This window comes from Luteimonas sp. gir (assembly GCF_037198055.1).
GTDB lineage: Bacteria > Pseudomonadota > Gammaproteobacteria > Xanthomonadales > Xanthomonadaceae > Luteimonas > Luteimonas citri_A.
In genome coordinates, this window is sequence record NZ_JBBAXQ010000007.1 from 113,810 (window position 1) to 170,976 (window position 57,167).

The 57,167-nt window shown below is 70.2% G+C and carries 46 protein-coding genes, 5 tRNA genes and 1 pseudogene; 32 read left to right on the top strand and 20 right to left on the bottom strand.

Features of this window, described 5'->3' with window-relative positions:
• The first annotated feature begins 178 nt into the window (after nucleotides 1-178).
• The 5 genes from infB (at nucleotide 179) to pnp (ending at nucleotide 7,099) form a co-directional block, all read left to right on the top strand.
• A complete protein-coding gene (gene infB / locus WAF18_RS10885; RefSeq protein ID WP_337245107.1) occupies nucleotides 179-2,791 on the top strand; it encodes a translation initiation factor IF-2 in 2,613 nt (870 codons plus the stop codon).
• 125 nt (nucleotides 2,792-2,916) lie between these two features.
• The gene (gene rbfA / locus WAF18_RS10890) at nucleotides 2,917-3,279 is read left to right on the top strand and encodes a 30S ribosome-binding factor RbfA (RefSeq protein WP_183426487.1); all 363 of its coding nucleotides are present in this window, start codon (nucleotides 2,917-2,919) and stop codon (nucleotides 3,277-3,279) included.
• Nucleotides 3,280-3,455: 176 nt separating this feature from the next.
• On the top strand, nucleotides 3,456-4,427 hold the full coding sequence (gene truB / locus WAF18_RS10895; RefSeq protein WP_183426486.1) for a tRNA pseudouridine(55) synthase TruB: 972 nt from the start codon (nucleotides 3,456-3,458) through the stop codon (nucleotides 4,425-4,427).
• A 178-nt stretch (nucleotides 4,428-4,605) separates the two neighbouring features.
• Entirely contained in the window at nucleotides 4,606-4,869 is a 264-nt protein-coding gene (gene rpsO, locus WAF18_RS10900; RefSeq protein ID WP_183426485.1) for a 30S ribosomal protein S15, read from the top strand.
• A 121-nt stretch (nucleotides 4,870-4,990) separates the two neighbouring features.
• Nucleotides 4,991-7,099, top strand: coding sequence for a polyribonucleotide nucleotidyltransferase (gene pnp / locus WAF18_RS10905; protein ID WP_337245108.1), 2,109 nt, complete (start codon nucleotides 4,991-4,993; stop codon nucleotides 7,097-7,099).
• Between the two features lie 692 nt (nucleotides 7,100-7,791).
• On the opposite strand, the gene WAF18_RS10910 is transcribed toward pnp, so the two are convergent.
• The 6 genes and pseudogenes from WAF18_RS10910 to WAF18_RS10935 all read right to left on the bottom strand — a co-directional run bounded on the left by WAF18_RS10910 (nucleotide 7,792) and on the right by WAF18_RS10935 (nucleotide 14,872).
• Nucleotides 7,792-8,898 carry a hypothetical protein gene (locus WAF18_RS10910; RefSeq protein ID WP_337245109.1) on the bottom strand — a complete coding sequence of 369 codons (1,107 nt, stop codon included), beginning with the start codon at nucleotides 8,896-8,898 and terminating at the stop codon, nucleotides 7,792-7,794.
• Nucleotides 8,899-8,971: 73 nt separating this feature from the next.
• Nucleotides 8,972-9,130: a hypothetical protein gene (locus WAF18_RS10915; protein ID WP_183426482.1), complete on the bottom strand. Its 159-nt coding sequence runs from the start codon at nucleotides 9,128-9,130 to the stop codon at nucleotides 8,972-8,974.
• A 135-nt stretch (nucleotides 9,131-9,265) separates the two neighbouring features.
• Nucleotides 9,266-11,374 (bottom strand): peptidase domain-containing ABC transporter, encoded by a 2,109-nt coding sequence (locus WAF18_RS10920; protein WP_337245110.1) that lies wholly within the window; start codon nucleotides 11,372-11,374, stop codon nucleotides 9,266-9,268.
• Nucleotides 11,374-12,630, bottom strand: a complete 1,257-nt coding sequence (locus tag WAF18_RS10925) for an HlyD family efflux transporter periplasmic adaptor subunit (RefSeq protein WP_337245111.1) — start codon at nucleotides 12,628-12,630, stop codon at nucleotides 11,374-11,376. Before WAF18_RS10925 ends, WAF18_RS10920 begins: the two co-directional genes overlap by 1 nt.
• Before the next feature lie 141 nt (nucleotides 12,631-12,771).
• Nucleotides 12,772-14,004, bottom strand: coding sequence for an endonuclease/exonuclease/phosphatase family protein (locus WAF18_RS10930; RefSeq protein WP_337245112.1), 1,233 nt, complete (start codon nucleotides 14,002-14,004; stop codon nucleotides 12,772-12,774).
• A gap of 8 nt (nucleotides 14,005-14,012) precedes the next feature.
• A pseudogene (locus WAF18_RS10935) lies at nucleotides 14,013-14,872 on the bottom strand (arginyltransferase).
• Nucleotides 14,873-14,916: 44 nt separating this feature from the next.
• Here WAF18_RS10935 and WAF18_RS10940 point away from each other — a divergent pair.
• Nucleotides 14,917-15,567 carry an EF-hand domain-containing protein gene (locus WAF18_RS10940; protein ID WP_337245113.1) on the top strand — a complete coding sequence of 217 codons (651 nt, stop codon included), beginning with the start codon at nucleotides 14,917-14,919 and terminating at the stop codon, nucleotides 15,565-15,567.
• Nucleotides 15,568-15,707: 140 nt separating this feature from the next.
• Here WAF18_RS10940 and WAF18_RS10945 read toward each other — a convergent pair whose 3' ends face one another.
• From WAF18_RS10945 to WAF18_RS10960, 4 genes are all read right to left on the bottom strand, one after another.
• Nucleotides 15,708-16,856, bottom strand: coding sequence for a sigma-70 family RNA polymerase sigma factor (locus WAF18_RS10945; RefSeq protein WP_337245114.1), 1,149 nt, complete (start codon nucleotides 16,854-16,856; stop codon nucleotides 15,708-15,710).
• Between the two features lie 116 nt (nucleotides 16,857-16,972).
• Entirely contained in the window at nucleotides 16,973-17,806 is an 834-nt protein-coding gene (locus tag WAF18_RS10950) for a hypothetical protein (RefSeq protein WP_337245115.1), read from the bottom strand.
• Nucleotide 17,807: 1 nt separating this feature from the next.
• Entirely contained in the window at nucleotides 17,808-18,689 is an 882-nt protein-coding gene (gene tesB / locus WAF18_RS10955) for an acyl-CoA thioesterase II (RefSeq protein WP_337245116.1), read from the bottom strand.
• Between the two features lie 76 nt (nucleotides 18,690-18,765).
• Entirely contained in the window at nucleotides 18,766-19,338 is a 573-nt protein-coding gene (locus WAF18_RS10960) for an N-acetylmuramoyl-L-alanine amidase (protein ID WP_337245117.1), read from the bottom strand.
• 92 nt (nucleotides 19,339-19,430) lie between these two features.
• Between WAF18_RS10960 and WAF18_RS10965 the strand changes: the two genes are divergently transcribed.
• From WAF18_RS10965 to WAF18_RS10975, 3 genes are all read left to right on the top strand, one after another.
• Nucleotides 19,431-19,934, top strand: coding sequence for an MOSC domain-containing protein (locus WAF18_RS10965; protein ID WP_337245118.1), 504 nt, complete (start codon nucleotides 19,431-19,433; stop codon nucleotides 19,932-19,934).
• Entirely contained in the window at nucleotides 19,931-20,476 is a 546-nt protein-coding gene (locus tag WAF18_RS10970) for a YqiA/YcfP family alpha/beta fold hydrolase (RefSeq protein WP_337245119.1), read from the top strand. The genes WAF18_RS10965 and WAF18_RS10970 overlap by 4 nt, the downstream gene beginning before the upstream one ends.
• A 154-nt stretch (nucleotides 20,477-20,630) precedes the next feature.
• Nucleotides 20,631-21,581: an IS481 family transposase gene (locus WAF18_RS10975; RefSeq protein ID WP_337245120.1), complete on the top strand. Its 951-nt coding sequence runs from the start codon at nucleotides 20,631-20,633 to the stop codon at nucleotides 21,579-21,581.
• Here the strand turns inward: WAF18_RS10975 and WAF18_RS10980 are convergent.
• Entirely contained in the window at nucleotides 21,578-22,408 is an 831-nt protein-coding gene (locus tag WAF18_RS10980) for an oxidoreductase (RefSeq protein WP_337245121.1), read from the bottom strand. The two genes, WAF18_RS10975 and WAF18_RS10980, sit on opposite strands and share 4 nt — an antisense overlap.
• Nucleotides 22,409-22,499: 91 nt before the next feature.
• Between WAF18_RS10980 and WAF18_RS10985 the strand changes: the two genes are divergently transcribed.
• The 3 genes from WAF18_RS10985 to WAF18_RS10995 all read left to right on the top strand — a co-directional run bounded on the left by WAF18_RS10985 (nucleotide 22,500) and on the right by WAF18_RS10995 (nucleotide 27,033).
• Nucleotides 22,500-23,429 carry an AraC family transcriptional regulator gene (locus tag WAF18_RS10985; RefSeq protein WP_337245122.1) on the top strand — a complete coding sequence of 310 codons (930 nt, stop codon included), beginning with the start codon at nucleotides 22,500-22,502 and terminating at the stop codon, nucleotides 23,427-23,429.
• 354 nt (nucleotides 23,430-23,783) lie between these two features.
• Nucleotides 23,784-25,991: a bifunctional 23S rRNA (guanine(2069)-N(7))-methyltransferase RlmK/23S rRNA (guanine(2445)-N(2))-methyltransferase RlmL gene (gene rlmKL, locus WAF18_RS10990; RefSeq protein ID WP_337245123.1), complete on the top strand. Its 2,208-nt coding sequence runs from the start codon at nucleotides 23,784-23,786 to the stop codon at nucleotides 25,989-25,991.
• A 190-nt stretch (nucleotides 25,992-26,181) separates the two neighbouring features.
• Nucleotides 26,182-27,033, top strand: coding sequence for a pirin family protein (locus WAF18_RS10995; protein ID WP_337245124.1), 852 nt, complete (start codon nucleotides 26,182-26,184; stop codon nucleotides 27,031-27,033).
• 55 nt (nucleotides 27,034-27,088) lie between these two features.
• Here the strand turns inward: WAF18_RS10995 and WAF18_RS11000 are convergent, their stop codons facing one another.
• Together WAF18_RS11000 and WAF18_RS11005 are read right to left on the bottom strand one after the other, a co-directional pair.
• Nucleotides 27,089-27,538 carry a hypothetical protein gene (locus WAF18_RS11000; RefSeq protein ID WP_337245125.1) on the bottom strand — a complete coding sequence of 150 codons (450 nt, stop codon included), beginning with the start codon at nucleotides 27,536-27,538 and terminating at the stop codon, nucleotides 27,089-27,091.
• 187 nt (nucleotides 27,539-27,725) lie between these two features.
• Nucleotides 27,726-28,232 (bottom strand): DNA-deoxyinosine glycosylase, encoded by a 507-nt coding sequence (locus WAF18_RS11005; protein WP_337245126.1) that lies wholly within the window; start codon nucleotides 28,230-28,232, stop codon nucleotides 27,726-27,728.
• Nucleotides 28,233-28,381: 149 nt separating this feature from the next.
• On the opposite strand from WAF18_RS11005, the gene WAF18_RS11010 reads away from it, so the two are divergent.
• The 7 genes from WAF18_RS11010 (at nucleotide 28,382) to lpxK (ending at nucleotide 37,534) form a co-directional block, all read left to right on the top strand.
• Complete coding sequence (locus WAF18_RS11010) at nucleotides 28,382-29,980, top strand: TIGR02594 family protein (protein WP_337245127.1); 1,599 nt, start codon at nucleotides 28,382-28,384, stop codon at nucleotides 29,978-29,980.
• Between the two features lie 250 nt (nucleotides 29,981-30,230).
• Nucleotides 30,231-30,974 (top strand): DUF4431 domain-containing protein, encoded by a 744-nt coding sequence (locus WAF18_RS11015; RefSeq protein WP_337245128.1) that lies wholly within the window; start codon nucleotides 30,231-30,233, stop codon nucleotides 30,972-30,974.
• A gap of 297 nt (nucleotides 30,975-31,271) precedes the next feature.
• A complete protein-coding gene (locus WAF18_RS11020) occupies nucleotides 31,272-33,596 on the top strand; it encodes a DNA internalization-related competence protein ComEC/Rec2 (protein ID WP_337245129.1) in 2,325 nt (774 codons plus the stop codon).
• Between the two features lie 59 nt (nucleotides 33,597-33,655).
• Entirely contained in the window at nucleotides 33,656-34,297 is a 642-nt protein-coding gene (locus WAF18_RS11025; protein WP_337245153.1) for a MotA/TolQ/ExbB proton channel family protein, read from the top strand.
• A 3-nt stretch (nucleotides 34,298-34,300) separates the two neighbouring features.
• Entirely contained in the window at nucleotides 34,301-34,753 is a 453-nt protein-coding gene (locus WAF18_RS11030) for a biopolymer transporter ExbD (RefSeq protein ID WP_337245130.1), read from the top strand.
• Between the two features lie 4 nt (nucleotides 34,754-34,757).
• A complete protein-coding gene (msbA, locus tag WAF18_RS11035) occupies nucleotides 34,758-36,548 on the top strand; it encodes a lipid A export permease/ATP-binding protein MsbA (RefSeq protein ID WP_337245131.1) in 1,791 nt (596 codons plus the stop codon).
• Nucleotides 36,545-37,534 (top strand): tetraacyldisaccharide 4'-kinase, encoded by a 990-nt coding sequence (gene lpxK, locus WAF18_RS11040; protein WP_337245132.1) that lies wholly within the window; start codon nucleotides 36,545-36,547, stop codon nucleotides 37,532-37,534. The genes msbA and lpxK overlap by 4 nt, the downstream gene beginning before the upstream one ends.
• Before the next feature lie 25 nt (nucleotides 37,535-37,559).
• On the opposite strand, the gene WAF18_RS11045 is transcribed toward lpxK, so the two are convergent.
• Nucleotides 37,560-39,191, bottom strand: coding sequence for an FMN-binding glutamate synthase family protein (locus tag WAF18_RS11045; protein WP_337245133.1), 1,632 nt, complete (start codon nucleotides 39,189-39,191; stop codon nucleotides 37,560-37,562).
• A gap of 178 nt (nucleotides 39,192-39,369) precedes the next feature.
• Here WAF18_RS11045 and WAF18_RS11050 point away from each other — a divergent pair, with 178 nt between their 5' ends.
• The 11 genes from WAF18_RS11050 (at nucleotide 39,370) to WAF18_RS11100 (ending at nucleotide 46,802) form a co-directional block, all read left to right on the top strand.
• Nucleotides 39,370-39,726 (top strand): hypothetical protein, encoded by a 357-nt coding sequence (locus WAF18_RS11050; RefSeq protein ID WP_337245134.1) that lies wholly within the window; start codon nucleotides 39,370-39,372, stop codon nucleotides 39,724-39,726.
• Nucleotides 39,726-40,094 (top strand): hypothetical protein, encoded by a 369-nt coding sequence (locus tag WAF18_RS11055; RefSeq protein ID WP_337245135.1) that lies wholly within the window; start codon nucleotides 39,726-39,728, stop codon nucleotides 40,092-40,094. The genes WAF18_RS11050 and WAF18_RS11055 overlap by 1 nt, the downstream gene beginning before the upstream one ends.
• 210 nt (nucleotides 40,095-40,304) lie before the next feature.
• On the top strand, nucleotides 40,305-41,096 hold the full coding sequence (kdsB, locus tag WAF18_RS11060) for a 3-deoxy-manno-octulosonate cytidylyltransferase (protein WP_337245136.1): 792 nt from the start codon (nucleotides 40,305-40,307) through the stop codon (nucleotides 41,094-41,096).
• A 68-nt stretch (nucleotides 41,097-41,164) separates the two neighbouring features.
• On the top strand, nucleotides 41,165-42,592 hold the full coding sequence (locus WAF18_RS11065; RefSeq protein ID WP_337245137.1) for a thioredoxin-like domain-containing protein: 1,428 nt from the start codon (nucleotides 41,165-41,167) through the stop codon (nucleotides 42,590-42,592).
• Nucleotides 42,589-44,472 carry an excinuclease ABC subunit UvrC gene (gene uvrC / locus WAF18_RS11070; RefSeq protein ID WP_337245138.1) on the top strand — a complete coding sequence of 628 codons (1,884 nt, stop codon included), beginning with the start codon at nucleotides 42,589-42,591 and terminating at the stop codon, nucleotides 44,470-44,472. The genes WAF18_RS11065 and uvrC overlap by 4 nt, the downstream gene beginning before the upstream one ends.
• 16 nt (nucleotides 44,473-44,488) lie before the next feature.
• A complete protein-coding gene (pgsA, locus tag WAF18_RS11075) occupies nucleotides 44,489-45,088 on the top strand; it encodes a CDP-diacylglycerol--glycerol-3-phosphate 3-phosphatidyltransferase (protein ID WP_183426453.1) in 600 nt (199 codons plus the stop codon).
• 36 nt (nucleotides 45,089-45,124) lie between these two features.
• Nucleotides 45,125-45,200 (top strand) — tRNA-Gly (locus WAF18_RS11080).
• A gap of 79 nt (nucleotides 45,201-45,279) precedes the next feature.
• Nucleotides 45,280-45,353, top strand: a tRNA-Cys gene (locus WAF18_RS11085).
• A gap of 45 nt (nucleotides 45,354-45,398) precedes the next feature.
• Nucleotides 45,399-45,474, top strand: a tRNA-Gly gene (locus tag WAF18_RS11090).
• A gap of 115 nt (nucleotides 45,475-45,589) precedes the next feature.
• Nucleotides 45,590-45,676 (top strand) — tRNA-Leu (locus WAF18_RS11095).
• Between the two features lie 145 nt (nucleotides 45,677-45,821).
• The gene (locus WAF18_RS11100; protein ID WP_337245139.1) at nucleotides 45,822-46,802 is read left to right on the top strand and encodes a GGDEF domain-containing protein; all 981 of its coding nucleotides are present in this window, start codon (nucleotides 45,822-45,824) and stop codon (nucleotides 46,800-46,802) included.
• A 36-nt stretch (nucleotides 46,803-46,838) separates the two neighbouring features.
• Here WAF18_RS11100 and arsC read toward each other — a convergent pair whose 3' ends face one another.
• The 5 genes from arsC to WAF18_RS11125 form a co-directional block, all read right to left on the bottom strand.
• Complete coding sequence (gene arsC, locus WAF18_RS11105) at nucleotides 46,839-47,195, bottom strand: arsenate reductase (glutaredoxin) (protein ID WP_337245140.1); 357 nt, start codon at nucleotides 47,193-47,195, stop codon at nucleotides 46,839-46,841.
• Nucleotides 47,192-48,493, bottom strand: coding sequence for a cation:dicarboxylase symporter family transporter (locus tag WAF18_RS11110; protein ID WP_337245141.1), 1,302 nt, complete (start codon nucleotides 48,491-48,493; stop codon nucleotides 47,192-47,194). The genes arsC and WAF18_RS11110 overlap by 4 nt, the downstream gene beginning before the upstream one ends.
• A gap of 67 nt (nucleotides 48,494-48,560) precedes the next feature.
• Complete coding sequence (locus tag WAF18_RS11115; protein WP_337245142.1) at nucleotides 48,561-49,040, bottom strand: GNAT family N-acetyltransferase; 480 nt, start codon at nucleotides 49,038-49,040, stop codon at nucleotides 48,561-48,563.
• Nucleotides 49,041-49,094: 54 nt separating this feature from the next.
• Nucleotides 49,095-50,195 (bottom strand): dipeptide epimerase, encoded by a 1,101-nt coding sequence (locus WAF18_RS11120; RefSeq protein WP_337245143.1) that lies wholly within the window; start codon nucleotides 50,193-50,195, stop codon nucleotides 49,095-49,097.
• 23 nt (nucleotides 50,196-50,218) lie between these two features.
• A complete protein-coding gene (locus tag WAF18_RS11125) occupies nucleotides 50,219-51,646 on the bottom strand; it encodes an SH3 domain-containing protein (RefSeq protein ID WP_337245144.1) in 1,428 nt (475 codons plus the stop codon).
• A gap of 234 nt (nucleotides 51,647-51,880) precedes the next feature.
• Between WAF18_RS11125 and WAF18_RS11130 the strand changes: the two genes are divergently transcribed.
• Complete coding sequence (locus WAF18_RS11130; protein ID WP_337245145.1) at nucleotides 51,881-54,664, top strand: TonB-dependent receptor; 2,784 nt, start codon at nucleotides 51,881-51,883, stop codon at nucleotides 54,662-54,664.
• Between the two features lie 3 nt (nucleotides 54,665-54,667).
• Complete coding sequence (locus tag WAF18_RS11135) at nucleotides 54,668-56,239, top strand: serine hydrolase domain-containing protein (RefSeq protein WP_337245146.1); 1,572 nt, start codon at nucleotides 54,668-54,670, stop codon at nucleotides 56,237-56,239.
• Nucleotides 56,240-56,329: 90 nt separating this feature from the next.
• On the opposite strand, the gene WAF18_RS11140 is transcribed toward WAF18_RS11135, so the two are convergent.
• Nucleotides 56,330-56,406, bottom strand: a tRNA-Asp gene (locus WAF18_RS11140).
• Nucleotides 56,407-57,167 lie beyond the last annotated feature (761 nt).

Below are 57,167 nucleotides of genomic sequence, written 5' to 3' on the forward strand. Positions count from 1 at the left end.
AGTCGGACCGTCGGGAAGGTCGCAGTGATGGCGCAGGTCGCATGCCCCTCGAGGGCCGCGGTCCTGCAGTCGCCCGATCCCCGCAGGCGGTCGCGTTCGGAATGCACCCCATGCAGCGCTAGAATGACAAATCCACTGCGCCGCCCCCGCGGCGGCGCGCAAGGAATCGGAATCACGAATGTCGCAACAAACCACCATCCGTAAGCTGGCCGCACTGGTGAACACGCCGGTCGAGAAACTGCTCGAACAGCTGTCCGAGGCGGGCATGCAGTTCAGCAACCCCGACCAGGTCGTGACCAGTGCCGAGAAGCTCAAGCTGCTCGGCTTCCTCAAGCGCGCCCACGGCAAGGGCGACGCCCCTGTCGAGGAAACCTCCGCGCCGAAGAAGATCACGCTCAGCCGCAGCCGCAAGCAGGAGCTGACGGTCGGCGGCGGCAAGAACCGCCAGACGGTCGACGTGGTCGTGCGCAAGAAGGTCACGCTCAGCCGGCCCGCCGATGGCGGGGCGCCGGTCGATCCGGACAGCGAGCGCGCCGAGATCCTGCGCAAGCTCGAGGAGTCGCGCCAGCGCAATCTCTCCGAGCAGCAGCGCCTGGCCGAGGAAGACAAGCGTCGTGCCGACGAGGCCGAGCAGCGCAAGCGCGAAGCCGAGGCCGAAGCCGAGCGGCTGCGCCAGGCCGCTGCAGCCGCTGCCGCAACCCCGGACGCCGGCGAGACCGCGACCGCCCGCAAGCCGGCCGGTGGCCACGCGCATGCGCACAAGGCGCCGGCGGCGCCGCGCAGCGATGACCGCAATGCCAACGCCAATGCCAAGAAGGGCAACCGCGGTTCGCACGCGATGGTGTCGGGCGTCGAGGACGATGACAGCACCGCGCGCTTTGCCGGGCAGTTGCACCTCAGTGCATCCGATCGGGCGCGCCGCAGCACCAGTACGCGTGGCCGGCCGGCCCGCGGTGGCCCGCAGCGCCGCGGCAGCGCGCCTGCGCGCAGTGGCGCCGGTCCGCACGGCTTCGAGCGTCCGACCGCGCCAGTCGTGCGTGAAGTCGCGATCGGCGAGGCGATCACCGTCGCCGATCTCGCCCAGAAGCTGGCGATGAAGGGCGGCGACGTGGTCAAGGCGCTGTTCAAGATGGGCGTCATGGCGACGATCACCCAGTCGATCGATCACGACACCGCGGTGCTGGTGGTCGAGGAACTGGGCCACACGGCCGTGCGCGCCGATGCCGACGATGCCGAGAGCGAGCTGATCGCCCACGTCGGCGAGTCGCAGGGCGAGCTGACCGCGCGTCCGCCGGTGGTCACGATCATGGGTCACGTCGACCACGGCAAAACCTCGTTGCTGGACTATATCCGACGCACCAAGGTCGCCTCGGGCGAGGCCGGCGGCATCACCCAGCACATCGGCGCCTACCACGTCGAAACCGACAAGGGCGTCATCAGCTTCCTCGACACCCCAGGCCACGCGGCATTCACTTCGATGCGCGCCCGTGGCGCCAAGCTCACCGACCTGGTGGTGCTGGTGGTCGCGGCCGACGACGGCGTCATGCCGCAGACGGTCGAGGCGGTGAAGCACGCGAAGGCGGCGAAGGTGCCGTTGATCGTGGCGATCAACAAGATCGACAAGTCCGACGCCGATCCGAACAGGGTCAAGAACGAGCTGCTCGAACACGAGGTCGTGGCCGAGGACTTCGGCGGCGACACGCAGATGGTCGAGCTGTCGGCCAAGACCGGCGACGGTGTCGACGACCTGCTCGACGCGATCTCGCTGCAGGCCGAAATCCTGGAGCTGCGTGCGGTCGCCGAAGGCCGCGCCAGCGGCACGGTCATCGAGTCCTCGCTCGACAAGGGCCGCGGCCCGGTGGCGACGGTGCTCGTGCAGCAGGGCCTGCTGGCCCGCGGCGACTACCTGGTCTGCGGTGTGCAGTACGGCCGCGTGCGTGCGTTGTTCGACGAGACCGGGACCCAGGTACAGACCGCGGGTCCGTCGATCCCGGTGCAGGTGCTCGGCCTGTCGGGCGTGCCCGATGCCGGTGACGATTTCGTCGTCGTCGCCGACGAGCGCCTGGCCAAGGACGTCGCCCAGCAGCGCGAGACCAAGCGCCGCGAGACGCGTCTGGTTCAGGCCGCGGGCAACCGCATGGAAGACATCATGGCGCAGATGGGCCAGGCCGAGCAGCAGCTGTCGCTCAACCTGGTCGTCAAGGCCGACGTGCAGGGTTCGGTCGAGGCGCTCAAGCAGGCCCTGACCGCGCTGTCGAACGATCAGATCCGCGTCAACATCATCGTCTCGGGCGTGGGCGGCATCACCGAGTCGGACGCCAACTCGGCGGCGGCGGCGAAGGCGACGATCATCGGCTTCAACGTCCGTGCCGACGCCTCGGCGCGCAAGGTCATCGAAGGCAACGGTCTGGACCTGCGCTACTTCTCGGTGATCTACGACGTGATCGACCAGGTCAAGCAGGTCGCGTCCGGCATCCTGGGCATGGAGATCCGCGAGGAGATCATCGGCATCGCCGAGGTCCGCGACGTCTTCCGCAGCTCCAAGTTCGGTGCGGTGGCCGGCTGCATGGTCGTGGAGGGCGTGGTCAAGCGCTCCAAGCCGATCCGCGTGCTGCGCGACAACACCGTGGTGTTCGAAGGCGAACTCGAATCGCTGCGCCGCTTCAAGGAGAACGTCGACGAGGTGCGCAATGGCACCGAGTGCGGCATCGGCGTGAAGGCCTACAACGACGTCAAGGCCGGCGACCAGATCGAATGCTTCGAGCGCATCGAGGTGCAGCGGACGCTGTAAGCGTCCGCGACCGATCGGTGGTGGGAGGAATACGTGATCCGCGAACGCGGATCACGGGTCCTTGCCCATCGCAGGATCGAGCCAGGCTTTCGCACCACCCAAGACGACTCACGAATACGAATCACGTGCCGACAAAATCCTTCCACCGCACCGACCGCGTCTCCGCCCAGCTTCGCCGAGAACTCGGCACCCTGGTCCGCGAGGCCGTGTCCGAGCATGGCCTGCCGTCGGTAAGCGTGTCCGACGTCGAGGTCACGCGCGACATGGCCCACGCCAAGGTGTTCGTGACGGCGCTGCAGTCCGAGCGCGCGACCGAGGCGCTGAAGGGGCTCAAGGCGGTCGCGCCCGAAATCCGCTTCCGTCTCGCGCGGGCGGTCAAGCTGCGCCACGTGCCCGAGCTGCATTTCCACTACGACGATTCGGTCGATCGCGGCGAGCGCATCGACCATCTGCTGCGCGATCTCGACGACGGCGGCGAGCAGGCCTGACCGCTCGCGGCATGGCCCGGCGGCCCGGCGTCGCCGGTGTGGCGGGGCCCCGTGGTTCGGGACGACGCCGTGCGCAGGGCGCCTGACGCCGACGCGGCGCCCAGGCCGATGCCGTGGCCATGACGCCGCCCGCATCCCGCGGGACGTCACTCCTCCCTTCGTCCGCCGATCCTCAGATGAGCCGTCCCCAGTCCCGCCCGCGTACCAAGTTCCGCAAGCTCGACGGCATCCTGCTGCTCGACAAGCCGGGCGGGTTGAGCTCCAACCAGGCCCTGCAGCGCGTGCGCCACCTGTTCCGGGCCGAGAAGGGCGGCCATACCGGCAGCCTCGATCCGCTGGCGACCGGACTGTTGCCGGTCTGTTTCGGCGAGGCGACCAAGATCGCCGGCGGATTGCTCGGCGCGCGCAAGGCCTATACCACCGTCGCCCGGCTTGGCCAGGTCACCGATACCGACGACGCGGCCGGTCAGTTGCTGCGCGAGCGGCCGGTGCCGCCGCTGGATCTGGCCACGATCGACGCCGCGCTGCGGCGCCTGACCGGCCGCATCGACCAGCGTCCGCCGATCTACTCGGCGCTCAAGCGCGGGGGCGAACCGCTGTACGCCAAGGCCCGCCGCGGCGAGACCGTGGAAGTCGAGTCGCGGCCGGTCGATGTGCACGCTTTCGAACTGCAGTCGGCGGCCGACCTGCTCGACGGCGTGCTCGACCCCGGCGGCGCGCCGCAACTGCGCCTGCATGTGGAGTGCGGCTCGGGCACCTATGTGCGCAGCCTGGTCCGCGACCTCGGCGAGTTGCTGGGCTGCGGCGCGCACGTCGCCCAGTTGCGTCGGCTGTGGGTCGATCCGTTCCGCGATCCCAGGATGTGGACGCTCGACGAACTCCAGGCGCTCGCTGCGCGCGGCGAACACCAGCTCGAGGCCTGCCTGCTGGACCTGGAGGCGGGGATGCTGGCCTGGCCGGCCGTCCACATCGATGCCCGCCAGGCGGCCCGGCTGCAGAACGGGCAGTCGCTGCCCGGTCCGTTCGCGGCGGCCGGCGAGGTCGCGGTCTTCGGGCCGAACGGGCGGGCCGAGGGGCTGGCGCAGGTGCAGGGTGACGGCAGCCTGTGGCCGCGGCGCATGTTCCGGCGCGCGGCCGCCCCGGACTGAGCGTGCCGGACTGAGCACGCCGAATGAATACGTCGCCTTGTTCGGCCAGGCCGCAGGCGATACAATCTTGGCCGCCTTTTTCCAGGCGAAATGTACTCTCCATCCACAGGCGGTCCGGGCGGTACGTGACGGTTGATCCGTCGCTGTCTCTGCGGGACGCGCGTCAAGAGCGAAACACATGACCACGATCGACAACAGCAAGATCATCGAAGAACACAAGCGCGGCGACAACGACACCGGCTCGCCGGAAGTCCAGGTCGCCCTGCTGACCGCACGCATCGTGCACCTGACCGAGCACTTCAAGACGCACAAGAAGGACCACCACAGCCGCCGCGGCCTGCTGATGATGGTCAACCGCCGTCGCAGCCTGCTCGACTATCTGCACCGCAAGGATGCAGACCGTTACAAGGCGCTGATCGAGAAGCTCGGCCTGCGTCGCTAAACCCGTCTCCCCCCGCGGCGCAGAAATGCGCCGCGGTCGTTTTTTGGGCGCGCGCAGCGTCCACCCGGTCGGGGCAAGGGTTCCGTCCGGTCCATCGCAAGAGTCATCAAGGGAATTCAACGTGGCAAAAGTGACAAAGAGCTTCCAGTTCGGTAACCAGACGGTGACGCTCGAAACCGGCGAGATCGCCCGCCAGGCCGGCGGCGCGGTCATGGTCTCGTGCGAAGGCACGCAGGTGCTGGTCACCGCAGTGGCCAACAAGACCGCGCGCGAAGGGCAGGATTTCTTCCCGCTCACCGTCGATTACCAGGAGAAGTTCTACGCAGGCGGCCGGATTCCGGGCGGCTTCTTCAAGCGCGAAGGTCGCGCGACCGAGAAGGAGACGCTGACCGCGCGCCTGATCGACCGTCCGATCCGTCCGCTGTTCCCCGAAGGGTTCCGCAACGAGGTCCAGGTCATCGCCACGGTGATGTCGCTCAACCCCGAGGTCGACGGCGACATTCTCGCCCTGATCGGCGCCTCGGCCGCCCTGTCGCTGTCGGGCGCGCCGTTCGACGGCCCGATCGGCGCGGCGAAGGTCGGCTACAAGAACGGCCAGTACCTGCTCAACCCCACGACCAGCGAGCTGGTCGACTCCGAGCTCGAGCTCGTCGTCGCCGGTACCGCCAAGGCCGTGCTGATGGTCGAGTCCGAGGCCAAGGAGCTGTCGGAAGACGTGATGCTCGGCGCGGTGATGTTCGGTCACCAGCAGCAGCAGGTCGCGATCGCCGCGATCAACGAACTCGTCGCCGAAGCCGGCAAGCCGAAGTGGGACTGGCAGGCCCCGGCCGCCGATGAAGGCCTGATCTCGACCCTGCGCACCGCCATCGGCGAGCAGCTCGCGGGTGCGTTCCAGGTGCGTGACAAGCTCGAGCGCAAGGACGCTATCTCCAAGCTCAAGAAGGCGATCCTCGAAACCATCGCACCGCACGCCGAGGCCAATGCCTGGTCGCATGGCGACCTGTCGAAGGAGTTCGGCGAGCAGGAATACCAGACCATGCGCAACTCGGTCCTCAAGACCAAGAAGCGCATCGACGGCCGCGGCCCGGCGGACGTGCGTCCGATCAGTTCGAAGGTCAGCGTGCTGCCGCGCGTCCACGGCTCGGCGCTGTTCACCCGCGGCGAGACCCAGGCGATCGTCGCCGTCACGCTGGGCACCGCCCGCGACGGCCAGATCATCGATTCGGTCGCCGGCGAGTACAAGGAACACTTCCTGTTCCACTACAACTTCCCTCCCTACTCGGTGGGTGAAGCCGGCCGCATGATGGGCCCAAAGCGTCGCGAAATCGGCCACGGCCGCCTCGCCAAGCGCGGCGTGCTCGCGGTGATGCCGACGATGGAAGAGTTCCCGTACACGATCCGCGTCGTGTCGGAGATCACCGAGTCGAACGGCTCGTCGTCGATGGCCTCGGTCTGCGGTTCGTCGCTGGCGCTGATGGATGCCGGCGTGCCGGTCAAGGCGCCGGTTGCGGGCATCGCGATGGGCCTGATCAAGGAAGGCGACGACTTCGTCGTTTTGTCCGACATCCTGGGCGACGAGGATCACCTCGGCGACATGGACTTCAAGGTCGCCGGCACCACGAACGGCATCTCGGCGCTGCAGATGGACATCAAGATCCAGGGCATCACCGAGGAGATCATGAAGGTCGCGCTGGCCCAGGCGAAGGAAGGCCGTCTGCACATCCTCAACGAGATGAGCAGCGCGCTGACCACGCCGCGTGCCGAGCTCAGCGAGTTCGCGCCGCGCCTGATCACGATGAAGATCCACCCCGACAAGATCCGCGAGGTCATCGGCAAGGGCGGTTCGGTCATCCAGGCGATCACCAAGGAGACCGGCACCCAGATCGACATCCAGGACGACGGTACGATCACGATCGCGTCGGTCAACGGCGCTGCCGGCCAGGCCGCGAAGTCGCGCATCGAGCAGATCACCTCCGACGTCGAGCCGGGCCGCATCTACGAGGGCAAGGTCGTCAAGCTGATGGACTTCGGTGCATTCGTGACGATCTCCCCCGGCAAGGACGGTCTGGTCCACGTGTCGCAGATCTCCAACGAGCGTGTCGAGAAGGTCGGCGACGTGCTCAAGGAAGGCGACGTGGTCAAGGTCAAGGTGCTGGAAGTCGACAAGCAGGGCCGCATCCGCCTGTCGATGAAGGCCGTCGCCGAAGGCGAGGGCACGCCGGCCGAGTAAGGTCTGGCGTCATGAGACGTTAGAAAAAGCGGGCCGAAAGGCCCGCTTTTTTTGGTTCTTTGCGAAGTTACGGTCATCTTGCTTCTGCGTGCTTTGAACGGGAGTTCGTCTCCGGAGCGCGCGTCGCGCCGGCCGGGGACTGCTCCCCGGCTTGGTCAGCCCGCTCCGCGGTCCGGCCCGGCGAAGCACGCCGGGCGTTCGTGCGGGCTGCGCGGCATGCCGCACGAGCAGCCCACACTCACCCATGGCTGACTCGCCGCCGCGGGCCATCCCTGGCCCGCTATCGCAATCCCCGACCAGCACGACGCACTGAGTCCGAAGGCGCACGACTTCTTCAAGCAGGCGATTCCGCATTGAACCGAAGTCGGGTAGCCAATGTCCGCAGCAGTGGACTGACGGCCGGTGGCCGCGTCGAGCGCGTCAAGGGTGAGTCCGCTCTGTTTGCGCGGCATGCCGCGCGAGCGGGCGAACGCCCGAGTCAGGACAGGGTGAGCATGGATGACGTGCGCGGCGCTGCCGCGCATCCATGCGAACGCCACGCGTGCTTCGCGGGGCCGGACCGCGAAGCGGTCCTGCCGAGGGAAGAGCGGCTACCGGCCGGCAGGCCGCTGCCCATCCGAAGTGGGATGCCACTTCGAACAGGTGACCTTTTCAGGTGTTTGCCCGGCATGGGCGAGATGCGCCTGTGCAGCTCAGGCTTCGAGACTGACGCCTGGCGGCACGGTGCCGGCGGTGTGCAGGCGCGGTGCGACCTCGGCCCACCAGTCCGCGTAGACCTCACTGTCGAGATAGGCCGCGAAGCCGATATCGTCCGGCATCGCGCCCGGATCGCAATCCAGCCGCCCCTGCGCCAGCAATGCGCACAGCGTGCGCAGCAGCGGAAGGTCCGGCAGCGCCTGTTCCAGGAACAGGAACTGGCCCGCCTGGTTGACCTCGATGAAGTGCAGCGCGCCACTGCGATCGACCACGAGGTCGACGCAGCCCAGCGCGAGATCGAGCTTGCGTTGCAGCGCGAGCAGACCGTCGCGCCAGACGGCCGGCAGCGCGTAAGCGGACGTCTCCACGGCACCTGCGATCGAGGCCGACCGCCAGTCGACCACGTCGTCATCGTGCGGTGCATCGAGGCGCGCGGCGAACACGTGCGTGCCGATCACCGTCACCCGCAGATCGCAGATCTTGTCGATCGCCTGCTGGTAGATGCCCGGACACAGCTGCAGGCTCGCATCGGAGGCGAGCATGTCGGCGTCGACGACCCGCGCGTAGGTACTGAACAACCGACCGCTGGCATCCTGCCAACTGTGCGTCTGGAAGGGTTTGTAGACGACCCGGCCGTGGCGTGCGACGAAGGCGCGGATGCGCGCCGGGTCGCTGGACATCAGCGTGGCCGGGAACGGCAGGCCGAGTTGCGCGGCGGCCTGCAACTGGACGAGCTTGTGCTCGGCGCGCAGGGCCGAGGCCGGCGGATTGACCCACAGCGGACCGGCCATGTCGCCGGCCACCGCGTGCAGATTGCCGGCGAAGCGGCGCCACTCATCGCCGACGAAACGCTGGTCGGACTCAGCCACGTTCGGCAATGTCGCCGGGGGCATCGGGCGTCGGAACCACACACTGCGCGGCGTGCCGTCCGGTCCCCAGTTGTCGATGGTGGGAGCGGCGTCGGGCGCGATCTCGAGCGTCGGCGCACCTTCGTGCCAGCCGGCGATCCAGCGTGAGGCAACGCCCGCGCGTTGCAGCCCCCAGCACGCGGCGGCGGCATGGATGTCGTGCGCGAGCGACGACACGATCAGGGGTGCAGTCATGGCGTTGGCAGCATCGGCAATGCAATGCGGCCGGCCGTCGGGGGACGGCCGGCCGCGTCGGGATCGCAGCGGATCAGACGACGCCCGGATCGCCCGGATCGTCGCCGTTGGGGCCGGTGGCATGCGTGTGGTCGGGCTTGCCGCCGGCGACAGCGGCGACCTCGTCCTCGGTCAACTCGCGGGCGGCGAGGCGTGCGATGGGGCGGACATGCTGCGCGTCTTGATGGCTCATGTTTCCTCCAGTGGCTTCCGGATTGAAAGGGGGCCGGTCCGGATCCGGCGTCTTCGATGCTAGTCGCCCACAGGCACGATGCGGAACCCCGGATTCCGGACCTGCGTCGTGTTTCCGAACTTTCGATGCACGCGGTCAGGCGCCGTTCGTGTCGTGCGTACCGTCGTCTTCGGCGACGCGCCCATTCACCAGCCGCACGACGCGATCGGCGCTGCGCACGGTCTCGGTGCGGTGCGCGATGATGATGCGGGTCGCGCGCAGGTCGGCGATCAGCGCATTGACTGCGCGCTCGCGCGGCACGTCGAGGTGACTGGTGGCCTCGTCGAGCAGCAGCAGATCGGGCTGGCGATACACCGCGCGGGCGATGATCACGCGCTGCTTCTGGCCGCCCGACAACGCCGAGCCCATGTCGCCGACCAGCGACTCGTAGCCCATCGGCATCGCAGCGATGTCGTCGTGGATCTGTGCGATCCGGGCGGCCGCTTCGATCCGGTCCAGCGTGGCATCGGGATCGAACACGCTGATGTTGTCGGCGATCGAACCGGCGAACAGCACGTCGTCCTGCATCACCACGCCAAAGCGGGCGCGATAGCGCGCCAGGCCCAGGTGCCGGATGTCGACGCCGTCGATCAGGATGCGGCCCTCACTGGGCGCCAGCAGCCCCAGGATCAGCTTGGCCAGCGTGGTCTTGCCCGAGCCCGAGGCGCCGGTGATCGCCACCGATTCACCGGCTTTGATCCGCAGCGAGCAGTCGCGCAGCACCCAGGGGCCGCTCTCGTCGTAGCGGAACGACACGCCCTCGATCATGAGCTCGGGCGCGGGATCGGGGCCGGAGTGCACAGCTTCGACATCGGCCTCGGGCGCGGCCAGCGCGACATCGGCGATGCGCTCGCCGTGCATGCCCAGCAGGCGGAACTCGACCAGCTTGTCGACCAGGGCGCCGCCGCGCATCGCCAGCAGATCGGCGTAGGTGACGAACACTACCATCATGCCCGCGGTGAACCGACCGTCGAGCACCAGCAGCGCACCCAGCCAGATCAGGCCCACGCGCATCAGGCCGAAGATCAACTTGGAGAGCGCGCCGAAGGTCGCGGTGGTGCGCGCGATCGCGGCCTCGCGCGAGGCGACCTCCAGCGTCGCATTGCGCAGCCGCGCCAAGCGAGCGGCCTCCAGGCCTGCGAGCTTAATGGTCTGGATACCGCCGATCGACTCGATCATCTGGCTTTGCTGCCGCCCCAGGTGGACCAGTTGGGTCTCCTTGAGGTCGCGCAGGCGGCGGTAGGCGAGCCAGCGCAGCAGCGCATACAGCGCGAAGGCCAGCAGCACCAGCGCGGTCAACGGCCCGCTGTAGAACAGCAGCAGCGCGAACACCAGCAGCACGGTCAGCCCGTCGAGCACTGCCTCGACGAAGCTGCCGGTCAGCGTCTGCTGGACCGACTGCACCGACAAAAAGCGCGATAGCACGCCGCCGACGCTGCGCTTTTCGAAGTAGTCCAGCGGCAGCCGCAACAGGTGCGCGAACAGGTTGCCGATCCACTGCGCATTGAGCGAGGCGCCCAGGTCGGCCACCAGCCAGCCGCGCACCGCCGCGATCGTCGCCTGGAACGCGACCACGCCGATGAAGCCCAGCCCGATCAGCGTCAGCAGGCTGGTGTCGGCGGTGACCAGCACGCCATCGATCGTCCATTGCAGCGCGAGCGGCAGCAGCAGCGTGAACAGCTCCAGCGACAGCGCCAGCAGCAGGATCTGCGTGGCCGCCGGGCCGATGCCGGAGATCCGGCCGAACAGCGCGCGCAGCGGCACGCGGGTGCGGTCGGAGACCGGAGCGAAATCGGCGGCCGGCGTAAGTTCCAACGCCACGCCGGTGAAATGCCGGCCGAGCTCGGCCAGCGGCATCGTCACCGCGCCGCGTGCCGGGTCGTGGATCAGCGCCTGCCCGCGCGACACGCGCACCAGGACGACGAAATGGTTGAGGTCCCAATGCAGCACGCACGGCGCCTGGAGCGTGTGCAGGTGCTCGGGTTCGGTGCGCAATGGGCGCGCCTCGAGACCGAGTTCGCGGGCGATCGCCATCAGCCGCGACAGGCTCGCGCCCTGGATCGGAATCGGGAACCGCCGGCGCATCGCCGCCAGGTCGAGATCGTGGCCGTGATGCACCGCGACCATCGCCAGACAGGCCAGCCCGCATTCGGCGATCTCGTTCTGCTGCACGACCGGCACGCGTCGACGGGAAGACAGGGGCATCAGTCGGCTCGGGCGACGGTGGGGCGGGCGAAACGATCGCCGAACAGGCGCTGGTACAGCCGCTGGCGTTCGAGGATCAGGTCGGCATCGACGCCGATGTCGGTGCGCAGCGCGGCGTCGGCGCCCGGCACATCCTGGCGGTCGGGCCGCACCAGCACGCGATACAGCGGCACGCCGGGATCGGCGCCGGTACGCGCATGCGCCGGCGCGGGCTGCGCGGCGCGCGCCACGCTGACCACCTCACCGGGCTGTTGGCCGTAGCGGCGGTGCGGGAAGGCGTCGTAGCGCATCTCCACGCGCTGTCCCGGTACCAGATGCGCCACCGCCTGCGCGGGGACCCACAACTCGGCGACGAAGCGCGCATCACTGGGCACGATCGTCAGCAAGGGCTCGCCGGCGGCGACCGGACTGCCGGTCGACAGCCCCGAGGTGCTGACCACGCCCGGACGCTGGGCGCGCAGCCGGATCGTGCCGCGCGCGCGGTTCTCGGCATCGCCGCGGTCCAGGTCGGCCAACGCCTGGACCAGGGTGCCGCGCTCGGTGGCCCGGGCCAAGGCCTGCTCGCGCAGGCTGCGGCGTCCATCGGCGAGCCGGCGCTCGGCCTCCAGACCCGCACGCCGGGCGGCGCCAAGCGCGGCGCGCGCGTCCAGGGCCTGGTTCTCGTACTGCTGGACCTGGACCTCGCTGACGATGCGCGCCTCGCGCAGCGGCTGCAGCCGGGCGAACACGTCTTCGGCATTGGCGGCCTGGCGCTCGCGCAGCGCGATCTCGTCGCGCGCCGAGCCGACCTCGTCGACCAGCGTCGCCAGCCGCGCCTGCAGGTCGGCCTCGCGGGCCGGCTGGGCGATGTCGAAGGCCTGCAGCGCCGCACGCAGGCGCGTGCGCTCGGCCTCCAGGCCCTCGGCCACCCGCGCCGACAGGGGCGCGCCGCCATCGGCGAGGTCGCGATCGACCGCGATGTCGAGCAAGGGATCGCCGGCTGCGACGGTCGCGCCGTCGGCCACGTGGACGCGGACGACGACGCCGGCCTCGGGCGCCTGCACGCGCTGCAGGCCCTCGGCGGGTTGCAGCGTGCCCGAAGCGCGCACGGTCCGGTGCAGGCTGCCGAACGCCAGGGTCGCGGCAATCGCCAGCAACGCGGCGCCGCCGAGTGCGGCGAGCAGCCAGCCGCGGCGCGGCACCGGCAGGGAAACGGTGCCCAGCCACGCCTCGCGGCGCGCACGCAGCACTTCGTCGCGGAACAGCCCCTCGCTCATCGGGCGCAGGACTCGTGCTGGCGGGGCGGTACGGTGGGCGGCATTCCCCGATGGTGCACGGGCCGCGCGCCGATCGCCAGCAGGGGCGCGGCAGCCGTCCTGCGCCGATCGCCGGATGGCGCCATGCCAGGACGCAACGCGTCAGCCGCCCTCGGCCACGTCCACCCAGACCAGCCGATGGTCGGTGCCATCGACGATCTCGGCATGCGGCGCGTCGCTGGGCGGCCAGAACACCCCGCTGGCGACCGGCACGTGGCCGACCGACGGCAGCACGTAGTCGAGTCGCAGATTGCCGACCCGCGGACCGAAGCTGCCGGTGTCGTGGGCGGCCGCGCCGCGGTGCTCGAGATTGGCCCCGCCATCGCGCGCCGCCGCCTCGACCGCACCTTCGCTGCGCGGCGTGGCCATCCTCAACACACGCGGGTGTTCCAGCAGGCCGACGATCGCCTCGTGCGCGCCGGCGCCGTCGACCGGATCGTTGTTGAGATCGCCCAGGATCACGAACCGGGCGTCGGCGGCCAACCCGCCGCAGCGCCCGGCGTCGTCGCATAGCCAGTCATGCGCGCCCGGCGACAGATAGTCGTGCCAGACGCGGATCTCGTCGTGGTTGCGCGCGACGTTGCGCTTCTCCGGTCCGTCGAACGCGGGCGGCGTGGGATGGGAGGCGAGCACGTGCAGCACGCCGGCGGGCGTGCGTACCGGCACGTCCCAGTGCGACTTGGACGACAGCCGCAACTGCGCCCACACCGCGTCGGGATGGAACGGGGCGCCGGTCGCCGGGTCGTGCGGGCGCTGCGCATCGGGCATCGCGCTCCACTTGAGCCACTGGAACGTGCGCGCGGCCTCGGCGTCGATGGGGTAACGCGAGAGCAGCAGCATGCCGTACTGGCCCGGATGCAGGCCGTAGCCCCAGGCGTCGTTACCACGGTCGCGGCCCTCGCCGCCGACCGTGCCGTTGCCGTCGAGGTCCAGCCCGCTCTGCACGCCGGTGTTGACCGGCGCCAGGTAGCGGTAAGGATAGTGCAGCGGCGCACCGCCACCGGGCTGCGCGCGCTCGAGCCAGCGGGTCTGGAACAGCGTGGCCGCACTGCCGTCGGCGACGTAGTCGAACTCGTTGAGCAGCACGATGTCCGGACGCACCCGTTGCAGCACAGCGGCGACCTTGCGCGCACCCGCGTCGTCGCCCTGCAGACGCTGCAGCAGGCCACCGGGTTCGTCGCTGTTGAGCGAGGTGTTGTAGGTGGCGATGCGCAGCGCGCCGGCGGCGGGCGCAGGCGCCGGGGGCGAGGCCGTGGTCGGGCGATCGCCGTGCACATGGACCCGGACGCAGGCGGCCAGCCCCAGCGCGGCGACGACGAGCAGCAGCCAGAGCATGCCGCGCCTCATCGCGCCCACGCCGTCATCGGACGCCACTGGCGTCCATCGAAGCCTTCGAGCGGTTGGAAATTGCGTTTGTAGTCCATCTTGCGGTGTCCTTCGATCCAATAGCCAAGATACAGATACGCGCGTCCCTCGCGGCGGGCCCAGGCGATCTGCTGCAGGATCGCCAGTGTGCCCAGGCCGCGTGTTGATGCGTCGGGGTCGAAGAACGTGTAGACCGCCGAGAGCGCATCGTCGGCCAGGTCGGTGACCGCGACCGCGACCAGCCGGCCGTGCAGCCGCAGTTCCAGCAGGCGGCCATCGTTCCAGCGCCCGATCAGGAACTGGTCGAACTCCGCCGCGCCATGGTCGTCCATGCCGCCGTCGACGTGACGCGCGCGCAGGTAGCGCCGGTACAGCGCCAGGCGCTCGTCGTTGCGCCCGGCCGGCAGGATGCGCGCTGCGATGTCGGCGTTGCGCGCCAGGGTCCGGCGCTGGCTGCGATTGGGCACGAAGGCGGCGACCGGAATGCGCACCGCGACGCAGGCCCGGCATGCCGTGCAGTGCGGCCGGTAGAGCAGGTCGCCGGATCGGCGGAAGCCCCAGCGCAGCGCCTGCGGATAGGCCAGCGCGAGGCGGGGATCCTCGGGATCGAGCACGAGATCGCGGGCCACGCGCTCGGGCCAGTAACCGCAGGCGTGGGCGCCGCTGTGGAACAGGCGCAGTTCGTCCGCGACCGCGGCATCCTGGTGGCTGGGGCGGGGCGGTGACGGCATCGGGTCAGGATAGCGCCGGTCGTCGCAACGGATGCGACGGCGGCCGCCGTCTGCCGGCTGAACCGGCCCGGGACGGCGTCAACGTCAGACGCGGCGGGCGCGTTGATCGATGCACAGGGCGGCGCCGTGCCGTCCACAACGGGAACCCCACATGCACAAGACCCTGCTCTCTGCGGCGCTGCTCGCCGCCCTGACTCTCGCTGCCGGCACCGCGTCGGCCCGTTCGCCGGCCGTCGCCGAAGGCGCCGCGCCGACCGGGGCCGAGGCGCAGGCACATCGCGGCCACGGCCGCCCTGGATTGCCCCGCGATCCGGTCGACGCGTTGGCGCGCCTGGACACCGATGGCGATGGCCGCATCAGCCGGGCCGAGGCCGAGGCGGGGCAGCAGGCCTGGCAGGCACGACGCGAGGCCCGATTGGCCGCGCATGCAGCGCGCGAGGGCGATGCGGCGCGGCCGGTCGAGCGCGCCGCACGCAAGCCGCACGGCGCGCATGCGCGTGGCGGGCGCGGCTTCGATCTGGTCGCCGACTTCGCGTCGATCGACCGCGATGGCGATGGCTATTTGACCCGGAGCGAGCTGCGGCGGTGGCATGACGCCAAGCGGGCCGAACGTCGCACCGAGGGCGAGCGTCGCTTCGACGCGATGTTCCGCGCCGCCGACCTCAACGGCGACGGCCGACTGAGTCGGGTCGAGGTCGATGAGGCGATGCCGCGGCTGGCCGAGCGCTTCGCCTGGTTCGACGAGAACCGCGACGGCACGCTGAGCCGCGACGAACTGCGGGCCGCCCGGCCGCAGCGCTGAGTCGAGGATCCGGCCGAAGGCGTCGCATCAGGCGGCGCCTTTCGGCGCGGCCAGGTGCATGGCATGCAAGCGCATGCGCATCGGCATGCACGATCAGCCGGCACGCGATCGGACGTGGCCGCCAGGTACGACCGCTGCGATCAATGCCCGCGCAGGCCGACGATCACCAGCATGCCGATCACCATCAGATTGCCCAACAGCATGCCGGTGCGGCCGAAGGTCAGTTCATAGATTCGTGCGCGTCGCCGCGCCCCGGCCGGGTCGCGCGCGGCATCGCGGGCGAGCAGGGGATTCATCAGCCGCGGCAACCGGGTCAACGCTGGCAACGTGATCGCGACCAGCAAGGTCACGGTCGCGATGCAGAACGCGGTGTAGCTGTTGCCCGAGATCGCATACGCCAGGCCTACGAATGCGCCGCCGATCACCGAGGCCAGCATCCAGCGATCGTAGAAGCGCAGCAGCGCGCGCCGTTCGTCGTCGGTGTCGGTGTACTGCAGCAGCAGCTTGCGGCACAGCCACCAGGTCAGCGCGCCGAACACCAGGCTGGCGCCGGCGGCACCGGCCGAACCGAACAGGGCCTTGCCGGCGACGCCGCTGCCGATCGTGCCGCCGGCTGCACCCGCCGCCAGCGCCGGCTTGGTGAAGCTGCCCAGTCCGGCCACGACCAGCACGGTGAACGCGGTGCCGGGCGCAGAGCCTTCGGCGAAATCGCGGAAGCGCGCGATCAGGTCTTCGCGCAGGCTGCGCCGCGCGCGCGACAGGCGTTTGCGCACGGCCGCGTCCGACAGGCCGAGCAGCGCGGCGACCTGCCGGGAATTGCCGCCCTCGCGGTAGTACAGCAACAACACTTCGCGGCTGTCGTCGGGCAGCTCGGAAATCAGGTCGGCGGCCACGCGTCCACTTTCGTCGTCGATGATCCGCTGCATCGGACAGCTATCGGGATCGGCGGCCTGCGCGATCGCGAGGTCTGCGACCTCACCGGCGACCAGCCGGTCGCGGCGCGCGCGCAGATGGTCGCGCGCGAGATTGCGCGTGATCTGGCGCAGCCACGGCAGGAAGCTGGTGGGGTTCTGCAGCCGTCCGAGTTGCTGCCAGGCCTTGAGATAGGCCTCCTGGGCGATGTCCTGGCTGGCCTGCACATCGCGGGTGATCGCCAGCGCGATCGCGGTCGTCGCGTTCTGGCTCAACCGCACGATCCGCCCGTACGCGGCCTGGTCGCCGCCGCGCGCGGCCGGCAGCTCCAGGTGGATCCGGTCTTCGAGGCTCGGGTCGGCGGCAATCGCGGACATCGGTCGTTTCCAGCTGAGGGTCCACCCAGGACGCATCCGGGCGGCCGGATGTGACCGGCCGGCCGATCATGCCGCATCCACGCGGCCGCGGGCAGCGACTGGCGGTGAGGCTTGCGCTACTTCGCCGGCGCGAAGCGCCAGTCGCGGCCCTGTCGCTGGACATCGAAGGTACGCGTGATCACGCCCTGGGCGGGGTCGCTGCCGCCGTTCGACAACTCGACCGTGCCCCGGCCCGAGCCGTCGGTGCGGTAGTTGTGGATCTCCAGCCACGCGGCCTGGCCGTCGCCGCCGGTGCAGGCCGAGGCCGGCAGCACCTGCGCATAGCCGGCTTCGAGCTCGGCCAGCAGCGGGGCGGTCGGGGTGTCGCCGTCGACGGCCACGCAGACCGGCCCCGATTGCGCGCGCAGCGCATCGGCGAGCAGGGTGGCAGCCAGCGCCTGCGGCACCGGGATACGGTGGACCCCGGCCTCGACTGTCTGCGGCAGCATGTCCAGCGACGGTCCCTGCGCGGCGGGCGGCGCGATGTCGGGCGTCGGGGTCGGCGCGTCGGGCGAGGGCCGCGACCACCAGGACAGCCCGATCACCACGACCGCACCGCCCAGCAGGGCATAGCGGATCTTCGCCGCCCGGCTCAGGCCCCGGCGCGGTGGCGGCGCATTGTCGGCCGCGAACGTCAGCTCGCCCTGCGCCAGGTAGCTGCGCGTCGAGGGCTGGGTCTGCAGCAGGCCGGTGTCGCGCAGCAGCGCGCGTGCGCGCGGCTGGTCCTCCGAGCGCGTCACCCAGACCGCGGGCCGGGGGCCGGCGGCCTGGTCGCGATAGCTGAAGGTGCCGCGCCGGTTGCCCTTGTACGAGCGGCCATTGCTGATCTGTACCTCGATGCCTTCGGCGCGCAGCATGTCGGCGACGCGCTCGACGTTTTCCAGGCGCGCGCTGGAGAAGACCTGGCGCATGTCAGTCGGCCGCCGGCGGGGCGTCGGGGCGCACGCGGATCATGCCTTCCTGCGCGCTGCTGGCGACCAGGCGCCCGGTGCGGTCGAAGATCTGGCCGCGGGCCAGGCCGCGCGCATCCTGTGCACTCGGGCTGTCGAGCGAGTACAGCAGCCAGTCGTCGACCCGGAACGGACGATGGAACCACAGCGCGTGGTCGAGCGAGGCCATCTGCACATTCGGCTGGTAGTAGCTGATGCCGTGCGGGAAGGTCGCAGTGCCGAGCAGGTGGAAATCGGAGGCGTAGGCGAGCAGCGCACGGTGCAGCGACGGCGCGTCGCCGACGCGCTCCGACAGCCGGAACCACACCTGCTGGAACGGCGGGCGCTTGGGCGGCTGCAGTTCGTCGCGCGGATACACGTGGCGGAACTCGAACGGGCCGCTGCGGTCGAGCCAGCGCTGGACCTTGACCGGCAACCGGGCCAGCACCTCGGCCGGCAGCGGGTCCTGCGGCGCGATGTCCTCGGGTGCGGGCACCTCGGGCATCGTCAGCTGGTGGGTGGCGCCGGCTTCGGCCTCCTGGAACGAGGCCGCGCAGAAGAAGATCACCTTGCCGTGCTGGATCGCGGTGACGCGGCGCACCGAGAAGCTGCCGCCGTCGCGGGTGCGGTCGACGTCGTAGACGATCGGCGCATCGACGTCGCCGGCGCGCAGGAAGTAGGCATGCAGCGAATGCGCCGGGCGCGGTGCGGTCATCGTCGCCTGCGCGGCCGACAGCGCCTGACCGAGCACCTGGCCGCCGAACACGTACTTGGTGCCGATGTCGCGGCTCTGGCCGCGGAACAGATTGTCCTCGAGGCGCTCGAGCGAAAGCAGGTCGATCAGTTCCGAAACGGGCGGGGTCATCGCGGCAGAGTCGTGGCGGGCAGCACCGGGCGGACGATTATAGGGGGCGCCCGGTGCCCGGCCCCGATCGCGACGTTCAGGCGACGATGCGGCGCAATGGCACCTGCGCCAGCACCGTGTCCCAGGGGAAGCGCGGGCCGGGGTCGCGCTTGCGCGGCACGCGCAGTTGCGGATCGTCGCTGGCCGGGACCTGCTCGAGATCGAGGTCCTCGTGGCCGGCGATCGCGCGCAGCGACGGCAGCGTGTCGCACAACTGCCGCAGCAGCCCGATCAGCGCCTCGATCTGCGCATCGGTGTAGGGCTCGTCCATCGCCTGGTGGCGCGAGTCGAGCCAGTGCGGGAAGCGCCCGCGGTTGACCAGTTCGATGCCCACCGATTCGGCGTTGCGGCCGCGCACATGGTGGGCGATGTGCTCGGCAGGCACGTATTCGACGACCGTGCCGTCGCGATCGATGTACCAATGCCCGCTGTTGCCGGTGCCGGCGGCGTAGAGCACGCGCTCGCCGTAGGTCCGTGCCGTCGCCAGATCCGGCAGTTCGGTGCAGTGGATCACCACCAGCGTGATGTCGGCACGCGCGCGCCGCGTGAGCCGGTCCACGTAGGGCAGCGGCTGCTGCACGAGGGTCGGAAGGGGCGCGGCAACGGACATGGCGCGGATGGTAGCCCGGATCGCGCAGCACGACCGCGCGTCGGCGCAGGCACGTGCGCGTGTGCAAGGGGGTTCGGGCTACCATTGACCGGATGAGACTTCCGCCGCCCGATTCCCCGCTGCACGCCTTGATGACGCAGTTTCCCCGCGCCGGCCGGCTCGACTGGATCGGCCTGCGTCCGGCGCGCGATGTCCCGATGACGGTCGTGGAGACCGCGCAGGCGCACACCGGCGCGGGGCTGGCCGGCGACCGCTACGCCGGTGGCAGCGGCAAGCGTGGCGCGACCCTGATCCAGGCCGAGCACCTGCCGGCGATCGCCGCGTTCAGCGGCCGGGACGCGGTCGCGCCGGCGACCTTGCGCCGCAATCTGGTGGTCTCGGGCATCCCGTTGATCGCGTTCAAGGGCCAGCGTTTCCGCATCGGCGAAGTTGTGTTCGAAGGCACCGATCCCTGCGATCCGTGTTCGCGCATGGAGACCGCGCTGGGCGCGGGCGGTTACAACGCGATGCGCGGTATGGGCGGGTTGTGCGCGCGGATCGTGCAGGGCGGCACGCTGCGCGTCGGCGACGCCGTGCATTGGGAGGTGGTCGCATGAGCGCGCGGCGCGTGCCATTGCGAGGCCATTGCATCCTCTCGCACGGCTTCGAGAGCGGTCCGGACGCGACCAAGGTGACTGCGCTGGCGCAGGCGGCCGAGGCGCTGGGCTGGACCCACGAGCGCCCGGACTACACCGACCTGGACGCGCGGCGCGAGGTGAGTCCGCTGGGTGATGTCGCCGCGCGTATCGAGCGCTTGATGCAGGCCGCGACGGACGCGGCGACGCGCGGCCCGGTGGTGCTGGCCGGCTCGAGCCTGGGTGCGTGGATCGCCGGACACGTCTCGCAACGGGTGCCGGTCGCGGCGCTGTTTCTGATGGCGCCGCCGGTCCGGCTCGATGCCGCGCATCCATTGCAGGCCGCCGAGGTCCCGCTGTCGGTGATCCACGGCTGGCACGACGAACTGATCCCGGCCGCCGATGTCGTCGAGTGGACCCGCGCGCGGCGCGGCCGGCTGCTGCTGGTCGACGACGACCACCGCCTGGGTGCGCATGTCGCCGCCTCGGCGCAGGCCTTCGCCGAATTGCTGGTGCGGCTGTAGGGCGGCACCTGCAGAGTTCGCGCACAGGGCCCGACCGAGGCCGCGGCGGCGACGACCAGGCGCGCGCCTAGCTGTGATCTCTCAGTAGGTTGTTCATCCGGGGCATCTCTGGAAGATGGGGGTTACGAAGCCAACCAGCCCCCAGGAGCCCCGGATGAACCTGCATAAACATGCCCGATTAACGCCGCATGGTCGAGCTTTGCTGGTGCGTCGGATCCTGCATGAAGGCTTGCGCGTGGAAGAGGCAGCGCAGGCGTGCGGAGTCAGCGCACGCACCGCGTACAAGTGGCTGGACCGATTCCGTCAGCAGGGAACGGCCGGGCTGGCGGACCGCAGCTCACGTCCCGGGCGGTGTCCACATGCCACGCCCGAGCCGGTCGTGATGCAGGTGCTGGCGCGCCGGCGCGAGCGCCAGACCTATCGACACATCGGTGATGCGCTGGGGCTGGGCCAGAGCACGGTGGCCCGGATCGTCCGGCGAGCGGGCCTCAACCGGCTGTCGGCCCTGGAGCCCCCGCGGGCACAGAACCGTTACGAGCACCCCAATCCCGGCGACATGCTGCATCTGGACATCAAGAAACTTGGGCGCTTCCGGCGCCCCGGGCATCGGGTGACCGGTGATCGCACCCAGTCCAGCGATGGCGCAGGCTGGGAGTACGTCCATGTCGCAATCGACGACAACTCACGAGTGGCCTTTTCCTGCATCCAGAAGGACGAGCGTGCGATGAGCGCGGTGCATGCGCTCATCGAGACTCTGCGGTACTACCGGACCCTGGGCGTATCCTTCCGTCAGGTGCTCACCGACAACGGTGCCTGCTATCGATCCGCGCTATTTGCCCGGGCCATGCGACGCCTGGGATTGAAGCATCATCGAACGCGCCCCTACACGCCGCGCACCAACGGCAAGGCCGAGCGCTTCATCCAGACCAGTCTGCGCGAGTGGGCCTATGCCCGTAGCTACGACAGCTCCGATCAACGCGCCACCGAACTGACGAGCTGGCTTCATACCTACAACTGGCATCGTCCGCATGCCAGCCTCGACTACAAGCCGCCTATCTCCAGAATTCCGATGCCTGTGAACAACGTGCTGGCTTTACACACCTAGCCATCCGTCGATCGGGTCAGTGTCTCCCAGGTGGCGAGTTCGGCCTCCAGGGCGGCGAGCTTTTCGCGCACCAGCTCGAGCGCATCGCTGCCCAGCAGCAGGTGCGCGGGCGGATGCGGCACGTCGAGCAGGGTCAGGATGGCGCGTGCGGCCTTGGCCGGGTCGCCCGGTTGGTGGCCGCTCCTGGACTGGCGCGCCTCGCGGATCGGGTCGAACAGCGCGTCGTAGTCGGCGATGCTGCGCGGGGTGCGGACCATCGAACGGCCCGCCCAATCGGTGCGGAACGCGCCGGGTGCCACCGCGGTGACGTGGATGCCCAGCGGCGCGACTTCCTTGCCCAGGGTCTCGGACATGCCTTCCAGCGCGAACTTGCTGCCGCAGTAGTAGGCGATGCCGGGCATCGTGATGAAGCCGCCCATCGAGGTGATGTTGACGATGTGCCCGCGCCGCCGCCGGCGCATCCCGGGCAGCACGGCCTTGATCATGGCGACCGCGCCGAACACGTTGACGTCGAACTGCCGGCGTAGCTCGTCCAATGCGGATTCCTCCAGCACGCCCTCGTGGCCGTAGCCGGCGTTGTTGACCAGCACGTCCAGCGGCCCGATGTCGGCCTCGATCGCATCGACGACGCCGGGGATGGCGTCGAAGTCGGTCACATCCAGGACCCGGCCCAGCGCACCGGCGCCCAGCGCCTCGAACGCCTGCTGCGCCTGTGGGCTGCGCACCGTGCCGACGACGCGATGGCCGGCGGCCAGGGCCGCCTGGGCGAGCGCACGGCCGAAGCCACTGCTGACGCCAGTGATGAGCAGGGTTTTCGACTGTGTCACGGCATGTTCCGGGGTTCGAGGTGGGGCTGTAGGATGCTATGGGCGCCATGCAGTCACGACGCCGAAACGTCTGTTTTGCTTGCCTATTTCTATGAATCCCGCACTCGATTCCATTGCATTGCTGCGCGCGCTGGCGCCGCGCGAGGGCTACAACCTGACCGCCTTGCCGGATGTGCGGGTGCTGCGCTCGGACCGGCCGCTGACGCTCACGCCGGTGCTCTACGACCCCGGCATCGTGTTCGTGTGCCAGGGCGCCAAGCGGGGGTACTTCGGCGATGCGGTGTTCGTCTACGACGAGCAGCATTACCTCGCGGTCTCGGTGCCGGTGCCTTTCACCATGCAGTCGGAGGGCAGCGCGGAGCGGCCCTTGCTGGCGCTGTATCTGCATCTGGACGTGCCGCTCGCGGCGGGCTTGATGCTCGAGATCGAGCACGCCGGCGGCGTGCCCCCTGCGCAGGCGCCCAAAAGCCTGGTGTCCAGTCCGATGGACGACACGCTGCGCCAGACCGTGCAGCGTCTGCTGCAGGTGCTGAGCCAGCCGCTGGACACGGCGATCCTCGGCCGCGCGCTCGTACGCGAGCTGTACTTCCGCGTGCTGACCGGACCGCAAGGGCAGACGCTGCGCGCGGCGCTGGCCCAGCAGGGCCCGTTCGGCCGCATCGGCCGGGCGCTGCAGCGGATCCATCGCGATCACGCCCGGCGGCTCGATGTCGCGCAACTGGCGCAGGCGGCCGGCATGAGCACGCCGTCGTTCCACGCCCATTTCAAGGCGGTGACCCAGGTCGCGCCGATGCAGTATCTGAAGTCGATCCGCCTGCACCAGGCGCGGGTACTGATGGCGCGCGACGGGATGACCGCCACGACCGCCTGTCATGCGGTGGGGTACGAGAGCGCGTCGCAGTTCAACCGCGAGTTCAAACGGCTGTTCGGCCGGCCGCCGCGAGCGGAAGTCGCGCGCATGCGCGCCGATTTCGCCGTGCCGCCGGCTGTGCCCAGCGGTGGATTCGTCGCCTCGCACTGAGCGGCGCCGCGCGCGCCACCGTCGCGATCGGCGAGTGCGTCACGCCGGGACGCGCTCATGTCCTGCGCCATGAAGGCGCTGGGTGGCCAGGCGGTCGGCCACGTCGCCATGCGGCCGCCGCCCGGTGCGGTGCCGCGGTTGCCATGGGGACGGGGACAGCAACACGTCGCGCCGCCCCACGGAAGGGGGGCACAGGGCCTGTGGTATTTTGCGCGCCATCTTCGTGCCGTGCGTTGCGCGCCGTTCCGATCGGTGGCCGCAACTGTGCCGCCCAGATCCGGTGCGAGCGCTGGCGATGCGCAACGCGCGCGGCGTGCGCCGCGTCTTTCTTTCCCTTGAGTGGTCCGCCTGCCCGTGAAATTCTTCGTCTCCTGCGCCAAGGGCCTGGAATATCTGCTCGTCGATGAGGTGCTCGCGCTGGGCGCGGCCCAGGCCACGGCCACCGTCGCCGGGGTCAATGCCGAAGGCACGCTGCAGGACGCGCAGCGCGCGGTGCTGTGGTCGCGGCTCGCCAGCCGGGTGCTGTGGCCGATCGCCGATTACGCCTGCGAGCACGAGGACGCGCTGTACGCCGGCGCGCGCGCGGTCGACTGGGCGGCCCATCTCGATCCGTCGATGACGTTGGCGATCGATGCCCACGTCTCCGGCAGTGCGATCACCCACGCGCGCTACGCCGCGCAACGGGTCAAGGATGCGATCGTCGATACCCTGCGCGAGGCCACCGGCGCGCGCCCGGATGTCGATGTCGAGGCGCCGGACCTGCGCCTGAGCCTGGTGGTGCGCAAGGGGCGCGCATTGCTCTCGGTGGACCTGGGGGGCGGGCCGTTGCACCGCCGCGGCTGGCGCCGCGCGCAAGGCGAGGCGCCGCTGAAGGAAAACCTCGCCGCGGCGGTGCTGATGCGCGGCGGCTGGCCGGCGCTGTACGCCGCGGGTGGCGCGTTGCTCGATCCGATGTGCGGCAGCGGCACGCTGCTGATCGAAGGTGCGTTGATGGCCGCCGATGTCGCGCCGGGCCTGGCCCGCGACGGCGGCGCGGCGACCACCGGCCGGGCGCCGAGTCGCTGGCACGGCTTCGATGCCGCCTGTTGGCGGACCCTGTGCGACGAGGCCTTGGTGCGCGAGCGCAGCGGCCGCGAGCGCCTGCGCACCGCGTTCTTCGGCCGCGATCTCGACCCGCACGCGGTGCATGCCGCGCGCGAGAACGCCACGGCGGCCGGGCTGCGCGACGCGATCGACTGGCAGGTCGGCGACGTCGTCGCCCTGCAGGCGCCACCGTCGTCCGCGCTGTCCGACGGCGCCGCACCGAACGACGCCGCGCCGCGTGGCCTGGTCGTCTGCAATCCGCCCTATGACGCCCGTCTGGCGGCCGATGCCGCGCTCTACCGCAGCCTCGGCAATGCGCTGGCGCGCGCGGTGCCGGACTGGCGCGCGAGCCTGCTGTGTGGCGATGCCGAACTCGCGCACGCGACCGGCCTGCGCGCGAAGAAGAAGTATCAGGTGTTCAACGGCGCGCTCGAGTGCAGCCTGATCGTCTGCGATCCGGTGCGCCCGCCCCAGCGCGAGGTCGACGACGCCCCGCAGACGCTGAGCGAGGGCGCGACGATGGTCGCCAACCGCCTGCGCAAGAACCTGCGCAGGTTCAAGGCCTGGCGCGAGCGCGAAGGCGTGACCTGCTACCGCGTCTACGACGCCGACCTGCCCGAGTACGCGGCCGCGATCGACGTCTACATCCAGTCCGAATCCGACCCGAGCGCCGATGGCGCGCCGCTGTGGCTGCATCTCCAGGAGTACGCTGCACCGGCCGAGATTCCCGAGGCCACGACCCGGCGCCGCTTCGGCGACGTGCTGAGTGCGGCCCGCGAGGTGTTCCGCATTCCGCGCGAGCGCATCGCGATCAAGACCCGCAGCCGCGGCAAGGGCGGCAGCAAGTACGGTCGCCTCGACGCGCGCCATGCGTTCATGCTGGTCGACGAAGGCCAGGTGCGCCTGCGCGTGAACCTGTTCGACTATCTCGACACCGGCCTGTTCCTCGACCATCGCCCGATGCGCCTGCGCATCGCGGAAGAAGCGGCAGACACGCGCTTTCTCAACCTGTTCGGCTACACCGGGGCTGCGACCGTGCACGCCGCGGCCGGCGGCGCACGGACGACCACGACCGTCGACCTGTCAGCGACCTACCTGCAGTGGTGCGCGGACAATCTCGCCGCCAACGGCATGGGCGGCGCCCGGCATCGGCTGGTGCAGGCCGACGCGCTGCAGTGGCTGGAGGCCGAGACCGCGCAGTACGACCTGATCTTCTGCGACCCGCCGACGTTCTCCAATTCGGCGCGGGCCAAGGATTTCGACATCCAGCGCGAGCACGTGCGCCTGTTGCGTGCGGCCGTCGCCCGGCTGGCGCCCGGCGGCGCGCTGTATTTCTCCAACAACTTCCGCCGGTTCCGGCTCGACACCGAGGCGGTGGCCGCGTTCGCGCACTGCGAGGACATCACGCCGGCGACGATCGCGCCCGATTTCGAGCGCAACCCGCGCATCCACCGCGCCTGGCGCTTGACCGCGCGCTGACGCAGCCGGGCCCGCGATCGCGCCCGGTCGCGCGCCCGCGATGTGGGCCGGGGGACCGACCTGGCCCGGCATGACGCGAGGCGACGCGCTGCGCCTGGTACCGGCGGAAACCTTGCGTTCCATCCACGCCGGTGGAATCGGCCCGCCGCACCCGCATCGTGTGCGCTCAGACCCTGTTCGGAGCTTCCCGATGACCGCCTCCCAGACCGCCCGCGTCGTGCGCACCGTGCGCGGCATGCCCGCCAGCGACGGCGCCGGCGTCAAGCTCATCCGCGTCATCGGCACGCCGCAGCTGCCCGATCTCGATCCGTTCCTGATGCTCGACGAGTTCGGCACCGACCGCGCCGAGGACTACCTGGCCGGTTTTCCAGACCACCCGCATCGCGGCTTCGAGACCGTGACCTATATGCTCGACGGACGCATGCGCCATCGTGACAACCACGGCAACGAGGGCCTGCTGGTCCCCGGCAGCGTGCAGTGGATGACCGCAGGGCGCGGCCTGGTGCATTCGGAAATGCCCGAGCAGCAGGCCGGACGGATGCGCGGCTTCCAGCTGTGGGTGAACCTGCCCGCGCGCGAGAAAATGACCGCGCCGCGCTACCAGGAGTTCGCGCCCGACCGGTTACCGGTGGTCGAGCCCGCGCCGGGCGTGACGGTCAAGCTCATCGCCGGCAGCGTGGACGGCACCGCCGGTCCGATCGCGCAGCCGGCGACCGAGCCGCTGTATCTGGACATCGCACTGGCGCCGGACAGCGCCTGGGCGTTCGACCTGCCCGACGGCCACAACGTCTTCGCCTATGTCTACGAAGGCCAGACGACAGTGGGCGAGGGTGAGGCGATGCGCCCGCTCGCCGCGCAGGAACTGGGCGTGCTCGGCGGCGGCGCGCGGTTGCAACTGCATGCTGGCGAACAAGGCGCGAAGCTGATCGTTGTCGGCGGGCGTCCACTGCGCGAGCCGGTGGCCCGTCACGGCCCGTTCGTCATGAACACCCGCGAAGAACTGATGCAGGCCTTCGTGGATTTCCAGGAGGGCCGGTTCTAGAAAAGACCGGTTCTAGAAAAGATTGGTTCTAGAACCGGCCCCGCGCACGTCCGCCTCAGTTGCCCAAGCGGACGTCGGCGAATTCCAGTTGCTCGACCTGGCGCAACGTGCGCGCCAGCTGCGCCGGGTCGTCGGCGCGCACGATGATGTGGGCGTAGTGGCCCGAGGCCAGTTCCAGCAGCGTCTCGCGCACGATGGCACTGGTCAGGTCGTTCTGCGGGGCATGCCACCACGCCGAGAGCCCGTCGATGCGGACCGGATGGCCGATCCGCTCGCCCCGTCGCGGCTGGAACGTCGGGGTGCGCCCGATCGCGACCGCGAACGGCTGGCGTTGGGTGTCGAACTCGATCGCACGGCAGAACACGAAATCCTCGCTCTCCTGCACGCTCCACTGCACGTTGGCGATGACCGGCAACTGCGGGCAGGCACTGGCGCTCTCGGCCTGCGCGGCGGCCGCGCCGCAGCACAATGCGCCAAGCAACGTCAGCGTTCGGATGCAATGCATCATCGGCTCCCTGTATGACCTGGGCAGACCATAACGCAGGGGCCGACGGGCGAGTATCGGAAACGAAGAGAACGCGCGTCGGATTGCGGCGCATCCGCAGATCGGAGACCTGCGCGTCTTTGCGACGGTCCGCATTGTGGCGCTCAAGATCGCGCGTTGGCGACAGGCCTGCGCCGCCGGTCGCCGATCATTGGTTGCACAGGCCAGCGCGCCAGGCGGCGAGCTTGTCGTCGAACCGCAGCGCCGCATGCGCCGGGCTCGTCGAGGGCAGCCGCGCCAGGTCCGGGGCGCGCGGCAGTGTCGGCAGCACGTGCCGGCGGAACAGGGTCTGCGCAGCGCTGCCGTTGAAGCGGATGCGGTCGATGCCCTGATGGGCCGCCAGCAGACCGGCGATGTCGTTGGCGACCACGCTGCCGGCCTCGATCCGGGCATCCAGGCTGCCGGGACGCACGCATTCGCCAGCGACGTCCCACAAGGCGATCCCGGCCTGTTGCAGACGCGCCAGCCGCTGCGCATAGGGCAGCTCGGGCCCGGCGTCGAACAGCGCGCCCATGATCGGCCAGAACAGGTTGCGCGGATGCGCGTAGTAGCGGCCCGCATCGAGCGAGGCCACGCCCGGCATGCTGCCGAGCACCAGCACGCGCGCGCCGGGGCCGACGACGGGGGCGAAGCTGCGCAGGACAGGGTCTGGCATCGGGGCGGACGTGGGGCGGGGGGACGCATGCTGCCATGTCGGCGATGACGCCCGCGCACCTGGGGTCGACCCGGGCTGGGGTCGGCCCCGGATTGTTCTGACCGGGCCGGTCGCCGAGGGTGGCGCTATCCCGTCGCGAGCTTGCCGCCATGGTCAATGCCGTCTCATCGCTCTCCAGCCACGCGTCCCCCAGTGCCGGCAGCGACTACGCTGTGCGTCCCGGCGATACGCTGTCGGCGATCGCGCAGCAGCACGGTGTCAGCGTCGACGCGCTGCTGGCCGCCAATCCCCAGGTCCGCGATCCGGACCGGATCGCCGGCGGCCAGACGCTGTCGATTCCCGAGCCGGTCGCCGGGACCGCGGCGCCGGCGGCGCATGCCAACTCCGAGCCGTTGTCGAGCGTGCACCCGAGCATCCGTGCGCAGCTGCCCGCGGCCCACGACGGCGGTGCCGGCTGGATGGCCATCGCCGAGCGCGAACTGGGGCAGGCCGAGGTCTCGGGCACGCGCGCGAACCCGCGGATCATGGAGTACCACGCCGCGTCCGGCTTCTGGGGCAAGGACGACAGCGGCCGCGACAACGCCTGGTGCGGCTCGTTCGTCGCCTTCGTCATGAAGGAGGCAGGCCATCCGATCGCCAACGAGGCCTACCGCGCGCGCGAGTGGGCGAACTGGGGCGAGGCGGTGCCGCGCGCCGACATCCAGCGCGGTGACGTGGTCGTGTTCCCGAACCATGTCGGCTTCGTCGACCGGGTCGAGGGCAACACCGTGCATCTGCTCGGCGGCAACCAGAGCAATGCGGTCAACGTGGCCCCGTATGACCTGGGCAATGCGATCGCGATCCGGCGTCCCAGCGGGGCGCCGGCCGCGCCGTCGCCGACGCCGGACCCGACAGGGCCTGCGCCCAACCCAACGCCGGCCCCGCGTGGCGGCCAGGTCACGGTGGTCGCTGGCGATACCCTGTCAGGCATCGCGCGCCGTCACGACGTCGGGCTCGATGCACTGCTGGCGGCCAATCCGCGCTTCGCCGCCGCGCCCGACCGGATCCATCCGGGCGACACAGTTGCACTGCCGGCAGGGGCGAGCACCACGGTGACCGTGCGCGACGGCGACACCCTGTCAGGCATCGCCGGGCGGCATGGCGTTGGCCTGCCGGCGCTGCTGCAGGCCAATCCGCACCTGGCGGCGAACCCGGACCTCATCCATCCCGGGCAGTTCGTCCGGGTGCCCAGCGGCGCGGTGTCCACCCCCTCCACCTCCACCGCGTCCGGACCGGATGCGACGGCGACGGTGGGCGAGGGCGGCGCGAGCGCCCGTGCGCAGGGCCGCGATACCGTCATCACCCACGCCGACGGCACGGTCGAGACCCGCAGCGGCGGCACGCTGGCCTGGCGCAACCACAATCCCGGCAACATCCGCGCCGGCGACTTCGCCAATGCCCATGGCGCGCTCGGCACCGGGCCGGGCGGCTTTGCGGTGTTCCCCGACCGCTCCACCGGCGAACGCGCCATCGGTGCGCTGCTGCAGGGGCCGAGCTATCGCAACCTGAGCATCAACGATGCGATCCACCGCTACGCGCCGCCGGTGGAGAACGACACCAACGCCTACCAACGGACCATCGAACGGCTGACCGGGCTCGACAGCGGCCGCAGCATCGCCAGTCTGTCGGCCGCCGAGCTCTCGCGCGTGGTCGGCGCGATCCAGGTGGTCGAGGGCTGGCAGGAAGGCCACGTGACCCGCACGCCATGACGGCGCGGCATGCGTGGCCGGCCGCTCGGCCGGTGCGTGTGGCGCACCGCGGCCGGGATCTGGCGCCGCCACGCGCTGGGCTCTAGGCTGGACCATCGCCCTGTTCGGACCCCGCCGTATGGCCGTGCGCGACTGCAGATTCGCCTGGATGTTGGCCCTGGCCGGACTCGTGGCCTGTGGGCAGCCGCCGGGGGCGCCGACGCAGGCACCGCCTGCGCCGTCCGGGGACGACGCCGGGACTGGCGCCGCGGTGGATGTCGCGCCCGCGCCTGCACCTGCGGAGCCGGCGCGCTATCGCCTCGAGCCCGAGGTCTCGGTGGTCATCGGCCGGGTGGCGATGCGCGAGGAACGTGGCCCGCCGGGCTTCGGGGAATCGCCGGACGATCCGGTGGTGCGGGTACCGGTGCTGCAGTTGGACGCGCCGATCGAGGTCGAGGACGGCGCCACGACGCGGCGGGTGGACGCGTTGCAGCTCGCCGGCAGCGGCGCCAGCGGACTCGCGCCGGGATGTCGGCGTGTGCGCGGCACGTTGTTTCCCGCCGAGACCGGCCATCACTACACCGAGGTGCTGATCCAGGTCGCCGACAGTGCGCCCTCGGACGCCTGCACGCGCGCCAACGATGACGCCGCGTCCTGCTTGGCTGGCGATTTTGGCGCGGCGTGGCCGGCATTTCGCGATGCGCTCGCGCGGCGCGACTGTGCCGCCCTGGTCGCCCACGCCCGGCTGCCACTGGCCGCGCCGGGCCTGTTGGACGACGATCCGGTCCAGTCTCTCGACCGCGCCGCGCTACTGGCGGCGTGCCCGGCCTGGCTCGACGCCGATGCGGGCCTGCCACGGGCCTCGCGTCCGCTGGCCGACTACGCGGCCTCGCCCGACAGCGCAGCACCGGACTGGCGGATCACGCCGGGCGTCGACGACCAGGCGCGCATCGGCGCGTTGGAATTCGCGCGCGAGTCCGGCTGCTGGCGCTGGACGGCGTACTACCGGCAGTAGCGTCGCGGAGCGGGGCCGGGCGCCATCGCCCTGGTGGGGCGGCGGTCGGTGCGGACGCCATGGCGCACGGGATCGGATGCGGCGATTCCCGACCCGCGGCCGCGCAGTCGCCGGACGGCGCAAGGCTGCACCGCACGGCAGGCTGTCGGCAGGCCAGTGCAGGACGCGCGGATGGAACAGGGCGAGAGTGCGATCGCCGGGCGGGGGGGCGGCGCCGACACCATTGATGGCGACAGCGGCCGCAGCGGCGGCAGATCGAGCCGGACCGAGGTCAGGCCGATACGCCCGTCTGTCGCGATGTTCGGCACCGCGACCGGCGCGGCGTTGGTGCTCGGCGCGACTGCCTGCCTCGCGTGGCCGGCGCTTTTACCCGTTTGGGGGCTGGCGCTGCTGCTCGCGCTGGGGGCGGGCGCCTGGGGCTTCGGGCGTGTGGGACTGCGCGTGGCGGGCGCGGGCATGTTCGGCCTGGCGCTGTGCGGATTGCATGCGGCGCATGCGCTGTCGCTGCAGTGGCCGGCCACCATGGGGCGCAGCGATGTCGTCGTGTCGGGACGCCTCGTCGGCCTGCCCGTGCACGAGGCGCAGCGGAGCTGGTTCGAATTCCGGGTCGATGCTGATGTCGGGCCTGCGGCATTGCGTGGCCGGTTGCTGCGGCTGTCGTGGTTCGATGCCCGCGACGCGGCTCCGGATCCGCGGCGGCTGGCGCTCGAGCCCGGCGACCGATGGCGCTTCACCGCACGCATCCGCGCGCCGCGTGGCCTGCGCAATCCTGGCTGGATCGACAGCGAGAAACACGCAATGGCCCGGCGTGTGGCCGCTGTGGGCTATCTGCGCACCGGTGAGCCGATGACGCGGCTCGAGGCGACCGGCGGCATGGACCGCTGGCGCCATCGCACCGCCGAACGGATCGAGCGGGTGGTCGGCAGGGACGCCGCGCGGTTCGTCCGGGCACTGGCGGTGGGCGACACGCGCGGCCTCGGCGAGCTCGACTGGGAAGCGCTCCGCGCCACCGGCCTGACCCATCTGATCGCGATCTCGGGCTTCCACGTCGGGATGGTCGGCGGCGCGTTCGCGCTGCTGGCGGCGGCGGTGTGGTGGTGTCTGCCATCGCTGGGCCGCGTGCTGCCCCGGCCGCAGGCGACCGCAGTGGTCGCGCTGGGGGCTGCCAGCGTCTACGCCGCAGCGGCCGGCTGGGAACTGCCGACCGTGCGCACGGTTCTGATGATCGCAGTGGTGGTGGTCGCCCGCTTGGTGCGCCGCCGGCTGCGCATCGCCGATGCGCTCGCCTATGCCGCTATCGCCGTGGTGCTGGTCGACCCGATGGCGGTGCTCTCAGCCGGCTTCTGGCTGAGCTTCGCCGGCGTCGCCTGGCTGGTCTGGTGCCTGCCCGACGCCCGCGCGCTGTCGGCGACGCGCGGGCTACTGGCCTCGCAATGGGTGGCGACGCTGGGTCTGCTGCCGCTGACCGTGACCTTGTTCGGCCAGGCGTCACTGGCCGGTCCGTTGGCCAATCTGGTCGCGATTCCGTGGTGGAGCCTGGTCGTGGTGCCGTTGTCGGTGCTTGGCACCGGCCTGGAAGCGCTGCATGCCGGCGCCGGGGACTGGGCTTGGCGGCTGGCGGCGTGGGCGTTCGCGCCGAGCTGGCGGCTGTTCGACGGGCTCGCGACCGCGCCTTTCGCGTTGTGGTGGCTGCCTGCCCCGCATCGGCTCGCGCTGCCGCTGGCGCTGCTGGCTGCATTTTGGCTGCTGCTGCCGCGCGGCGTGCCGGGCAAGGGGCTCGCCGCGTTGCTGTGGCTGCCGTTGCTATGGCCGGACCGGGAGCTGCCCGGCGCGGGCGAAGCCGAACTTGTCGTGCTCGATGTCGGCCAGGGACTGGCGGTCCTGATCCGCACCGCCAGCCACACCGTGCTCTACGACACCGGCCCGGCAATGCCCGACGGCTACGACGCCGGCGAACGGGTCGTGGTGCCGGCGCTGCACGCCCTGGGGGTGCGTCGGCTCGATGCGATCGTCGTCAGCCACGGTGATGCCGACCATGCCGGGGGCTTGGATGCGGTGCAGCGTCGCTTTGCCGCGCCGGTGGTGTTCGCACCGCAATGGGACCGGGTGCCCGGCGCTTCGCCGTGCCTGATGGACTCGGCCTGGACGGCTGATGGCGTCGTGTTCCGGTTTCTGCATCCGGACCTGTACTTCCCGCCGTTCCGCAACCCGTCCAGCTGCGTGCTGCGCGTGGAGACCGCGCATGGCACGGCGCTGCTGCCCGGCGACATCGATACCGTCGTGGAGCGGCTGCTGGTGCACCGCGACGCCGAGGCACTGGCGGCCGATGTCGTCATCGCCGCCCATCACGGCAGCGGGGGCTCGTCGGATCCGGGGTTCGTCGCGGCGACCGGCGCCCGGCATGCGCTGATGTCGGCCGGCCACGGCAACCGGTTCGGCCATCCGCATGCCCAGGCGCTTGCGCGCTGGACCCAGCAGGGCGCCGCCACGCCGGGCACGGCCGAGGCCGGCGCGCTGCGGGTGCGCCTGGGGCCCGGTGGCGTCCGCGTGGTCGGTGAGCGCGCACGCGTACCGCGGCTGTGGGACGCTGTCCGCCGCAGCGAGCGCGCCGCCGGGGGCTGAGTCGCGCTACGTTATCCTAGTCGCCCGAGTGGACCGGCCCCGTGGCCGAAGGGGTTTGCGTGCTCGAACTGGTGAAGGCCGGCGGCTGGCCGATGATGCCGCTGCTGCTGCTGTCGGCGTTCGCGCTGGCGATCATCGTCGAGCGCTTCTGGGCCCTGCGTCGGCGTGCGGTGCTGCCGCCCGGCCTGGGCGAAGAGGTCCGGGCCTGGGCCACGCGCGGCGCACTCGATCCGGCGCATATCGCCTCGCTGCGCGCGACCGCGCCGCTGGGCGCGTTGCTGGCGGCCGCGCTCGATGTCCGCGACCGGCCGCGTGAGGAGATCCGCGAGCGCGTCGAGGATGTCGGCCGCCATGTCGCGTTCGCGATGGAGCGCCATCTCAATGCGCTGGGCACGATCGCCGCGGCCGGGCCGCTGCTGGGCCTGTTCGGCACGGTGGTGGGCATGATCCAGATGTTCCTGGGCGTGATGGACCATGGCATCGGCGATGTCGACCAACTCGCCGGCGGGATCGGCAAGGCGCTGGTGTGCGCGGCGACCGGCATGATCGTCGCGGTGCCGGCGCTGATGTTCCACCGGCATTTCCGCGCCCGGATCGACGGCTATATCGTGGCGATGGAGCATGAGGCGATCCTGCTGATGGACGCGATCGACCCGCGCACGGCGCGCCGCTCGCCACCCGTCGCCCCGGGGCGGGGCTGAAGCGTGCGCATCCGCGACCGGCGTGCGCGCGACGAGCCCGAGATCAACCTCGTGCCGTTGATCGACGTGATCCTGGTGCTGATCATCTTCTTCGTGATCACCACCACGTTCGACGCGCGCTCGGTGCTCAAGCTGGAGTTGCCGCAGGCCACGGGCGAGCGCAACGACGCCCAGGCCGATACGCTGACGCTGCTGATCAATGCCGACGGCCGCTACTTCGTCGAGGACCGCGAGGCACTGCGCACCGATGTCGATGCGCTCAAGCGCACGATCGTCGAGGTCGCCGGCGACGACCGCGCGCGCGTGGTGGTGCTGCGCGCCGACGCCCGCACCCCCTGGCAGGCGGTCGTCACCGCCTACGATGCGCTCGGCCAGTTGGGCTTCACCCGCATCGCCAACGCAACCGCGCCGCAGACGGCCGGACGCGTGGGCGATCCCGCTTCACAGGAACGTTGACCTCATGGCTTCTCCTCCCCAAGGCGCGACACGCGCCGATCGCGCCTGGCCGGTCTACCGCCGGCTGCTGACCTTCGCCGGCGCCTACCGCGGGCTGCTGTCGGTCGCGCTGGTCGGCATGCTTATCGAGGCCGCCGCCGGCGGCGCCTTCACCAAGATGATGGAGCCGATCATCGACGAGACGTTCGTGTCGGCCAATGCCGGCGTGAACCTGTGGTTGCCGGCGGCGATCATCGCGCTGTTCGTGGTCCGCGGCCTGGCCGGCTATCTGGCCGACTACAACATGGCCAAGTCCGGGCGCGGCATCGCGCGGGACCTTCGCGTGCGCGTGCTTGCCAAGTACCTCGGGCTGCCGGGCATGCGCTTCGATGCCGAGCCGGTGCCGTCGATGCTGGTCCGGCTGGGCTCGGACAGCGACCAGGTCTCGCAGGCCGCGATCGATGCGGCCAAGGTGATGCTGCAGCAGTCGCTGCAGATCATCGCCTCGCTGATCGTGATGCTGATGACCAGCTGGCAGGTCACGTTGACCATCCTGGCGATCGCGCCGCCGTTGTCGTGGATCATGGGCAAGGTCGCACGTCGCTACCGCCGCGTCAGCCACAGCATCCAGGACAGCGCCGCGCTGCTGATGCAGACCGCCGACCAGTCGCTGAGCAACCAGCAGGAAGTGAAAATCTACGGCGCCCAGGCGGCCGAGAACGCGCGCTATGCGCAAGTCGCCGAGCGGCACATGCGGCTCAACCTCAAGGTCGAGGCGACCCGCGCGATCTCCTCGGGCGTGGTCCAGCTCATGGGCTCGATCGGCCTGGCGCTGCTGCTGTTGATCGCCGGCTACGAAGCCTCGCAGGGCCGGCTGACCGCGGGTGGCTTCGTGGCGCTGATGATCGCGATGATGGCGATCATCCCCGCGCTCAAGCAGCTGACCAATGTGCAGAACATGCTCCAGCGCGGGGTGGCCTCGGCCGAGCGGCTGTTCGAGATCCTCGATGCGCCCGACGAGCACGACCCGGGTGTGCGGCCGCTGACGCGCGCGCGCGGCGAGATCGAGTTCCGTCACGTCGGCGCGCGCTATCCGGGGCAGGCCGAGCCGGCGCTCGAGGACATCAGCTTCGTCGCGCGTCCGGGTACCGTCACCGCGATCGTCGGCCGCTCGGGCAGCGGCAAGTCGACGTTGATCAAGCTGCTGCCGCGCTTCTACGAACACGAGACCGGCGAGATCCTGCTCGACGGCCATCCGCTGGAGGAGTACCGGCTGGCTGATGTGCGCCGTCAGATCGCGCTGGTCGGCCAGCAGGTGATGCTGTTCGACGACACCGTCGCGGCCAATGTCGCCTATGGCGAGATGGCGGGCGCGCCAGTCGCGGCGCTCGAAGGCGCGATCCGCGGCGCGAATGCGATGGAGTTCGTCGACAAACTGCCCGACCGGCTGCAGAGCGGCATCGGCAATCGCGGCGGCCGCCTGTCGGGAGGACAGCGGCAGCGCCTGGCGATTGCGCGCGCGATGCTCAAGGATGCGCCGATCCTGATCCTCGACGAGGCGACCGCGGCACTGGACGCCGAATCCGAGCGCCTGGTGCAGGACGCGCTCGAGCATCTGATGCCCGACCGCACCACGCTGGTCATTGCCCATCGGCTGGCGACGATCGAGCACGCCGACCAGGTCCTGGTGCTCGACCAGGGCCGGCTGGTCGAGCGCGGCACCCATCGCGAACTGCTCGCGCGCGGTGGCCTGTACGCGCACCTGCATCGCATGCAGTTCCGTGAGGTCGAGCCGTCGGCGGAGCAGGACGCGTGAAGGCGCCGGGCTACTGGTTCGACGGCAGCCGCCCGCCGCTGCACGCGCGACTGCTTGCGCGCGTGTACGCACGCGCAAGCGCCTGGCGACGCGCGTGGCTGCGCACCCGCAAGGTCGCGCGGCCGGTGCTGGTCATCGGCAACCTGATCGCCGGCGGCAGTGGCAAGACGCCGTTGACGATCGCGATCGTCGAGCGCCTGCAGGCCGCCGGCTGGACGCCCGGCGTCGCCAGCCGTGGCTACGGTCGTGATGAAGCGGGGACCCCGCGCTGGGTCGAGCCGGTCAGCGATCCGCGCTGGTCGGGCGACGAGCCGGTGTTGATTGCCGCCCGCACCGGGGCGAAGGTCCGTGTCGATGCCGACCGGGTCGCGGCCGCAAACGCACTGATCAAAGCGGGCTGCGACATCGTGGTCTGCGACGACGGCCTGCAGCATTACCGCCTGCAGCGCGATGTCGAGATCGAGGTGATCGACGGCCGCCGTCGTTACGGCAACGGCGCACTGATCCCGGCCGGACCGCTGCGCGAGCCGGTCGAGCGTGGCGCGCGCTGTGATTTTCGCGTGCTCAACGCCGGCATGGACGACAGTCTCGAGCCGGGATTTGGCGAGTGGCCGATGCGCCTGGAGACCGCGCATGCACTGCCGCTGGCCGGTGGCCGTGCGCGTCCGTTGTCGGCGTTTGCCGGGCAGCGCGTGCATGCGGTCGCCGGCATCGGCGATCCGGAGCGTTTCTTCGACACGCTGCGGCGTGAGCGCATCGCCGTGGTACCGCACGCGTTCGCCGATCACCATCGCTACACGCCCGAAGACCTGCGCTTCGGCAGCGATCTGCCGGTGCTGATGACCGAGAAGGACGCAGTCAAGTGCATGCGGTTTGCCGGCGAGCGGCACTACAGCGTGCCGGTCACCGCGCGGTTGCCCGAGGCGTTCTGGATCGCGTTGCTCGACCGCCTCGAGGCGGTCCGCAGCCCGGCCGGCAAGGCCTGAGCGCGCTTGCAGGCCGAAGCGCTGCTCAGGACGCGCGCTTGACCGCCGCCATCGCACGTGCCCGCTCGGGCGGCGCGAAACTGTCGGCGCACGCCACCGGCCAGAACGTCCGGAACACCGCATGCTCGGGCACGCCGGTCAGCAGTTCGCCGGGTTCCAGGAACCGGTAGAGCGCGGCGAGCGAGCGGACCTCGGTCGGCGAGACCCGGCGCAGGATGTGTTCCGGCCCGATCTGCATCGGATGCTCGAGTCCGGCGGCGCCGAGCATGTCGCGCAGCCCGCGCAGGGTGTTCTGATGGAAATGGAACACACGCTCGGCCTTGTCGGGCACATCGAGCAGGCGCCAACGGCGCGGGTCCTGGGTCGCCACGCCGGTCGGGCAGCGATCGTTGTGGCAGCTGCGCGACTGGATACAACCGAGCGCGAACATGAAACCGCGGCCGGCATTGCACCAGTCCGCGCCCATCGCCAGTTGCCGGGCGATGTCGAAGCCGCTGGTGATCTTGCCCGCCGCGGCAACCCGGATGCGCTCGCGCAACCCGATGCCCACCAGGGTGTTGTGCACCAGCATCAGCGCTTCCTGCAGCGGCAGGCCGACGTGGTTGATGAACTCCGACGGCGCCGCGCCGGTGCCGCCCTCGGCGCCGTCGACGACGATGAAGTCGGGCAGGATGCCGCTCTCGAGCATCGCCTTGGCGATGCCGAACCATTCCCAGGGATGGCCGATCGCCAGCTTGAAGCCGACCGGCTTGCCGTCCGACAACGTCCGCAGCCGCGCGACGAACTCCAGCAGTCCCAGCGGCGTGGAGAACGTCGAATGCGCCGCCGGCGATTCGCAATCGATCCCGACCGGGATGCCGCGGGTCTGGGCGATCTCGGGCGTGACCTTGGCCCCGGGCAGCAGCCCGCCGTGGCCCGGCTTGGCGCCTTGCGAGAGCTTGATCTCGATCATCTTGACCTGCGCCTCGGCCGCGTGCCGGGCGAAGCGGTCCTCGTTGAAGCGGCCCTGCTCGTCGCGGCAGCCGAAGTAGCCCGAAGCGATTTCCCACACCAGATCGCCGCCGTGTTCGCGGTGGTAGGGCGAGATCGCACCTTCGCCGGTGTCGTGATAGAAGCCGCCGCGCTGCGCGCCCAGATTCAACGCGCGGATCGCATTGGCCGACAGCGAACCGAAGCTCATCGCCGAGATGTTGAACACGCTGGCGGCGTAGGGCTGCGCGCTTTCCTCGCCGACCGGGATGCGGAAGTCGTGCGACTGGGCGTGCGCGGGTACCAACGAGTGGTTGATCCATTCGTATTGCGTGCCGTACATCGGCAACTCGCTGCCGAACGGCACCACGTCGCTGACGTTCTTCGCGCGCTGGTAGACCAGCGCACGCTGCTGGCGCGAGAACGGCACCTCGTCCTGGTCGTCTTCGATGAAGTACTGGCGGATCTCGGGCCGGAAGGACTCCAGGCCGTAGCGGAAATGCGCGGTCAGCGGATAGAGCCGACGCAACGTCGCCCGGCGCTGCAGCAGGTCCAGCGTGCCCAGGCAGGCCAGCGCAAGGAACACCGCTGCTGTGACCGCCCAGCCGCCCGAGTGCAGGGTCCATGCGCAGACCAAGGCGACGACCGCCATGAGGACCGAAATGCCATATGCCAGGTAACGAACCATCGGACTCCTTCGTGCGGCCCGGCCGGCGCCGGTCCCGATGCGGACGGCCATGGTAGGAGAGGGGGCGACCGGCCGGCCACCCCGGATCTGAACGGTTCGCCGACTGGGTGATGGCTTCACGGCGGATTGGCGCTTGGCTGCCTAGGCTGAGCCCACGCTTTTCGACCGCCTTCGAGCTATGCGCCGCGCCGCTTCCGTTCCCACCGCCCAGCACCAGGTCATCCTCGCCGAACTGGCGCGTGCGACCCGGGCCGGACATCCCGATGCGGACTGGCACGAGGTCGAGCCGCTGATGCGGCAGGTCTGGGAATCGGCATCGCGCGGTGCGAGCTGGGAGCAGGTGCGGCCCCAGGCTGCCACGCATTGGCGGTCCGGCGACCAGTACCCGTGCCCGGCGGTCGTGCTGTCGCCGACGATGCACGCCGCCGAGATCGCCGCCTGGACGGCCGGCGATGAGCACCGCACGCGGTGCCCGGAGGCCGGCCCTGCGGCCGTGTCGCCGATGCCGCGCCCATCCGACGAGGAGACGCACTGATGCCTGCACGTGCCGTCTGGCGGGTCCTGGTATTGCCGGCCTATGTGGTACTGGCGGGTGCGGTGTTTGCATTCGCGCTGGCCCGCACCCAGGGGTCGATCATCGGTGGCCTCGCCGCACTCGCCCCCTGGGCGCTGGTGGTCTCAGGCGCGTTGGCCGTGTTGCTGGTCGTTGCCGGGCTGCTGCGCTGGCGTCGGCGGATGGCGACCATGCGTCGGGCGGTGCGCAATGCCAGGATCCGCGCGGCCGATGGCCGACGCGCGTCCGCCGGACGGGCGTTGTGGACGCAGATGCGGGTCGATTCGGCGGCGGGCGCGGCGCGCAACGAGCGTCGCTCGGGCGTACAGGCGGCCGGCATACGGTCCTGAGCGTAACGCGGTACTCGCCTGTGCAGTCCTGGGCGTGCGGATCACCGGCAGCACCGTGGGCATTGCGTGCCCTCGCACCGTCCGCAAGCGACGCCCGGTTGCGGATGTGGCGCCAGCATCCGGACGCGACGCGAGGCAACGCCGATCGCGTGTACCTGATTCCGTCGCCGCCCCGGCGTTGCGTCCCGGTCGCCATGCGAGAATCGCGCCATGGACGTCCCCGCTGATTTCATCGTCGCCATTCCGGCCCGCTATGCCTCGACCCGCCTGCCCGGCAAGCCCCTGCAACTGCTGGGCGATGCCCCGCTGGTGCTGCACGTAGCGCAGCGTGCGCTGGAGGCCGGCGCGACCGAAGTTTGGGTGGCCACCGACGATGTCCGGGTCCGCGACGCGCTGGCCGGGACCCCGGTCCGTGTGGCGATGACCTCGCCCGCGCACCCGTCGGGCACCGACCGGCTGGCCGAATGCGCCGCGCTCGCGGGCTGGGCGGACGAGCGGGTGGTCGTGAACCTGCAGGGCGATGAGCCCTTCGCGCCGGCTGCCGGTATCCGTGCGGTCGCCGCGCTCGCGGCGCAGCCGGAGGTCGGCTTGGCCACGCTGGCCGCGCCGATCGACGATGTCGAGACGCTGCTCGACCCGAACGCGGTCAAGGTCGTGCTCGGCGCGGGCGGCAACGCGCTCTACTTCAGCCGGGCGCCGGTGCCATGGCCGCGCGATGCGTTTGCTCGCGACCGGACGACGATGCCGCCTGGCCAGTGGTGGCGGCATATCGGGATCTACGGCTATCGCGCAGGCTTCCTGCGCCGGTTCGCCGCGATGGCGCCCGGGCACCTGGAACAGGTCGAGATGCTCGAGCAACTGCGCGTGCTCGAAGCCGGGCTCCGGGTTGCCGTCGGCCCGACCCCCGCGCCGTTCCCGCCCGGCGTCGATACCCCTGAGGATCTGGCGCGTGCCCAGGCCCGGTTGTCGGCTACCGATGACGGTCGTGCGGGCGGCACCTGAGCGACCGCGCTGCTGTGCCACCGGCGCTCTCGACAGGGCGGCGGGGCGGGATCCCGCATAATCGCGGCATGAACGACGCCGTTGCAGCGCCCGAGTTTCCCGCCGACCTGGCGTGGCTGAACCTGCGCGATCCGCTGCGCATGGCGCAGCTGCGCGGGCGGGTCTGTGCGCTGGCGTTCGTCAACCTCGGGTCGGCCTGGTGCCAGCAGCGGCTGGCCGATCTGGGCCACCTGCGCGCGCGTCATCGCGACCGCCTGCAGGTGGTCGTCGTCCACGTGCCGCGTTTCGACGCCGAACGCGACGCCAAGCGCAGCGCGCACCGCGTCGACCTGCAGCAGTACGACTTCCCGGTCGCGCACGACGGCGACTGGACCGCCTGGCAGCACTTCGGGCTCGATGCCTGGCCGACGGTGCTGCTGATCGATGGCGACGGGCAGGTGCGCGAGCGCATCGTCGGCGAGAACGGCATCCGCGATCTCGATGCGCGGATCGGCATGCTGGTCGAGGCGCTGACGCCGCAAGCACTTGCCGGCGATCCGATCCGCCTGCGCCGCGACAGCGATTCCGCGCTGCCGCTGCGGTTCCCGGCCGGACTGGCAGTCTCGGGCGATCTGCTCTATGTCGCCGATTGCGGGCATCACCGCGTGCTCGAATGCGATGCCCGCGGGCGCCTCCTGCGCCAGTTCGGCAGCGGCAGCGCCGGCTTCATCGACGGCCCGATGGAACTGGCCGCACTGACCCGGCCGCACGGCCTGTGCCTGGCCGGTGGCGCGCTCTATGTCGCCGATACCGGCAACCATGCGGTGCGCCGGATCGACCTGCGCAGCGGCGATGTGTTCACGGTCTGCGGTGCCGGCCGACCCGGCGACACCATGGCGGGATCGTTGGCCGACCCGCGCGCGGTCGTGCTCGACCAGCCACGCGCCGTCGTGCTGTCGGGCGACCGCCTGTACGTCGCGACCGCGGGCGATAACCGGATCTGGCAACTGGACCTGGGCCAGGCCCGGATCGCGCCGCTGTGCGGCAGCGGTGCACTGGGCATCCGCGACGGCGTGGGCGAGGCGGCGGCATTCGCCGAACCGGTGGCGCTGGCCTGCGTGCAGCACACGCTCTACGTCTGCGATGCCGCGGGCTCGGCGATCCGCAGCGTCCACCTGCCCACCGGGCGCGTCGCCACGCTGGTCGGAGGCGGGCCGTGGCAGTTCGGCGCCCTCGACGGCGCGCGCGACGACGCGCAGTTGCAAGCACCCCAGGCGCTGGCGCTCAATCCCGAGTCGCCGGTGCTGTGGATCGCCGACAGCGGCAACGACACCTTGCGCCAGTTGCGTCTGGGCGGGGGCGCGCTGTCGACAGTCGCGCTGCCCCAGCGCTTGCATGGGCCTGCGGCCCTGGCCGTCGCGAACGGGCAGGTGTGGATCGCCGATACCGATGCCCATGCCGTACTGCGGCTGGACCCGACCATCGGTGCGCTGCGCCACGTTCCGGTGGGCGAATGACCGGTACGACGAAAGCGCGCGGCGCGCGGCCGACATTCGATGGCAAGGCATTCGTCGCAGGCCTGAGCACCGCGCCGGGCGTCTATCGCATGATCGCGGCCGACGATGCGGTGCTCTACGTCGGCAAGGCGGCGGATCTGCGCAAGCGCGTGGCAAGCTATTTCAACGCCACGCCCAAGGCGACGCGGACGATGGCGATGATCGCGCAGATCGCGCGCATGGAAGTCACCGTCACCCGCACCGAGGCCGAGGCGCTGTTGCTGGAAAACCAGCTGATCAAGTCGCTCAAGCCGCGCTACAACGTCTCGCTGCGCGACGACAAGAGTTATCCCTACGTGCTGGTCACCCGCGACACCTGGCCGCGGATCGCCGTCCATCGCGGCCCGCGCAACGTGCCCGGACGCTACTTCGGGCCGTACCCGGGCGTGACCGCGGTGCGCGAAACGCTGAACCTGATGCAGAAGCTGTTCAAGCTGCGCAACTGCGAGGACAGCGTGTTCCGCAACCGCTCGCGACCCTGTCTGCAGCATCAGATCGGTCGCTGCACCGCGCCGTGCGTCGGGCTGGTGTCCGAGCGCGAGTACGCCGACGCGGTCCGGCGCGCGTCGATGTTCCTCGAAGGTCGCAGCGATGCGCTGACCGACGAGGTCACGCGCGACATGGAAGCGGCGGCCGAACGCCTGGATTTCGAGGAGGCCGCGCGCTTGCGCGACCTGCTGGGCAACATGCGCGGCATGCAGGCGCGCCAGTACGTCGACGGCAAGGTCGCCGAACTCGATGTGCTCGCCTGCGCGATGCGCGGCACCCATGCCTGCGTACTGCTGCTGTCGTTCCGCGACGGCCGCAACCTCGGCACGCGTGCGTTTCACCCCCGCACCAACGGCAGCGAGGACCCGGTCGAGGTGCTCGCCGCGTTCGTGTCCCAGCACTACGCCGAACAGGTGCCGCCGCGCGAGATCGTGCTCGATCGCACGATCGAGGACGTCGCGCTGCTCGAACAGGCCTTCAGCGAGGCGGCCGGGCGCCGGGTGCAGCTCAAGTGCAACGTGCGCGGCGATCGCGCGCGCTACGTCGACCTGGCACGGCGCAATGCCGAGATCGCATTGGCCAGCGAACTCGGCAGCCAGGCCGCGCAACAGGCGCGCGCCGAGTCGCTGCGCGACATGCTGGGCCTGGCCGAGCCAGCGCAGCGGATCGAGTGCTTCGACATCAGCCATACGATGGGCGAGGCCACCGTGGCCTCGTGCGTGGTGTTCGACGCGCAGGGACCGGTGCGCAGCCAGTACCGGCGCTACAACATCGCCGGCATCGAGCCGGGCGACGATTACGCGGCGATGCACCAGGCGCTCACCCGGCGCTTCCGCAAGGTGGCCGAGGAGGGCGGGGTGATGCCCGACGTACTGCTGATCGATGGCGGTGCTGGCCAGGTGGCGCAGGCGCGCGCGGTGCTCGACGGCTACGGCATCACCGGCATCTGTCTGGTGGGCGTGGCCAAGGGCGAGGCGCGCAAGCCGGGCGACGAGACCTTGCTGCTGCCCGCCACCGACGGGCAGCCGGCGCGCGAACTCAAGCCCGGCGCTGCCTCGCCCGGGCTGCAACTGGTGCAGCAGGTGCGCGACGAGGCGCACCGCTTCGCGATCACCGGCCATCGCGGCCGGCGCCAGAAGGCGCGCAACACCAGCCGGCTGGAAGACATTCCCGGCATCGGCCCGCGCCGCCGCGCGAGCCTGCTCAAGCATTTCGGCGGACTCGGCGGTCTGAAGGCAGCCGGCGCGGAGCAGATCGCGCAGGTCGAGGGCGTCAATGCAGCACTCGCACAGCGCATCTATGCGACCCTACACGGGCTCGATGCCGGCACGTCCGGCGCCGGCCAGGACTGATTGCCACGAGTTTGCGATGAAATTGACGATTCCCACCTGGCTCACTCTGCTGCGGATCCTGATGATCCCGGTGCTGGTGCTGGTGTTCTACCTGCCGTTCAAATGGACCAACTTCGCCGCCGCGTTCGTGTTCGGGCTGGCCGCGGTCACCGACTGGCTCGACGGCTGGATCGCGCGTCGCTACGGCCTGTCCTCGGCGTTCGGCGCGTTCCTCGATCCGGTCGCCGACAAGCTGATGGTCGCCGTGGCGCTGTTTCTGATCGTGCAGGGACATCCTTCGCCGTGGATGGCGATCTGGGCGGCGGTGATCGTGGGGCGCGAGATCGCGGTCTCGGCGCTGCGCGAGTGGATGGCCGAGCTTGGGCAGCGCGCGACGGTCAAGGTTGCGGCGATCGGCAAGATCAAGACGATCGCGCAGATGGTCGCGCTGCTGTGCCTGCTGTACTCGGTCTCGCCCGAGCGGCCCGCGCCGCCGCTGCCGTGGCTGGGGCGCGAGATCTTCGTCATCGGCGACTGGCTGCTGGCGCTCGCCGCGCTGCTCACGCTGTGGTCGGGACTGGCGTATCTGCGCGCGGCCTGGCCGATCATGCGCGCGGCCGAACGCAGCAAGTATTGACACCCCGCCGGCGAACGGTAGAATTTCGCCTCCCAAGCGGGAATAGCTCAGTTGGTAGAGCACGACCTTGCCAAGGTCGGGGTCGCGAGTTCGAGTCTCGTTTCCCGCTCCAGTTTCAAACGCGAAACCCCGGGTGGCACGCGGGGTTTCGTTTTGTCGGCAGGGTCTGCGGATCCCGACGACGGGTCACCGGCCTGGTGGCAGAGTGGTTATGCAGCGGATTGCAAATCCGTGTACGCCGGTTCGATTCCGACCCAGGCCTCCAGCCGGCGCACCACTCGGGTCGCAGGCAGGGTACAATTGAAGTCATGCGGGAATAGCTCAGTTGGTAGAGCACGACCTTGCCAAGGTCGGGGTCGCGAGTTCGAGTCTCGTTTCCCGCTCCAGTTCGAAGAAAGACCCCGCGCAAGCGGGGTTTTTCGTATGTGCGACACGCGGTCATGCCGGTCGGCCACGCTTGGGTTTCAATTCCCGGGGCGCTCAGGCACGCTTGGCGCCGCCGCCCGGATGGCGAAACTGGTAGACGCACCGGACTTAAAATCCGTTGGCCGCAAGGCCGTGCCGGTTCGATTCCGGCTCCGGGCACCATCGCAGGCAGCGTAGGCGACTGCCGCGTGAACACGCGGCGCGCCTGTGCATCGTGTCATGTCGCCTTCACCCGGCGGACCCTAGATTCTTCGGTGACGCTCATAGGGGATCGAGGCGCATCGCGACCGCGGATGCGATGCAAGGTATGGCCGCCTCCAGAGTCCGCGACGATTTCCAGCTCGCGATCGTGTCCCTGCTCGGGCTCACGACGCTGCTGACGCTGTCGGGCTTCATGCTCTGGCGCAGCCTGTGCGGGGAATGGACGCTGGCCGCGTTCGACGCGCTCGTGATCCTGGCGATTGCCGTGGTCGTGGGGCGCGCTTGGCGCACCGGCCGGACCGACGCGGCCGGCGGGCTGATGGCGGTGCTCAACTCCGGCTTCTGCGTCGCGGCCTGCGTGCTGATCGGCAATGCCGCCGGTGGCTGGGTCTACGTGGTGCTGATGACCAACTTCTACATCGCGCGCACCGACATCGCCGCGTGGTGCGGCGGTGCGCTGATCGTGGTCGCGACCGCGCTGCTGATCGTGCCCGATGCCAGCCTCGGCGAGTTGGCGACCGCGATCACCTGGTCGCTGGTGTACGCGTTCTCGTTCGCCTTCTCGCGCCGCCTGCGCGACTACAGCGATTCGCTGGAGCGTCGGGCGATGCTCGACCCGCTGACCCGACTGCCCAACCGCGGCGCGATGGAAGCGCATCTGCGTAGTCTGGTCGACGATCGCCGGCAGCCCGGGATCGGCCTGCTGGTGCTGGACCTCGACCGCTTCAAGGCGGTCAACGACACCTTCGGTCATGCGGTCGGCGATGCGGTGCTGGTCGAGCTGGGTGCGATCCTGCGCGACACGCTGCGCGAGGACGACGCGGTTTACCGCTTCGGTGGCGAGGAGTTCGTGCTCGTGCTGCCCGCGGACGACGATGCGGCGCTGAAGGCCGCGGCCGAGCGCGTGCGGGGGGAGGTCGAACGGCGCCTGCGCAGTCCCGCCGGCCCGATCACAGTGTCGATCGGCGGCGCCATGCTGGCCACCGAGCACGACTGGCAGGACTGGTTCGGGCGGGCCGACACCGCGCTCTACCTCGCCAAGCGCGCAGGCCGCAACCGCACGCACATCGCCCAGGCGCTGGACTGACACAGCCTCGCTTGGTGGGCCGCCAACGCTGTGGGGTCAGGGCAACAGGTCGAGCAGGCGTTCGGTCGGTCGGCCGATGACCGCGCGGTCGCCGTGCACCAGGATCGGGCGCTCGATCAGCTTCGGATGGGCCGCCATGGCCGCGATGATTGCCGCGTCGTCGAGCGCCGGGTCGGCCAGGCCCAGGTCGGCATAGACCGCCTCGCCCGTGCGCAGCAGTGCCCGCGGGGCGAGGTCCAGGCGCTGCAGCAACTCGCGCAGCGCAGCGGCATCGGGTGGGGTCTCCAGATAGTGCACCACCTGCGGCGCGATGCCGCGTGCCTGCAGCAGCTCGAGCGCGGCGCGCGATTTCGAGCAGCGGGGGTTGTGATAGAGGACAAAGGGATCACTCATGTCGCGGGAGGTTCGCTATCGGAAGAAGGGGGATGCGCGCCGCTGCGCCGTGCGACCACACCGGTCGCGGTCACGTCGGCGGTGGTGTTGGTGACGGTCGCGAAGGCGTCGGGCAGGGTGTCGACGGCCAGCAGCACGCCGAGTGGCTCCACCGGTAGGCCGACGGCCTGGGTGACCGGCAGGTTGTTGGTCATGAAGCTGACCTGCCCGGGCAGGCCCACCGAGCCCATGCTGATCACGATGGCGAGCGCGACCGCGATCGCCAACTGGCCGGCGCCCAGCTCGATGCCGTAGATCCAGGCGATGAAGCTCACCACGCTCAAATACTGCACCGGGCTGGCGATGCGGAACAACGAGACCGCCATCGGCAACACCAGTGAAGTCACCGCCAGTGGATAGCCCAGGCGGCTGCGCGCGCTGTCGACCATCACCGGCAGCGCGGCCAGCGACGACTGGGTGCTCGCCGCGATTGCCTGCACCGGTAACAACGCCGCGGCAAAGCGCGCCGGCCGCTCGCCGGCGACGACGACCGCGATGACGTACATCAGTAGCGTGATCGCCACATACAGCACGCACTGCAGCGCGATATAGGTGCCCAGTGCGGCGAACACGCCCAGGCCGACATGCGCGCAGACCGACAGTACCAGCGCGAACACGCCCAAGGGCGCCGCGACCAGCACCCAGCGCACGACCACGATCATCGCATCGGCGATCGTGCGCACCAGCTCGAGCATGCGTTCGCGGCGCGCGGCCTCCAGACGGGTCAGCGCGAAACCGAAGAACATCGAGAACACCACCAGCGGCAGCATCGCACTGGCGGCCGCGGCGGCGATCGCGTTGCTGGGGATCAGGCTGGTGATCCACAGACCGAACGCGGGTGCCTGCGGCAGCACGTCGGGCGCGCCGATCGCAGCGCGGAACAGCGCAGCCTGGGACTCGTCGCGCGGCACCAGCGACAGCAGTGCCGGCGCGGCGAGTGCGGCGAACGTCGCCGACAGCGCCAGCATCACGACGAAGGTACCCATCGCCAGGCGCGCGGTGCGCCCGGACGCGGCGGCATCGGACGCGGCGTTGACCCCCACGACCACGAGCGCTGCGACCAGTGGCACCACCGTCATCTGCAGCGCATGCAGCCATAGCGTGCCGATCGGCTGGGCGATGTCGGCGGTGCGTACCGCGATCTGGGGGTCCCAGGCGGCCAGCGCCAGTCCGATGACGGCACCGGCCAGCAGCGCGAGCAGCACGCGCGCGGGCATCGACAGACGGAAGCGGGCGGGCGCGGACGGGCTGGGCGTCATCGGTCGGGTCGGCAGGGGCGGGCCCGGCGAGCATGCCATGCCGACGGCCATGTGCGATGCCGGTCGGTCATCGCGCTGCGGGGGCGTCCAGCGGCAGCGTCAGCATGTCCCGATGGCCGTCGACGAAACCCGCCCGCAGGTACAGCGCCTTGGCGCGCGGGTTGTGGTGGTGCACCTCCAGCCGCAGCATCGCCACGCCCCAGGCGCGGCTGCGTTCGGTCGCCAGTGCCAGCGCCTGCGCGCCCAGGCCGCGGCCGCGCGCCTGCGGCGCGACATAGAGCTCGTCGAGCAGCGCGAACGCGCCGCCCTGTTCGAGGCTGAAGCCCCGGGTGAGCACCAGATAGCCATCGTCGCCGCCGTTGCCGAGCAGCAGCACCACGCCGTGCATGGGGTCGGCCAGCAGGGCATCGAGCCCGGCGCCGACGCGGACCGGATCGAACACCAGGCGGTCCTCCGCATAGAACGCACGCATCATCGTCAGCACATGCGCGCGATCGGCGGCGGTCGCATCGCGCGCATGGAGCGCCGGATCGACAGGACGCAGCATCGGATACCTCCAGAAACGACAGGGCGCCCATTGTCGCCCGGAGGCGAACGGGGCTCAGGCGGGAAGCGGGACGAGATCGCGGATCGACACGATGCCCAGGCCCGGCGCATCGCCGAGGGTGATGGTCGGGCCGTCGAAATGGACACCGCCCTCGACCGGGTCGTAGGCGCACAGCGACGGGCCATCGAGATCGACCTTGGTGATCGCGTCGGCCTTGGCGACCGCCAGGTGCACCGCCGCGGCGACACTGATGCTGCTCTCGAGCATGCAGCCGATCATGCAATCGATGCCATGCAGAGCGGCGATGTCGGCCAGCCGGATCGCGTTCGACAGCCCGCCGGTCTTCATCAGCTTGATGTTGACGATGTCGGCCGCGCGCATCCGGATCAGCTCGATCAGCTCGGCCGGGCCGAACACGCTTTCATCGGCCATGACCGGGACCGCGACGCGGTCGGTGACGAATTTCAGGCCCTGCAGGTCGTGCGCCGGCACCGGCTGCTCGAGCAGTTCGGGCTGGATGCCGGCGTCCTCGAGCCGGCGCATCGTCTGCACGGCCTGCTTGGGCGACCAGCCCTGGTTGGCATCGAGCCGCAGCGTGGCGCGACCGTCGACCGCGGCGTGGACCGCGCGGATGCGCTCGAGGTCCAGCGCGGTGTCCTGGCCGACCTTGACCTTCAGCGCGCGGAAACCGCGCGCGAGCGCGGCCTGGGCGTCGGCGACCATCGTGTCGACATCGCCGACGCTGATCGTGAGGTCGGTGGCGAGGACCGGCTCACCGCCGCCGCCGAGGATGCGGTACAGCGGCGCACCGTGCAGCTGTGCGAACAGGTCGTAGAGCGCGATCTCGACCGCGGCCTTGGCGCTGGTGTTGCGGACCAGCGCGGTCTGCACCAGGCGCACGAGGCGGTTGAGGTCGCCGATCTCCTGGCCGACCAGCCGCGGCGCGATGACCTGCGCGATCGCCGCGACGATCGCGCCGTGGGTGTCGCCGGTGATCACCGCGGTCGCGGCCGCCTCGCCGTGGCCGACGTGACCGGTATCGGTGTGGATCGTGACGACGACGTCCTCGACCCGTTCGACCGTGCGCAGCGCGGTCTTGAACGGCGTCCTGAGCGGCACGCGCAGCATGTGCAGGCGAATGTCGGTGATCTTCATGGCGGCAGGTCCGGGCAGGGCGGTCAGCGCACGCGCTGGAGGCTTGTGATGCGCTCGATGGTCGGCGCGCCGTCGCCGCCCAGCAGGGGCAGCAGTGGGGTCACCACCACGCCATTGAGCGCCAGTCGCGCGAGCTGACCGTCGGCGCCGCGCAGCGAAGTGCCGGCGGTGTCGTGGATCACGTAAGGATCGCCGTCGACGTGGCCGATCACCATCATCACGTGGCCCGGGATGAACACCAGGTCGCCGACATCGGTCTTCCGCAGCAGGCGCAGGCGCGCCTCGCGCGACATCGTCGGCGCGAACGCGACCCGGTCCAGCGCCGGGCTCGTGGCCTGCGCACTGGTGTTGCGCGGCAGCAGGACGCCCATGCTGCGGTAGATCTCCGAGACGAAGCCGCTGCAGTCGCGCGCGTTGTACGAGTGCCCCCAACCGTAGCGCTCGCCGAGGAACTTGAACGCCTGTCGGATCACCTGCGCGCGTGTGTACGCGAGCGCGTCGTCGGCGACATCGGCTGACTGCGGCAGCATCGCAGGTGCGAACGTCAGGCCACCGGTCGCGGTGCGCACCGGCAGTTCCACGACGCGGCCGTACCAGGGGATCTGGCCATTGAGCACGCGGTCGCCCGGCCAGTCGAGCGCGGGCACGCGAACGCCCATCTCCAACTGCACCTCGGAGACCTCGGGCGCCTGCGGCGTGTAGACGGTACGCGCGGTCGCGCCGGTGACGATCGGGCCGCGCGCTGCGCGCGCGACGTAGTCGGCGACCGCCTCGCGCGTGCCCAGGGCGACCTGCGCGGCGTCGATCCAGGCCGCGTAGCGCTCGCTGACGACGAAGTACCAGGCGCCATCGCGGCTCGCGTGCACCACTGCGACCGGCGTGCCTGGGAACAGGGCATCTTCCTGAAAGCGGTCGATGTCGGTGTCGTCGGGGCGGCTGAACACCCGCGTGTGGGTCGGGAATGCACGCAGGTCGGCGCGGCGCACGACCAGTCCGAAGCGGGGCGATGGCGCGGCGGGCAGGGCGGCCAGGTCGACATCGGCGAGCAGGCGGTCGAGCGCCGCTGCATCCAGCATGTGGCCATCGAGGGTGTAGCGGGGCTGCGACGGGCGCGTCGACACCGCCTCGATCCAACCGGCGACCGTCGCGCGGTCGAGCGTGTCGGGCAATGCGAGCACGGCGTGGATCGAGGGATCGTCGCGCCGCATCGCAGCGTTCTGGGCCGCGATCGCCTCGCGGTCGAGCAGGCGCGCATCGGGTGCGTCGAGCCGGTCGATCCAGTACTGCGGATCGAGCTGCGCGCGCGTCATGCCGGAGATCGCCGGCGTCGTCGCCGATGCGCTTGCTGCCAGCAGCGATGCCAGCACCGTGCCGGCCACCTGCCGCCATGCACGCCGGCGTGCGGGCGAGGCACGCAGGTGCGTCCGCATCATGGCTGTTGTCGTCTGCATCGAAGCTCCTGCAAAGCGGCCACACGGACCGTGGGGACGCTTGGAGCATAGGTGTTTTGCCGCAGTGGACAAGCCGGCCGATGCGATTGACAAGGCTGGGGGCGCGGTGTAATCAAAACGTCATCGTGTCGCGCCGCATGGGGAGCGGGCGCACAGCAGCAGGCCGGCATCGAGGCGTGGATCGCGCGCGGTGCATCGGCTGCGCCCGCCACGCCATCGCCAGGGGAATGCCGCATGCCCGTAACGCCCAGACACCTCCGTTCGAGCCGTTGTCCGCTCGCCCTTGCGTTGCTGGCGGCCATCGCGATGCCGGCCGCGGCGCAATCGACCGACACCCGGGTCAACACGCTCGACCAAGTGCAGGTCACCGGTTCGCGTATTGCCCGGACCGAGATCGAAGGCCCGGCGCCGGTCACGGTGATCACCGCCGAGGACATCCAGAAGCAGGGCTTCAGCACGGTCTGGGAGTCGCTGGGCACGCTGACCCAGTTCACCGGCAATACGCTCAACGAGTCGGATCAGACCGGTAACGCGCCCAACGGCCAGTTCATGAACCTGCGTGGCCTGGGCCCGGGCTACCAGCTGATCCTGCTCAACGGCCAGCGCCTGGCCGACTATCCGCAGCCCTACGGCTCCAACGGCACCGCAGTGAGCCTGGGCAGCATTCCTGCCGCCGCGATCGAGCGCATCGAGGTCATGAGCGGCGGCGCGTCGGCGATCTACGGGTCCGATGCGGTCGCCGGTGTGGTCAATATCATCACCAAGGAGAACTTCAGCGGCGACACCATCCGCCTGCGCGGTGGCACCACGTCCGGGGGCGGCGGCGATAGTGGGCTGTTCCAGTGGACCGGCGGGCGGACCGGTGATCGCTGGAGCCTGACCTATGCGCTTGAGCGGCTGGATCGCGAGGAGATCGTCGCCTCGCAGCGCGATCTGACCTATCTGGCGCATCCGCAGTACCGCACGAATCCCGAGCGTCCGACGGCATCGATCAGCGGTGTGTACTTCCGGGCCGGGCAGAACTATCTATGGAGGACCGATGCGGGCGCGTTGTCGCCATCCTACCCAGCGATGCTGGAGGCCTGCGAGGCGACCAACCCGAATTTCGTGCCCTTCCATTCGGCATCGAGCGTCGCCGTGCCCAATCGCTGCGGCGCGCTCGACTACTACAACGCACGCTCGATCCAGAACGCCTACGGCAAGACCTCCGGCTACCTGTCGGGCAGCTTTGATTTCAGCGACACGTTGACCGGCTACGTACAACTGCTCGGCAGCGATTCCAACGACAAGAGTTCGAGCCAGACGCACTACTACATCGGCGAAGGGCCGTTCACCGTGCAGGACCCGACGCGTGGCCTGGTGACTGCGCAGCGCATCTTCCTGCCCGAGGAAGTCGGCGGCACCAAGTACATCGAATACGACGAGCGCGCCTGGTCCATCAACGCCGGCCTGCGCGGCACACTCGGCGACGGCCGCTTCGACTGGGACGCCAGTGTCACCTCGTCGCGCTTCGAGATCACCACCACGCGCCCCCGCTTCCTGACCCGCGCGGTGCGCGATCATTACATGGGCCCGGTGCTCGGCCACACCGCCGATGGCACCGAGATCCGCGAGTTCTACACCGACCGCCTGTTCGCGCCGGGCTCGGCCGCGCTGTACGACCAGCTCACCACCACCGTGGTCAGCAGCGGCGTGTCCAAGTCCGACCAGGCGCAGTTCGTCTTCAGTGGTCCGCTGTTCGATCTGCCGGCCGGCCCACTGCAGATGGCGGCCGTCGTCGAAGCGGCGAAGCAGTCGTATTCGCTCACGCCCGACCCGCGCACCACCGTCGATTACACCGGTCCGGACCGTGTCTACAATCTGACCAGTACGCCGGGCGGCGGGCCGCGCAACCGATACGCGGCTGGCCTCGAGCTCCGCGTGCCGGTCTTCTCGCGCTTGGAGGCCACGCTCGCCGGTCGCTACGACAAGTACGACGACATCACCTCGGTCGACGACGCCATCACCTGGCAGGCAGGTCTGGAGTGGCGTCCCTTCAAGACGCTGCTGCTGCGCGGCGCGCACGCAACAAGCTTCCGCGCCCCCGATCTGCTCTGGGTGTACGCCGGCACGACCGGCTCCAATCCTTTCGTCGACGACGAGTACCTGTGTCGCCTCAACGGCATCGCCGCCGAAACGCCCGAGTGCACGGCCGCGTACAACTACCAGACCTACATGACCCAGTCCTCCAATCCGTTGCTCGAAGAGGAGAAGGGCAAGTCCACGACCTTGGGCGTGGTCTGGGACGCACTGCCGAATCTGTCGCTCAGTGTCGACTGGTACCGCATCGAACTCGAGGGCCGGGTGCAGGCGCTGTCCAACAGCTACTACTTGGAGCAGGAGGCCAACTGTCGGCTCGGCCGGGACCGCAGCGGCAATGCCGTCGACACCGGGTCGCAGTCGTGCCAGTTCTATGCCGGTGCGGTGGAGCGCGTGGTCTCCGACCTCAACCCGGACGGCCGCATCACCCGCTTTGCGACCTATCCGATCAATGCTGCGTTGATGCGCACCGAAGGGCTCGATGCGTCGTTACGCTACGGGCTCGATCTTGGCGGTTGGGGCGATCTGAACCTGCAGGCCGGCTACACCCATGTGCTCGAATTCGAGGTCGCGCAGTTCGGCGACGAGGCGCCGCGCGATGTGCGCAGCACGGTCGAGTACAACAGCCAGCGCAGCCGCGCGAACTGGCGCGCGGCCTGGTCGAATGCGGACTGGAGCGCCAGTCTCTACGGCTACCGCTACGGCAGTCGTCCGAACTACAACGGCACCGCGATTCCGGGCAGGACCTCGGCCTATGTGATCTGGAACGCCGATGTGTCGCATGCGATCACCGACAACGTGACGCTCGGCGTGAGCGTATTGAACCTGCTCGACGAGATGCCGCCGCGCGACGATTCGCACACGGCCTGGCCGTACTTCGCCAGTTCCTATAGCGCGATCGGTCGACAGGTGTTCGCCAACATCACCTTCGACTTCTGAGACATGCGCGCCGCGCGTCTAGGCTGGGCGCTGGCGGGCTGGCTGGTCGCCGGCCTGCCCGCAGCCGCCGCTGCCCCCGTTCCACCTGCGCGCCTGGCGGCGCTGGTCGACGCCGCGGCCGAGCGCTACACGCTGCCCGGCATCGCGGTCGGCGTCGTAGTTGATGGCGAGGTCGTGCTGCGGCACACGCGCGGCGAGTTGCGTGCGGGCGAGGGCGAGGCCATCGATGCCGAAACGCTGTTCAAGATCGCCTCCAACAGCAAGGCGATGACCGGTGCTGTGCTCGCGCGGCTGGTCGATGCCGGGCGGCTGCGCTGGGACGATCCGGTGGTGCGGTACCTGCCGGATTTCCGTATGTACGACGACTGGGTCACGCGTGAGATCCAGGTCCGCGACCTGCTGATCCACAACAGCGGCCTGGGCCCGGGGGCCGGCGACCTGATGCTGTGGCCGTCGCCCAACGCCTTCACCCGCGCGCAGGTGATCGAGGGATTGCGCCACCTGCGGCCGCGCTGGAGTTTCCGCGCACGCTATGCCTATGACAACACGCTGTATATCGTCGCCGGCGAAGTCGCGGCCGCGGCCGGCGGCGCCCCGTACGACGTGCTGGTGCGCCGCGAGGTCTTCGAGCCGCTCGGCATGACCCGCTGCCAGGCCGGCGCCTGGGAGCGCGATGCGGTCGGCAACGTCGCCCAGCCGCATGCCCGCCTGGAGGGCCGCAATGCCGTCGTGCGTGGCGACGACGCGACGATTCCCGACGAACCGATGATGGCGGCCGGCGGACTGCGTTGCAGCCTGGATGACATGCTGCGCTGGGCGCAGGCCTGGCTCGACCCCGAGGTCGGTGCGCCGGGCCGGCCCTGGCTGTCGGCCGCACAGCGCGAGTCTGCCTGGACCGCGCACATGCCGATGCCGCTGACCGCACGCATGCGTGCCTGGGACCGCAGCCATTTCTCGGCCTATGGTTATGGCTGGCGGCTGACCGATGTCGACGGCACCGCGAAGGTGTCGCACACCGGTACGCTGTCGGGCATGGTGTCCTCGCTGGCGCTGCTGCCCGAGCAGCGCGTCGGTATCGTGGTGCTGATCAACGGCGATGCCGACGAGGCGCGCACCGTGCTGACCCAAGCGCTGGTCAAGCAGTTCGTCGCCACCGACGGCGGCGCGCACGACATCGACGACTATGCCGGCCGGCTGGAGGCGGAGCGGGGCACTTTGGACCACACAACGCAGCCGGAGACCGACGATGCGGTTGCCGTGGCGCCAACAGTTGCGGTCTCGCTTGCCGGCCGTTACCGCGATCCGTGGTTCGGCGATGTGGCGCTGTGTCCGCGCGACGGCGACCTGCGCTGGATCTCGATGCGTTCGCCGAAGCTCGATGGCGACGTCGTCGCGGTCGATGGCGGGCTCCAGGTGCGCTGGCGCGCGCCCGATGTCGACGTCGATGCCTGGCTGCGACCGACGTCGGCGAACGACCGTACGGTCTCGCTGCAGATGGCCAAGGTCGATCCGGACGCGGACTTCAGCTACGACTTCGAAGACCTGGCACTGGTGCGCATCGGCGACTGCGATTGAGCGAGGCGCGGCATCGTTGTCGGCGGCGATACTGCATGCGCGGACCAGAACGAAAAAACCCCTGCATCGCTGCAGGGGTTTTCGTAACACTGGCGGAGCGGACGGGACTCGAACCCGCGACCTCCGGCGTGACAGGCCAGCATTCTAACCAGCTGAACTACCGCTCCGAGGCGCGAGATTCTACGCGAATTCGCGCGCTTGGGAAGGGGGTGCGCGATCTTTTTTTTCATCGCCGTCTTCGTCGGTGCGTGTGCTGCCTGATCGACGCGCATGTGCAGCGCGCAATCGATGTCGGTGGATACGTCGTGTCGCGTTGTCGATCGGCGGATTGCGATGCCGGCTTCGGCAGCGTGCGCGGCGATCGACGCCATTGCACATGTGCATCTTCGGTCCGGTTGTCGAGATCGCCCTCGTGGTGCGATCGCTGTGCCGGCATGCGCGTCGAAAGCGATCTCGTGCGCGTGTAGGTCTCGACCTGCCGCAGCGCCAAAAGCCCGCGCCCCCACCCGACGCCTTTGGCGTCGACCTCCGCCCGCAAGCGGGGGAGGTGGTGCGCCATCCGACGCTCGCGCGGTCCGGTCGAAACCGCAAAAGCCCTCCCCCGCATGCGGGGGAGGGTTGGGTGGGGGCGGGGTGCGATCGCTGTGCCGGCATGCACGTCGAAAGCGATCTCGTGCGCGTGCAGGTCTCGACCTGCCGCAGCGCCAAAAGCCCACGCCCCCACCCGACGCCTTCGGCGTCGACCTGCCCGCAAGCGGGGGAGGTGGTGCGCCATCCGACGCTCGCGCGGTCCGATCGAAACCGCAAAAGCCCTCCCCCCGCATGCGGGGGAGGGTTGGGTGGGGCGAGGTGCGATCGCTGTGCCGGCATGCGCGTCGAAAGCGATCTCCTGCGCGTGCAGGTCTCGACCTGCCGAAGCGCCAAAAGC

Excerpts from the sequence above, each read along its gene's own strand:
- infB (WP_337245107.1), top strand. The coding sequence starts at position 179 with ATGTCGCAACAAACCACCATCCGTAAGCTGGCCGCACTGGTGAACACG.
- truB (WP_183426486.1), top strand. The coding sequence starts at position 3,456 with ATGAGCCGTCCCCAGTCCCGCCCGCGTACCAAGTTCCGCAAGCTCGAC.
- rpsO (WP_183426485.1), top strand. The coding sequence starts at position 4,606 with ATGACCACGATCGACAACAGCAAGATCATCGAAGAACACAAGCGCGGC.
- WAF18_RS10910 (WP_337245109.1), bottom strand. The coding sequence starts at position 8,898 with ATGACTGCACCCCTGATCGTGTCGTCGCTCGCGCACGACATCCATGCC.
- WAF18_RS10915 (WP_183426482.1), bottom strand. The coding sequence starts at position 9,130 with ATGAGCCATCAAGACGCGCAGCATGTCCGCCCCATCGCACGCCTCGCC.
- WAF18_RS10920 (WP_337245110.1), bottom strand. The coding sequence starts at position 11,374 with ATGCCCCTGTCTTCCCGTCGACGCGTGCCGGTCGTGCAGCAGAACGAG.
- WAF18_RS10925 (WP_337245111.1), bottom strand. The coding sequence starts at position 12,630 with ATGAGCGAGGGGCTGTTCCGCGACGAAGTGCTGCGTGCGCGCCGCGAG.
- WAF18_RS10930 (WP_337245112.1), bottom strand. The coding sequence starts at position 14,004 with ATGCTCTGGCTGCTGCTCGTCGTCGCCGCGCTGGGGCTGGCCGCCTGC.
- WAF18_RS10940 (WP_337245113.1), top strand. The coding sequence starts at position 14,917 with ATGCACAAGACCCTGCTCTCTGCGGCGCTGCTCGCCGCCCTGACTCTC.
- WAF18_RS10945 (WP_337245114.1), bottom strand. The coding sequence starts at position 16,856 with ATGTCCGCGATTGCCGCCGACCCGAGCCTCGAAGACCGGATCCACCTG.
- WAF18_RS10950 (WP_337245115.1), bottom strand. The coding sequence starts at position 17,806 with ATGCGCCAGGTCTTCTCCAGCGCGCGCCTGGAAAACGTCGAGCGCGTC.
- tesB (WP_337245116.1), bottom strand. The coding sequence starts at position 18,689 with ATGACCCCGCCCGTTTCGGAACTGATCGACCTGCTTTCGCTCGAGCGC.
- WAF18_RS10960 (WP_337245117.1), bottom strand. The coding sequence starts at position 19,338 with ATGTCCGTTGCCGCGCCCCTTCCGACCCTCGTGCAGCAGCCGCTGCCC.
- WAF18_RS10965 (WP_337245118.1), top strand. The coding sequence starts at position 19,431 with ATGAGACTTCCGCCGCCCGATTCCCCGCTGCACGCCTTGATGACGCAG.
- WAF18_RS10970 (WP_337245119.1), top strand. The coding sequence starts at position 19,931 with ATGAGCGCGCGGCGCGTGCCATTGCGAGGCCATTGCATCCTCTCGCAC.
- WAF18_RS10975 (WP_337245120.1), top strand. The coding sequence starts at position 20,631 with ATGAACCTGCATAAACATGCCCGATTAACGCCGCATGGTCGAGCTTTG.
- WAF18_RS10985 (WP_337245122.1), top strand. The coding sequence starts at position 22,500 with ATGAATCCCGCACTCGATTCCATTGCATTGCTGCGCGCGCTGGCGCCG.
- WAF18_RS10995 (WP_337245124.1), top strand. The coding sequence starts at position 26,182 with ATGACCGCCTCCCAGACCGCCCGCGTCGTGCGCACCGTGCGCGGCATG.
- WAF18_RS11000 (WP_337245125.1), bottom strand. The coding sequence starts at position 27,538 with ATGCATTGCATCCGAACGCTGACGTTGCTTGGCGCATTGTGCTGCGGC.
- WAF18_RS11005 (WP_337245126.1), bottom strand. The coding sequence starts at position 28,232 with ATGCCAGACCCTGTCCTGCGCAGCTTCGCCCCCGTCGTCGGCCCCGGC.
- WAF18_RS11010 (WP_337245127.1), top strand. The coding sequence starts at position 28,382 with ATGGTCAATGCCGTCTCATCGCTCTCCAGCCACGCGTCCCCCAGTGCC.
- WAF18_RS11020 (WP_337245129.1), top strand. The coding sequence starts at position 31,272 with ATGTTCGGCACCGCGACCGGCGCGGCGTTGGTGCTCGGCGCGACTGCC.
- msbA (WP_337245131.1), top strand. The coding sequence starts at position 34,758 with ATGGCTTCTCCTCCCCAAGGCGCGACACGCGCCGATCGCGCCTGGCCG.
- WAF18_RS11045 (WP_337245133.1), bottom strand. The coding sequence starts at position 39,191 with ATGGTTCGTTACCTGGCATATGGCATTTCGGTCCTCATGGCGGTCGTC.
- WAF18_RS11050 (WP_337245134.1), top strand. The coding sequence starts at position 39,370 with ATGCGCCGCGCCGCTTCCGTTCCCACCGCCCAGCACCAGGTCATCCTC.
- WAF18_RS11055 (WP_337245135.1), top strand. The coding sequence starts at position 39,726 with ATGCCTGCACGTGCCGTCTGGCGGGTCCTGGTATTGCCGGCCTATGTG.
- kdsB (WP_337245136.1), top strand. The coding sequence starts at position 40,305 with ATGGACGTCCCCGCTGATTTCATCGTCGCCATTCCGGCCCGCTATGCC.
- WAF18_RS11065 (WP_337245137.1), top strand. The coding sequence starts at position 41,165 with ATGAACGACGCCGTTGCAGCGCCCGAGTTTCCCGCCGACCTGGCGTGG.
- uvrC (WP_337245138.1), top strand. The coding sequence starts at position 42,589 with ATGACCGGTACGACGAAAGCGCGCGGCGCGCGGCCGACATTCGATGGC.
- pgsA (WP_183426453.1), top strand. The coding sequence starts at position 44,489 with ATGAAATTGACGATTCCCACCTGGCTCACTCTGCTGCGGATCCTGATG.
- WAF18_RS11100 (WP_337245139.1), top strand. The coding sequence starts at position 45,822 with ATGGCCGCCTCCAGAGTCCGCGACGATTTCCAGCTCGCGATCGTGTCC.
- arsC (WP_337245140.1), bottom strand. The coding sequence starts at position 47,195 with ATGAGTGATCCCTTTGTCCTCTATCACAACCCCCGCTGCTCGAAATCG.
- WAF18_RS11110 (WP_337245141.1), bottom strand. The coding sequence starts at position 48,493 with ATGACGCCCAGCCCGTCCGCGCCCGCCCGCTTCCGTCTGTCGATGCCC.
- WAF18_RS11115 (WP_337245142.1), bottom strand. The coding sequence starts at position 49,040 with ATGCTGCGTCCTGTCGATCCGGCGCTCCATGCGCGCGATGCGACCGCC.
- WAF18_RS11120 (WP_337245143.1), bottom strand. The coding sequence starts at position 50,195 with ATGAAGATCACCGACATTCGCCTGCACATGCTGCGCGTGCCGCTCAGG.
- WAF18_RS11125 (WP_337245144.1), bottom strand. The coding sequence starts at position 51,646 with ATGCAGACGACAACAGCCATGATGCGGACGCACCTGCGTGCCTCGCCC.
- WAF18_RS11130 (WP_337245145.1), top strand. The coding sequence starts at position 51,881 with ATGCCCGTAACGCCCAGACACCTCCGTTCGAGCCGTTGTCCGCTCGCC.
- WAF18_RS11135 (WP_337245146.1), top strand. The coding sequence starts at position 54,668 with ATGCGCGCCGCGCGTCTAGGCTGGGCGCTGGCGGGCTGGCTGGTCGCC.